General features: G+C 52.1%; 54 protein-coding genes and 1 pseudogene (2 of these 55 cut by a window edge). 26 read left to right on the top strand and 29 right to left on the bottom strand.

From position 1 onward, the window contains the following. A protein-coding gene (gene treY / locus ACQG1K_RS11230) for a malto-oligosyltrehalose synthase (RefSeq protein ID WP_367074521.1) crosses the window boundary here: on the top strand, nucleotides 1-824 show its final stretch. The gene continues 1,645 nt to the left of window position 1, outside the view; 824 of the gene's 2,469 nt are visible here — the last part of the coding sequence; its start codon lies off the left edge, out of view; the stop codon is at nucleotides 822-824. Between the two features lie 15 nt (nucleotides 825-839). Beyond that, complete coding sequence (glgX, locus tag ACQG1K_RS11225) at nucleotides 840-2,915, top strand: glycogen debranching protein GlgX (protein ID WP_022648158.1); 2,076 nt, start codon at nucleotides 840-842, stop codon at nucleotides 2,913-2,915. Here the strand turns inward: glgX and ACQG1K_RS11220 are convergent. Further along, nucleotides 2,912-3,460: a winged helix DNA-binding protein gene (locus ACQG1K_RS11220; protein WP_022648157.1), complete on the bottom strand. Its 549-nt coding sequence runs from the start codon at nucleotides 3,458-3,460 to the stop codon at nucleotides 2,912-2,914. The two genes, glgX and ACQG1K_RS11220, sit on opposite strands and share 4 nt — an antisense overlap. 224 nt (nucleotides 3,461-3,684) lie before the next feature. Between ACQG1K_RS11220 and ACQG1K_RS11215 the strand changes: the two genes are divergently transcribed. The 3 genes and pseudogenes from ACQG1K_RS11215 (at nucleotide 3,685) to ACQG1K_RS11205 (ending at nucleotide 6,385) form a co-directional block, all read left to right on the top strand. Further along, complete coding sequence (locus tag ACQG1K_RS11215; RefSeq protein ID WP_367074524.1) at nucleotides 3,685-4,407, top strand: DUF969 domain-containing protein; 723 nt, start codon at nucleotides 3,685-3,687, stop codon at nucleotides 4,405-4,407. Next, nucleotides 4,404-5,390 (top strand): DUF979 domain-containing protein, encoded by a 987-nt coding sequence (locus tag ACQG1K_RS11210; protein WP_063137760.1) that lies wholly within the window; start codon nucleotides 4,404-4,406, stop codon nucleotides 5,388-5,390. The genes ACQG1K_RS11215 and ACQG1K_RS11210 overlap by 4 nt, the downstream gene beginning before the upstream one ends. 9 nt (nucleotides 5,391-5,399) lie before the next feature. Then, nucleotides 5,400-6,385: pseudogene (locus tag ACQG1K_RS11205) on the top strand (DUF2891 domain-containing protein). A 3-nt stretch (nucleotides 6,386-6,388) separates the two neighbouring features. Here ACQG1K_RS11205 and ACQG1K_RS11200 read toward each other — a convergent pair. Genes ACQG1K_RS11200 through ACQG1K_RS11185 form a run of 4 tightly spaced genes read right to left on the bottom strand, consistent with a single transcriptional unit; the run spans nucleotide 6,389 to nucleotide 11,366 of the window. Next, nucleotides 6,389-7,462, bottom strand: a complete 1,074-nt coding sequence (locus ACQG1K_RS11200; protein ID WP_154051276.1) for a fimbrial protein — start codon at nucleotides 7,460-7,462, stop codon at nucleotides 6,389-6,391. 15 nt (nucleotides 7,463-7,477) lie between these two features. After that, nucleotides 7,478-9,982: a fimbria/pilus outer membrane usher protein gene (locus ACQG1K_RS11195; protein WP_367074526.1), complete on the bottom strand. Its 2,505-nt coding sequence runs from the start codon at nucleotides 9,980-9,982 to the stop codon at nucleotides 7,478-7,480. Between the two features lie 44 nt (nucleotides 9,983-10,026). After that, nucleotides 10,027-10,695, bottom strand: a complete 669-nt coding sequence (locus ACQG1K_RS11190) for a fimbrial biogenesis chaperone (RefSeq protein ID WP_023300135.1) — start codon at nucleotides 10,693-10,695, stop codon at nucleotides 10,027-10,029. Nucleotides 10,696-10,754: 59 nt separating this feature from the next. After that, nucleotides 10,755-11,366 carry a fimbrial protein gene (locus ACQG1K_RS11185; RefSeq protein ID WP_022648150.1) on the bottom strand — a complete coding sequence of 204 codons (612 nt, stop codon included), beginning with the start codon at nucleotides 11,364-11,366 and terminating at the stop codon, nucleotides 10,755-10,757. Nucleotides 11,367-11,733: 367 nt separating this feature from the next. Here ACQG1K_RS11185 and ACQG1K_RS11180 point away from each other — a divergent pair, with 367 nt between their 5' ends. From ACQG1K_RS11180 to ACQG1K_RS11155, 6 genes are all read left to right on the top strand, one after another. Further along, entirely contained in the window at nucleotides 11,734-12,261 is a 528-nt protein-coding gene (locus tag ACQG1K_RS11180; RefSeq protein ID WP_022648149.1) for a fimbrial protein, read from the top strand. Nucleotides 12,262-12,305: 44 nt separating this feature from the next. Beyond that, nucleotides 12,306-12,989: a fimbria/pilus periplasmic chaperone gene (locus ACQG1K_RS11175; RefSeq protein WP_022648148.1), complete on the top strand. Its 684-nt coding sequence runs from the start codon at nucleotides 12,306-12,308 to the stop codon at nucleotides 12,987-12,989. Nucleotides 12,990-13,027: 38 nt separating this feature from the next. Then, nucleotides 13,028-15,610 carry a fimbria/pilus outer membrane usher protein gene (locus ACQG1K_RS11170; RefSeq protein ID WP_367074529.1) on the top strand — a complete coding sequence of 861 codons (2,583 nt, stop codon included), beginning with the start codon at nucleotides 13,028-13,030 and terminating at the stop codon, nucleotides 15,608-15,610. Beyond that, nucleotides 15,610-16,188 carry a fimbrial protein gene (locus ACQG1K_RS11165; RefSeq protein ID WP_251843180.1) on the top strand — a complete coding sequence of 193 codons (579 nt, stop codon included), beginning with the start codon at nucleotides 15,610-15,612 and terminating at the stop codon, nucleotides 16,186-16,188. Before ACQG1K_RS11170 ends, ACQG1K_RS11165 begins: the two co-directional genes overlap by 1 nt. Before the next feature lie 23 nt (nucleotides 16,189-16,211). Next, entirely contained in the window at nucleotides 16,212-17,348 is a 1,137-nt protein-coding gene (locus ACQG1K_RS11160; RefSeq protein WP_023300132.1) for a type 1 fimbrial protein, read from the top strand. Between the two features lie 120 nt (nucleotides 17,349-17,468). Next, on the top strand, nucleotides 17,469-18,026 hold the full coding sequence (locus ACQG1K_RS11155; RefSeq protein WP_023300131.1) for an OmpH family outer membrane protein: 558 nt from the start codon (nucleotides 17,469-17,471) through the stop codon (nucleotides 18,024-18,026). Here ACQG1K_RS11155 and ACQG1K_RS11150 read toward each other — a convergent pair. Next, entirely contained in the window at nucleotides 18,005-19,393 is a 1,389-nt protein-coding gene (locus ACQG1K_RS11150; RefSeq protein ID WP_367074531.1) for an MFS transporter, read from the bottom strand. The two genes, ACQG1K_RS11155 and ACQG1K_RS11150, sit on opposite strands and share 22 nt — an antisense overlap. Nucleotides 19,394-19,522: 129 nt before the next feature. Between ACQG1K_RS11150 and ACQG1K_RS11145 the strand changes: the two genes are divergently transcribed. The 9 genes from ACQG1K_RS11145 to ACQG1K_RS11105 all read left to right on the top strand — a co-directional run bounded on the left by ACQG1K_RS11145 (nucleotide 19,523) and on the right by ACQG1K_RS11105 (nucleotide 28,240). After that, nucleotides 19,523-20,452 carry a LysR family transcriptional regulator gene (locus ACQG1K_RS11145; protein ID WP_426720857.1) on the top strand — a complete coding sequence of 310 codons (930 nt, stop codon included), beginning with the start codon at nucleotides 19,523-19,525 and terminating at the stop codon, nucleotides 20,450-20,452. A gap of 63 nt (nucleotides 20,453-20,515) precedes the next feature. Then, the gene (locus tag ACQG1K_RS11140) at nucleotides 20,516-20,782 is read left to right on the top strand and encodes a DUF1778 domain-containing protein (RefSeq protein ID WP_003857131.1); all 267 of its coding nucleotides are present in this window, start codon (nucleotides 20,516-20,518) and stop codon (nucleotides 20,780-20,782) included. Continuing rightward, a complete protein-coding gene (locus tag ACQG1K_RS11135; protein ID WP_063137753.1) occupies nucleotides 20,770-21,255 on the top strand; it encodes a GNAT family N-acetyltransferase in 486 nt (161 codons plus the stop codon). The genes ACQG1K_RS11140 and ACQG1K_RS11135 overlap by 13 nt, the downstream gene beginning before the upstream one ends. Before the next feature lie 251 nt (nucleotides 21,256-21,506). Further along, nucleotides 21,507-22,853, top strand: a complete 1,347-nt coding sequence (locus ACQG1K_RS11130; protein ID WP_076611902.1) for an ISNCY-like element ISLad2 family transposase — start codon at nucleotides 21,507-21,509, stop codon at nucleotides 22,851-22,853. 58 nt (nucleotides 22,854-22,911) lie between these two features. Then, entirely contained in the window at nucleotides 22,912-23,715 is an 804-nt protein-coding gene (locus tag ACQG1K_RS11125; protein ID WP_000589340.1) for a hypothetical protein, read from the top strand. A gap of 13 nt (nucleotides 23,716-23,728) precedes the next feature. Beyond that, nucleotides 23,729-25,090: an FRG domain-containing protein gene (locus ACQG1K_RS11120; protein ID WP_000482601.1), complete on the top strand. Its 1,362-nt coding sequence runs from the start codon at nucleotides 23,729-23,731 to the stop codon at nucleotides 25,088-25,090. A 152-nt stretch (nucleotides 25,091-25,242) separates the two neighbouring features. Next, nucleotides 25,243-25,683 (top strand): hypothetical protein, encoded by a 441-nt coding sequence (locus tag ACQG1K_RS11115; protein WP_016239970.1) that lies wholly within the window; start codon nucleotides 25,243-25,245, stop codon nucleotides 25,681-25,683. A 17-nt stretch (nucleotides 25,684-25,700) separates the two neighbouring features. Further along, nucleotides 25,701-26,507 (top strand): hypothetical protein, encoded by an 807-nt coding sequence (locus tag ACQG1K_RS11110; protein WP_016239971.1) that lies wholly within the window; start codon nucleotides 25,701-25,703, stop codon nucleotides 26,505-26,507. 353 nt (nucleotides 26,508-26,860) lie between these two features. Then, on the top strand, nucleotides 26,861-28,240 hold the full coding sequence (locus ACQG1K_RS11105) for an ISNCY family transposase (protein ID WP_237764930.1): 1,380 nt from the start codon (nucleotides 26,861-26,863) through the stop codon (nucleotides 28,238-28,240). Nucleotides 28,241-28,470: 230 nt separating this feature from the next. Here the strand turns inward: ACQG1K_RS11105 and ACQG1K_RS11100 are convergent, their stop codons facing one another. Continuing rightward, on the bottom strand, nucleotides 28,471-29,370 hold the full coding sequence (locus ACQG1K_RS11100; protein ID WP_045308121.1) for a LysR family transcriptional regulator: 900 nt from the start codon (nucleotides 29,368-29,370) through the stop codon (nucleotides 28,471-28,473). A gap of 92 nt (nucleotides 29,371-29,462) precedes the next feature. Further along, nucleotides 29,463-30,362, bottom strand: coding sequence for a LysR family transcriptional regulator (locus tag ACQG1K_RS11095; protein WP_367074538.1), 900 nt, complete (start codon nucleotides 30,360-30,362; stop codon nucleotides 29,463-29,465). Between the two features lie 460 nt (nucleotides 30,363-30,822). Between ACQG1K_RS11095 and ACQG1K_RS11090 the strand changes: the two genes are divergently transcribed. Together ACQG1K_RS11090 and ACQG1K_RS11085 are read left to right on the top strand one after the other, a co-directional pair. Further along, complete coding sequence (locus tag ACQG1K_RS11090) at nucleotides 30,823-31,725, top strand: alpha/beta hydrolase (RefSeq protein ID WP_265460963.1); 903 nt, start codon at nucleotides 30,823-30,825, stop codon at nucleotides 31,723-31,725. 95 nt (nucleotides 31,726-31,820) lie between these two features. Beyond that, a complete protein-coding gene (locus ACQG1K_RS11085; RefSeq protein WP_367074540.1) occupies nucleotides 31,821-32,585 on the top strand; it encodes an SDR family NAD(P)-dependent oxidoreductase in 765 nt (254 codons plus the stop codon). A 365-nt stretch (nucleotides 32,586-32,950) separates the two neighbouring features. Here ACQG1K_RS11085 and ACQG1K_RS11080 read toward each other — a convergent pair whose 3' ends face one another. Together ACQG1K_RS11080 and ACQG1K_RS11075 are read right to left on the bottom strand one after the other, a co-directional pair. Beyond that, a complete protein-coding gene (locus tag ACQG1K_RS11080) occupies nucleotides 32,951-34,243 on the bottom strand; it encodes a glycoside hydrolase family 28 protein (RefSeq protein ID WP_032624251.1) in 1,293 nt (430 codons plus the stop codon). 104 nt (nucleotides 34,244-34,347) lie between these two features. After that, nucleotides 34,348-35,106, bottom strand: a complete 759-nt coding sequence (locus tag ACQG1K_RS11075; protein ID WP_367074542.1) for a DeoR/GlpR family DNA-binding transcription regulator — start codon at nucleotides 35,104-35,106, stop codon at nucleotides 34,348-34,350. An 86-nt stretch (nucleotides 35,107-35,192) separates the two neighbouring features. Between ACQG1K_RS11075 and ACQG1K_RS11070 the strand changes: the two genes are divergently transcribed. Together ACQG1K_RS11070 and tam are read left to right on the top strand one after the other, a co-directional pair. Beyond that, on the top strand, nucleotides 35,193-35,777 hold the full coding sequence (locus tag ACQG1K_RS11070; protein WP_367074544.1) for a GDP-mannose pyrophosphatase: 585 nt from the start codon (nucleotides 35,193-35,195) through the stop codon (nucleotides 35,775-35,777). 84 nt (nucleotides 35,778-35,861) lie between these two features. Beyond that, entirely contained in the window at nucleotides 35,862-36,620 is a 759-nt protein-coding gene (tam, locus tag ACQG1K_RS11065) for a trans-aconitate 2-methyltransferase (RefSeq protein WP_032624253.1), read from the top strand. A gap of 6 nt (nucleotides 36,621-36,626) precedes the next feature. Here tam and ACQG1K_RS11060 read toward each other — a convergent pair whose 3' ends face one another. The 9 genes from ACQG1K_RS11060 to ACQG1K_RS11020 form a co-directional block, all read right to left on the bottom strand. After that, nucleotides 36,627-37,817, bottom strand: coding sequence for a cytochrome c biogenesis protein/redoxin (locus ACQG1K_RS11060; protein ID WP_032624254.1), 1,191 nt, complete (start codon nucleotides 37,815-37,817; stop codon nucleotides 36,627-36,629). 135 nt (nucleotides 37,818-37,952) lie between these two features. After that, entirely contained in the window at nucleotides 37,953-39,248 is a 1,296-nt protein-coding gene (locus ACQG1K_RS11055) for an ATP-binding protein (RefSeq protein WP_032624255.1), read from the bottom strand. Continuing rightward, a complete protein-coding gene (locus ACQG1K_RS11050; protein ID WP_367074547.1) occupies nucleotides 39,245-39,985 on the bottom strand; it encodes a response regulator in 741 nt (246 codons plus the stop codon). The genes ACQG1K_RS11055 and ACQG1K_RS11050 overlap by 4 nt, the downstream gene beginning before the upstream one ends. A gap of 44 nt (nucleotides 39,986-40,029) precedes the next feature. After that, complete coding sequence (locus ACQG1K_RS11045; RefSeq protein WP_367074549.1) at nucleotides 40,030-41,025, bottom strand: alpha/beta fold hydrolase; 996 nt, start codon at nucleotides 41,023-41,025, stop codon at nucleotides 40,030-40,032. A gap of 134 nt (nucleotides 41,026-41,159) precedes the next feature. Then, the gene (locus ACQG1K_RS11040; RefSeq protein ID WP_254909581.1) at nucleotides 41,160-41,387 is read right to left on the bottom strand and encodes a GNAT family N-acetyltransferase; all 228 of its coding nucleotides are present in this window, start codon (nucleotides 41,385-41,387) and stop codon (nucleotides 41,160-41,162) included. Nucleotides 41,388-41,398: 11 nt separating this feature from the next. Then, a complete protein-coding gene (locus tag ACQG1K_RS11035) occupies nucleotides 41,399-43,606 on the bottom strand; it encodes a peptidase domain-containing ABC transporter (protein WP_192969964.1) in 2,208 nt (735 codons plus the stop codon). Continuing rightward, complete coding sequence (locus ACQG1K_RS11030) at nucleotides 43,606-44,859, bottom strand: HlyD family secretion protein (RefSeq protein WP_367074551.1); 1,254 nt, start codon at nucleotides 44,857-44,859, stop codon at nucleotides 43,606-43,608. Before ACQG1K_RS11030 ends, ACQG1K_RS11035 begins: the two co-directional genes overlap by 1 nt. A 14-nt stretch (nucleotides 44,860-44,873) precedes the next feature. Further along, nucleotides 44,874-45,518, bottom strand: a complete 645-nt coding sequence (locus ACQG1K_RS11025; RefSeq protein ID WP_367074553.1) for a CPBP family intramembrane glutamic endopeptidase — start codon at nucleotides 45,516-45,518, stop codon at nucleotides 44,874-44,876. A gap of 497 nt (nucleotides 45,519-46,015) precedes the next feature. Continuing rightward, nucleotides 46,016-46,348 (bottom strand): hypothetical protein, encoded by a 333-nt coding sequence (locus ACQG1K_RS11020; RefSeq protein WP_023300105.1) that lies wholly within the window; start codon nucleotides 46,346-46,348, stop codon nucleotides 46,016-46,018. Between the two features lie 444 nt (nucleotides 46,349-46,792). Between ACQG1K_RS11020 and ACQG1K_RS11015 the strand changes: the two genes are divergently transcribed. Then, nucleotides 46,793-47,341, top strand: a complete 549-nt coding sequence (locus tag ACQG1K_RS11015; RefSeq protein WP_023300104.1) for a GNAT family N-acetyltransferase — start codon at nucleotides 46,793-46,795, stop codon at nucleotides 47,339-47,341. On the opposite strand, the gene ACQG1K_RS11010 is transcribed toward ACQG1K_RS11015, so the two are convergent. From ACQG1K_RS11010 to sad, 8 genes are all read right to left on the bottom strand, one after another. Beyond that, entirely contained in the window at nucleotides 47,329-48,243 is a 915-nt protein-coding gene (locus ACQG1K_RS11010) for a bestrophin family protein (protein ID WP_193548048.1), read from the bottom strand. The genes ACQG1K_RS11015 and ACQG1K_RS11010 overlap by 13 nt on opposite strands. Before the next feature lie 202 nt (nucleotides 48,244-48,445). Next, nucleotides 48,446-49,897 carry a tagaturonate reductase gene (locus ACQG1K_RS11005; protein WP_063148883.1) on the bottom strand — a complete coding sequence of 484 codons (1,452 nt, stop codon included), beginning with the start codon at nucleotides 49,895-49,897 and terminating at the stop codon, nucleotides 48,446-48,448. 116 nt (nucleotides 49,898-50,013) lie between these two features. After that, entirely contained in the window at nucleotides 50,014-50,541 is a 528-nt protein-coding gene (locus tag ACQG1K_RS11000; protein ID WP_367074556.1) for a GNAT family N-acetyltransferase, read from the bottom strand. Between the two features lie 82 nt (nucleotides 50,542-50,623). Continuing rightward, nucleotides 50,624-51,589: a sensor domain-containing diguanylate cyclase gene (locus ACQG1K_RS10995; protein ID WP_108367553.1), complete on the bottom strand. Its 966-nt coding sequence runs from the start codon at nucleotides 51,587-51,589 to the stop codon at nucleotides 50,624-50,626. 58 nt (nucleotides 51,590-51,647) lie between these two features. Further along, nucleotides 51,648-52,010 carry a DUF4186 domain-containing protein gene (locus tag ACQG1K_RS10990; protein WP_022648114.1) on the bottom strand — a complete coding sequence of 121 codons (363 nt, stop codon included), beginning with the start codon at nucleotides 52,008-52,010 and terminating at the stop codon, nucleotides 51,648-51,650. After that, entirely contained in the window at nucleotides 52,010-52,936 is a 927-nt protein-coding gene (glsB, locus tag ACQG1K_RS10985; RefSeq protein WP_003857165.1) for a glutaminase B, read from the bottom strand. The genes ACQG1K_RS10990 and glsB overlap by 1 nt, the downstream gene beginning before the upstream one ends. A gap of 62 nt (nucleotides 52,937-52,998) precedes the next feature. Continuing rightward, entirely contained in the window at nucleotides 52,999-54,588 is a 1,590-nt protein-coding gene (locus tag ACQG1K_RS10980) for a methyl-accepting chemotaxis protein (RefSeq protein ID WP_023300101.1), read from the bottom strand. 127 nt (nucleotides 54,589-54,715) lie between these two features. Beyond that, nucleotides 54,716-56,098 carry a succinate-semialdehyde dehydrogenase gene (gene sad / locus ACQG1K_RS10975; RefSeq protein ID WP_367074560.1) on the bottom strand — a complete coding sequence of 461 codons (1,383 nt, stop codon included), beginning with the start codon at nucleotides 56,096-56,098 and terminating at the stop codon, nucleotides 54,716-54,718. A gap of 99 nt (nucleotides 56,099-56,197) precedes the next feature. Here sad and ptrR point away from each other — a divergent pair, with 99 nt between their 5' ends. Next, nucleotides 56,198-57,076: a putrescine utilization regulator PtrR gene (gene ptrR, locus ACQG1K_RS10970; RefSeq protein ID WP_045622741.1), complete on the top strand. Its 879-nt coding sequence runs from the start codon at nucleotides 56,198-56,200 to the stop codon at nucleotides 57,074-57,076. Here ptrR and ACQG1K_RS10965 read toward each other — a convergent pair. Together ACQG1K_RS10965 and ACQG1K_RS10960 are read right to left on the bottom strand one after the other, a co-directional pair. Continuing rightward, entirely contained in the window at nucleotides 57,030-57,512 is a 483-nt protein-coding gene (locus tag ACQG1K_RS10965) for a GNAT family N-acetyltransferase (RefSeq protein WP_032622224.1), read from the bottom strand. The two genes, ptrR and ACQG1K_RS10965, sit on opposite strands and share 47 nt — an antisense overlap. A gap of 62 nt (nucleotides 57,513-57,574) precedes the next feature. Continuing rightward, on the bottom strand, nucleotides 57,575-57,671 hold the final stretch of the coding sequence (locus tag ACQG1K_RS10960) for a PhzF family phenazine biosynthesis protein (RefSeq protein WP_058676651.1). 716 nt of this gene lie beyond the right edge of the window; only the last 97 of its 813 coding nucleotides appear in the window; the start codon falls outside the window, past its right edge; it ends in the stop codon at nucleotides 57,575-57,577.

Below are 57,671 nucleotides of genomic sequence, written 5' to 3'. Positions count from 1 at the left end.
CCGCCGACACCTGGATGATCTTCCAGGCGCTGGCGGGCGTCTGGCCAGCAACCCTGTCGCCTGAGGATCGTGATGGCCTTAAGTCACTGGAAGAGCGTTTCCTCGGCTTTATCGAGAAAGCCCTGCGCGAGGCCAAGCAGCGTACCGACTGGATCGACAGCAACGAAGGTTACGAGAGCGTGGTCCTGGACTACGTGCGCCATCTGCTTTCCCCGGATAACACCCTGTTCCTGCGTGATTTCAGTGCCGCACTCCAGCCGTTTATTCGGGCTGGGTTAATGAACAGCCTGAGCCAGACGGTGATCAAACTGACTGCGCCTGGCGTACCGGACATCTACCAGGGCAGCGAGGGGCTTAACTTCAGCCTCGTCGACCCGGATAACCGCCGCGAACCGGATTTCGCCGCACTGGCGGAAAACCTCAGCGTAGCGGATGGCACCGTTTTTAACGATGCGCAACGCTGGCGAGACGGCAGCGTGAAGCAGTACGTCACCGCCACGCTGTTACGGCTTCGGCCACATTACCCCGCGCTTTTCCGCTACGGCGACTGGCTGCCGCTGAAGGTAACCGGCGAGCGGGAGGAGAATCTGATCGTTTATGCCCGCATTAAAGATGACGAGGCGCTGATCGTCGCCGTGCCGCGCCTGGTGTTTGACGTCACCGATAATGCGATGCTATGGGCCAATACTACCGTGGCCATACCCCAGGCGCTGGCCGGGAAGCACTACCGGGATCTGTTTACCGGTGAGCGTCGCCTTCTGCCAGAGACGCTGGATTTAACGTCTGAAAAGGGATGTTTGTTGGTTCTGCTTACCTGCGAATAATCGAGGAGAACAAAAATGCCAAAGGATACAACGTTTGAAATTCGGGCCGGTCATGGCCAGCAGTTGGGCGCAAATTATGACGGGAAAGGGGTGAACTTCGCCCTGTTTTCCGCCCACGCTGAGCGGGTGGAGTTGTGTCTGTTTGATCCTTCGGGAAAAACAGAAATCGCCCGTCTGGAACTGCCGGAATATACCCATGAGGTCTGGCACGGCTATGTGCCGGACCTGAAACCGGGGGCGCTGTATGGCTACCGCGTTTACGGCCCCTACGATCCGGAGAACGGTCACCGCTTCAACCCCAATAAGCTGCTTATTGACCCCTATGCCCGTGAACTGGTAGGTGAAATTGAGTGGAACGATGCCCACTTCGGCTATGAGCTGGGACACGACGAGCTGGATCTCAGTTTTGACACGCGAGACAGCGCGCCGTTTACGCCCAAATGTAAGGTCATCGACCCCAATGCCGTTGACTGGCAGGACTCACGCCGGCCCGATATCCCGTGGCCGCATACCGTGGTCTATGAAAGCCACGTAAAAGGCTTTACCCAGCTTAACCCGGCTATTCCGCCTGAACTGCGCGGTACGTTTGAGGGGATGGGGCATAAAGCCTCGGTGGAGTACATCAAAAGCCTCGGCATTACCTCGGTCGAGCTGCTACCGGTTCACTGGTTCCCGGACGATCAGCACCTGCTCGATCGCGGCCTGAAAAACTTCTGGGGCTATAACTCGCTCGGTTTCTTTGCGCCAGCGTCCCGCTATTACGGCCCGGCGGGGATCCAGGGTTTCCGCGACATGGTGCGTGCTTATCATGACGCGGGCATCGAGGTGATCCTCGACGTGGTCTATAACCACACGGCGGAGGGCAACGAGCTGGGACCAACCCTGTCGTTTAAGGGGATTGATAACTTCTGCTATTACCGCACCATGCCGGATCAGCACCGGTATTACATCAACGACACCGGCACCGGGAACACCGTTAACACCTCGCACCCGCGCGTGTTGCAGATGGTCATGGACTCCCTGCGTTACTGGGCGGAATCGATGCAGATTGACGGTTTCCGCTTTGACCTCGGAACCATTCTCGGACGCGAGCCGGAGGGATTTGACCCGCGCGGCGGCTTCTTTGATGCCGTGACCCAGGATCCGGTGCTGTCGAAGCTGAAGCTTATCGGTGAACCGTGGGATATCGGCCCAGGGGGATATCAGGTGGGGGGCTTCCCGCCAGGCTGGGGCGAGTGGAACGACAAATACCGCGACACGGTACGTGAATACTGGAAGGGAGATAACGTTTCTAACGATTTTGCCGCCCGTCTGTTAGGCTCCGGTGATTTGTACGATCTGCGCGGACGTCGTCCGTGGGCCAGCGTCAATTTTATCACCGCGCATGACGGCTTTACGCTGAACGACCTGGTATCCTACAACGAGAAGCATAACGCCGATAACGGGGAAGATAATAACGACGGACATAACGATAACCGGTCGTATAACTACGGTGAAGAAGGGCCGACGGAGAACCCCGATATCATCGCCACCCGCGAGCGGCAAAAGCGCAACTTCCTCACCACGCTCTTCTTCTCCCACGGCACGCCGATGCTGCTGGCAGGTGATGAGTTTGGCCGGACGCAAAAGGGCAATAATAACGGCTATTGCCAGGACAGCGAGATCTCCTGGATAAACTGGGAAGGACTCTCTGAAAACGACGAGAAGCTGCGCGACTTTACCCGTCGGTTGATTGCTCTGCGCGCTGAGCAGCCGCTGCTGCGCCGTGAAAACTGGCGCGACGGGCTTGAGATTCGCTGGTTTAACGCCGGTGGCGGACCGCAGCAGTCGGAACAGTGGGACGAGGGTTCCACCCTTGGTCTTGCCATCAGCCGTCCGGATCTTGAGCAGGAAGAGGGCATCTGGCACGACGTGCTGATGCTGTTTAACCCGTTTGAAGGCACGGTGCCATTCCAGATCCCGCAGTTTGGCGAAGGGGGCTGGGTGCTGGAGCTTTCGACGGCGGATGATGCCCCTACAGGGGAAATCATCACGGAATCCGTCGATTATGAACTGGCCGGGCGGAGCATAACGCTTTTCCGCCGTCCTTAAAGCGAGGCCGCCGCGCGTGCGGCGGTATCATACAGGGAGGAGATCGCGCGGAGTAACTGCGCGGTCTCACCAATCGACGCGCCCGGAATGCCGCTTTCCGCATGAATGTTGATCAGGCAGGCTTCCCGTACCTCCCGGTACTTCATGCACAGCGCTTTGCCTTCCTCCGTCGTCGAGAAAAAGAGCTCTTTCCCCGCTTTTTCACTGGTGACGTAACCCGCCTTTACCAGCTTTTTCAGCGCATACGTCACCACGTGGGTATCTTCCACGTTCAGCACAAAGCAGATGTCGGCCAGCTTTTTCTTGCGGTTGCGGTGGTTTACGTGGTGCAGAAGCGAGACGTCGAAAGCGCCCATATCCGGTTCCCCTGCTGCGGTCATGCAGCGTACCATCCATTTGTTAAACGCATTGCTGGTCATGATCAGCGCATATTCCAGCTCTGATAATTCAGCACACCGCTCTGAGACGAGATGGCGGGAGGAGACGATACGCCCGTCCGCAATATCGTCGTGGTTTAACGCTGTTTTCGTTTTCTTTGTCGTCATACCGATCCTTTCTCCAGAATGTAAACCCGTCGATAAAATAAGAACATTTTATTGATAAATTGTTTACATGTTTTTGACGTTCAGATATAGCTTTTTAGTGCAGGTTCTGTGGAGCCTCACGCAACACACAACATCGCGCGCCGTAATGCACCGGCTTCGCTCTGCTGCGAAGTATAAAAAATAGCCGTCGGCGCGCAACGCTCACTTTGGATAGGGTAACGTTTATGGACAGTTCTACACTGTTGCCACTTATCGGGATTCCGGTGGTGGTTATTGGTTTTGCACTGCATTTCAACCCGCTGCTGGTTGTCGTGGTGGCGGGGCTGGCAACGGGCCTGCTGGTTGGCATGGATTTCGGTATGCTGCTGGAAACCTTTGGCGAAAAGTTCGTGAATAGCCGATCGCTCGCCACTTTCATTCTGATCCTGCCGGTGATTGGCCTGCTGGAGTATTACGGGCTGAAAGAGCGCGCCCAGGCCTGGGTCGCGAAGATCGCCAGCGCCACCTCGGCGCGTATCCTGATGCTCTACTTTGTTGCCCGCGAAGGGACGGCTGCGCTGGGCCTGATGTCGCTTGGCGGCCACGCACAAACGGTGCGTCCTCTGCTGGCGCCGATGGCCGAAGGGGCGGCCCTGAATGAATACGGCGAACTGCCGCAGACTATCCGCGACAAAATCAAAGCCCATGCCGCCGCGTGTGACAATATCGCGGTTTTCTTTGGGGAAGATATCTTTATCGCCTTTGGCGCGGTACTGCTGATTGATGCGTTCCTGAAAGAGAACGGGATCGAGGGGATCGAACCGCTGCATATCGGCCTGTGGGCCATTCCGACCGCTATTGCGGCACTGATCATCCATATGACGCGTCTGCTGCGCCTCGACGCCAGCATTCGTCGCGACGTGATGGCCTGGAGAGCAGAGCAGGGTACGCAGGAGATCGCACCATGATGACCCTTATCACCATTAACCGCGTGTACTACCTGATCGGCTTTGTCGTGATGCTGCTGGTTGTGATGACCCTTCGCGATCGCGCTAACCCGAAACGCTATACCACCGCGCTGTTCTGGTTTCTGTTTGGCGGGATCTTCCTGTTTGGCGATCTGATGGTGCAGGAGCTGGGTAAGTCGCTGGCGTATCGCATTATTGGCGGCGCCGTTATCGTGATTGCGCTACTGGCCGGTTTCGGGCTGGTCGGGAAGGGGCATTATAAAATGTCCACCGAGGAGGAGCGGGTTGCCTCATCACACCGGCTGAAAAACTGGCTATTCTTGCCCGCGCTGATGATCCCGGTGGTGACGGTCATCGGGACGCTGTTTCTGAAAGGCGTGTCGATTGGCGGTGTCTATCTGCTCGACCAGAAGCAGCTTACGCTGGCGGCGCTGTGCGTGGCCTGTGTGGCGGCTATCCTCACCGGCTGGTGGCTGACAAAAGGTACGCCGCTGCATGCGGTTCGTCAGTCGCGTCGGCTGGTCGATACCATTGGTTGGGCGGTGATCCTGCCGCAGATGCTCGCGATGCTCGGCGGGGTGTTTGTGGTGGCGAATACCGGCGAATCGGTACAAAAGGTGGTCAGCCTGTTTGTGAACCCGGACAGCCGCTTCATGCTGGTGGTCATTTATTGCGTGGGGATGGCGCTGTTTACCATGATTATGGGCAACGCCTTCGCTGCCTTCCCGGTGTTAAGCGCCGGTATCGCTCTGCCATTCCTGATTAACGTCCATCACGGTAACCCGGCACCATTGCTGGCTATCGGCATGTACGCAGGCTATTGCGGCACGCTGATGACCCCGATGGCCGCCAACTTCAACATCGTGCCCGCCGCGCTGCTGGAGCTAAAAGACAAATATCAGGTTATCAAGATCCAGATCCCGACCGCGTTAACCTTGCTGGTGGTGAACGTGTTCTTAATGTATTTCCTCGTGTTTCGCTAAGGAGCTGCAATGGAATTAACGCAACATCAGGCTGACGCCTTCGCCAGAATGCCGTTGACCTATTTACGTCAGGAATATCCGAACCACATTATGCATCTGCTCAACGATGACGGCGACGTTCTGCCGCCTCGCGAGCTGCACCCGATCTTTTACGGCTGTTTTGACTGGCACTCTGCGGTGCACGGCTACTGGCTGCTGCTGCGCTGCCTGCGTCTCTGGCCCGAACTGCCGTGTCGGGAAGAGATCATCACTCTCTTCGAAGAACACCTGACCGACGAGAAGGTGGCGAAGGAGCTGGCCTATTTTACCGCGCCGTTCCGCGCGTCGTTTGAGCGACCTTATGGCTACGGCTGGCTGCTGGCGCTGGCCCAGGAGCTGAAACAATCGTCACTGCCGCAGGCGGAGCGCTGGTACCAGACGCTGCAACCGTTAACGCGGGATATTCGCCAGCGGCTGGTGGATTACCTCAGCAAGCTTACCTATCCGATCCGCGTCGGGACGCACTACAACACGGCGTTTGCGCTCGCGCTGGGGCTGGATTATGCCCGGGCGGTGAACGATGACACGCTTGAGCGCGCCATCCTGGACGCGGCAACGCGGTTTTACCTCGCGGACACGCATTATCCTGCGCATTATGAGCCGGGTGGCGACGAGTATATCTCCGGAGCGCTGACCGAGGCCCTGCTGATGAGTAAGGTGGTGGAGGATTTCCCGGCCTGGTTCGATGCGTTTCTGCCTGAAGTGGGCGCCATTTCTGCGCTCATGAACCCGGCTGAGGTGAGTGATCGCACCGACCCGAAAATCGCGCATCTGGACGGTCTCAACCTCAGCCGTGCCTGGTGTATGACCGCGCCCTGCCGGAAAATCATCACGCCCGGAAGCCATTACGCGATGCCGTTGCGCGCCATCTCTCGGCAAGCGTGGAGCATGTTGTCGGCAGTCACTACAGCGGCGGGCACTGGCTGGCGAGTTTTGCGCTGCTGGCACTGGAGTAGCGCTTAGTTGTATATCAGACTAAATGTCGCCAGGCTGTCTGCCAGCCCCGCGGTGGCCTGGGTTTCGGTGCGCACATATTGTGCGTCGTAATCCAGGGAAAACGCGGTCTGCCGGGCAGCGTTGGCAAAAGGTTCGACACCGGTGCTGTTGAGAGGAACGGTTGTCCCTCTGGCGGCACCGTAGTTATCGCCGTACAGAATGCGGATCCCCACGCCGGTAGCGGCGCTCTCCTGTTGACTTAGCGCCAGCACATCGTGATTCTGCGCGTCTTTTTCAGTCGGACCAAAGAACCCTATCTTCACCGCTGCCGTTTGGGATGCGTCACAGACCAGAGGGATGATGAAGCGGTGTTTATCCCCATCCATTCCTTTGTTGAGATCGCTTACGCTACTTTGTCCCATATTGACGGTGATGTTGTTATCCGAGATATAACAGCTCGATTTATGCACTTTCAGGTCGGCGGCAGCGACTTCCACCGTCACGCCAGCTTCAGATATCACCGCGCCGTTAGCATCTTCCAGAATCAGCGTTCCTGCGCGAATTTGCCCGCTGTTCGGCTGTTCATAGACAATCTCCTGCGCGGTTTTATAAAACACGACGAAGAACTGGGTCGCCATTTGCGAGGGATCGTTTGTGCTGCAAATCGCAACGTTGTCATCCCCCGAGGCGATGTAATGCACGGGTTCAGCTGCACAGTGCGTGGTTTCGCGAACGCCCACCGCAAACCCGACGCCGGGAATATCTGGCACGTCATAAACGGAGGCCGGGGCGCCCGTACCGTTCGGCGCCACGCCGCTGACGGGCGCTACGGTTAAGGCGTTATTGGCCACAAAGCGCATCGTTACCGGGCCGGTTCCCTCAGGACAGTTATAAAACGAGCGGTTTTCCTGGCCCAGGATAGCGCCTGAAAGCATCGACCCCGGAGGGATCGAGGGGTTATCAGTGATCGAGTAGTTTTGAAAGTTAATGACCGCATCGCCCATGGTCGGCGGGCAGGTCTGAGACGCCCTTGCCGTAGCGTGAATCAGCAAAAAAGCGAGCATCAGGAGATTGATTAAACGGTTGATATTGTTCACAGATATCTCAGTAAGTTATTGGCACTGAAGCTTCAGAAGCGTGACCGGAGTGCGGCCAGCGGTATCCGGAAGGCGTAATGGGGCGCTACAGCGCATATCCTGGCCTTTCTGCCGCCAGCTGGCATGCAAGGTCCCGCGTAGCGGCACGCCGCTGAGATAGACCTGTCCTGCTTCGCCAACGATGCCGACGCTTGATTTCGCAGACGTCCCGTTCGAGACATACGCGCTGGCGCCGAATGGAAGCGGGCGCCCGTGTGCCGTAAGGGTGATGAGCGTTCTGATGCCCACGTGGGTATGGTAATTCGCCAGGACGACCGCGCCGCTGGTCGGCACAATCGTTCTGCTGTTCTGGTCCAGATCGACATTTTCTGCCAGCGTTTCGGTATCCAGCGAAATGGTGTTTTTGTGATACGCCGATAAGGTTGGCATCACGGCATAACCTCGGGAGTCGGTGTGAACATTGGTCGCCCCTTCAACCTGAACGTCCGACGCCTCGTCAGCGCGGATCAGCGCCAGGGTATCCCCAAGGCTTTGGCTCAACGTCACCCCATACTGTGTTGCCACAATGCCGCCTGCCGCGCCGTAGTTCACGCGGTTGCTATAGCGATCGTGGCTGTACCCGAGACTGGCGCTGCCATAACCGCCGTGATAAGCCAGCGCAAGGTTGCTGTTCGCGGTATTGGCCTGGTTGTCGAAGCCCTGCTGGAGGTTATAGTTCAGGCGATCGTGGGCCAGCGCCGTACCATACAGCGAAACCTGCCGGGTAGTATGGCCATCAAGGTTATTGTTGAGGCTGTAGCTGGTTGTTGCGCCGGGTAACCAGCGGCTGAGTGGGACGCTGATGCTAAGGTTTATCGCCCGTTCGTTGTCGCTATCATCAGCGCTTGAGCGGGTGAGATAATACCCAACACTCAACGACACCCCTTTGTAGTTAGCGTAATAGCCAAGATGGACGGTTTGATCGACCGCCGAGGCGTTCCAGTAATCCTGACGGTAAAAGGATGCGCTGATATTGCCCAGCGCACCGAGATCCTGCGTCAAACTGAACTGTGTGCGGTTACGCCGGTTATGCACGTGCTGGTCTGGATCGCTGTCATCATTTGCTTCACTGAAACTGTAAAAGTCATGCGTCGTATAATGGCTGGTCGAAAGGGTGAACGACGTGTTCGTCTCAGCGAGATTTTTTTGGTACTGAGCGCGTATTTGCTGCCCGAGGGCCAGCCTGTCATCACTGAGGTGTGCTTTCGCCGCAACGGTGTCCACACCCAGTGCCCCAAACCTGCCAAAATCTTTACCTAATCCCAGCGCGAGAGCCTGATAGTGGCCGGAAAGCTCCGCTCCGCCGTACAGCGTCAGGCTTGAAGACAATCCGTAAAAGGCGGAGGCCTGAACAAACGGCGGGGTGTCGCCCTCGGCGTCAGGGCTGTTATACCGTCCGGCGCTGGCGCTGAATTTCAGTCGTTTCTCCCGTAGCATGAAGGCCACCGAGGAGTAGGGTTGGGTGAACGTGCGTTCGCTGCCGTCACTTTCATGGACCGTGATCTCAAGATCGCCGCTTTGCGAAGTGGGGAAGAGATCGCTAATGACAAATGCGCCAGGCGCAACATAGGTTTCATAGATGGTGTAACCGTGCTGGCGAACGCTGACGCGGGCATTGCTGTGAGCGACCCCGCGGATCGTGGGCGCGAAACCGCGCTGGCTGTCCGGCAGCATATTCTCATCCGAGGCAAGCTGAAGCCCCGTAAACTGAAAACTCTCAAAAACCTCGCCAGACGTGTAGGCATTCCCTATTGTTAACGCGCTCTTCAGCGGCGTAATGGCCCGCTGGAGGGATGTTCCCTGAGACTGCCAGTGATGGGTATTACCATATTCAAACGTGGCGTAATTGCGTAAACGCCACGCCCCCAGGTTGATACCGGATCGCAGGCTCAGATAGCTGCTGTTGTCATGAATATTGTCGATGTTGGTTGTCGAGCCCGTAAGATTGTAATCGACAAAAGCAGCGGGGATGCCGTCGTCCCACTGTTCGGGAGGAATATAATCGGCACTTTTTTGCAACATGGCTGCCTGCGGAATGCTGAAAACCAGTTGATGATGGGTGAAGTCAAAATGCGTCGACGCATCGGGAATATATTTGCCGATGTCCGTAAATGTCTCCTCGTCATGCATCGCATCGAACGAAGAGAAGGCCGCGATGTTTACCCCAAGTCTCTTGAGGTACGCCAGGTTGAGGACTGGTGAGAGCGTTCCCCCGGTATCGACAAATGCAATTTCGCGCTCATCCCGCTGCGTCTGGTTAACAACAACCGCGACACGATAATGTCCCGGCTGCTGACCGCCTTGTCGGGAAAAATAGCTTAAGTCGCTAGCCTGCTGCTGATCTGCTGTGATCTCCAGCGCCTGAGGATCGAAGTACTCATCGGCCTGTGCCCGGCGCACATGAATGCCAGACGTGACCGCACCCGCAAGCATCGCGAGCGTATAAATGCGGGGTAAATTGCGTGGGACGAGAGAATGCATGTGCGGTCGTTGGCTACATTCGCCAAAGGCGTGTTGTCACAGCGTCAGGATTGCGTGGCGACTCTCGTCAGCCCGCCGTAATCGTTGATCGCCTGCCAGCGAATGGTCCCCGAGCAGGGAATGTGCCATTGACGATCGGAGAAGGGGTCAATCATTCCCGGCATTTCAACGTCGGTGTTCCCAACGCTGACCTTGTAAAACGATACAAACCAGGGCGAGGGGTTGTGTGCGCTAAGCGTATTATTACGACAGGTAAATTTTAATTTTTTGTAGGCAAGTTCGGCATTGCCTTTCAACCCTGCGGGACGGAAAAATAACTTGAATTTTGACTTCACGTTAATCTGCAATTTGTTGCTGTTTGCTTTTTTGCTCGGGGCAATATTTTTGATGTTAAGCCAAAAAACAGATTCCCGGTCAGTGGGTAATGGCGTTCCAAGATAATTGATGCGCAGCGAGTTTTTCTGTTCCGCATCTAAACGAAATAACGTAGGCGTCACGATAAAGGGCGGAGCGGTTTTATTCTTACTGTCAATATTTTCAATCCACGACTGAATAAGATAAGGGGTTTCTTTTTCCATATTGGTAATGGAAAATGCCACTTCTCTTTGCCCCTCAAGGTAAACAACACGCGTACCGCCCATCACAACCCCCGCGTGTGCTGACAGACTCATGCCGAGCGAATAAAAGAACAGGGCCGCGGTGAGTTTCTTCATTTTCAGATCCCCGTAGAGGAAAAAGATAAGCAGAGAAAGCTCTGCTTATCATCAGTCGATCAGTTATAAACCATCAGGAAATTGGCATCTGCGTCGGCTTCTCCGGTGCTGACGACATCGGTGGTGGCATTATAATTGGCGTAGAAATTGAGTGTTTTTGAATCTTCCCCTTCGGCAAGGTCGATACTCTGAGAAATATCACCAATTTTAATCTGCGTGTTACGGTCGCTTTCATAGAGTTTAACGGCAACGCCAGTCGCCGTATTGCCATCGCTGTCCACGGAGGAATTTAAACCCAGCAGGGTATTATCATTCGCATCTTTGTTACCATCAAACAACACGGCAACGGTTTTAACGGAATCCGGGCAACCTTCAACTGAAATCTGGAAAGGCGTGCGCGTGGTCTCTTTTTGGGTGGCAAAGTAGCTTGCAGCCCAGGTGCCTAATTCAACGGTTTGCCCTGCTGAGTCGGTGGTGATATTACAGGATGCATCGGTAATCTTACCGGTAAAATGGACTACGCCGCCCGTGCCCTGAGTCCCCGCATCGTTCTCTGGGTTGGTATTAATATTATTGTCGCTGTCACCAGAAGGAAGGCCCGCCAGCGCACTGCCACTTGCCATCATCAGGCCACAAAGGGTTAATGCGATCATGTTTTTTTTGTTGATCATGCCTATTGTTCTCATTCGCTCAAATATGTCAGTCTGGATATGCTGCTAGCAATACTGCCGGTGGCGTTATTGCTCAGAAAAAACAGCGCGAATGCTAACAAAATGCCAATCCAGGCCATAACAAAAGGTTGTCTAAAATTAAATTACTTTATTTTACGAAACTCCGTAACTTTCTTGTAACCTTACTTCGGGTTTGCTGATGTCGTTTATTGATGTTGCGAATCTAATTCCTGCCTGAGGGTTTATATTTGCCTTGTCACAAACGGTGCATTATTCATTGTGAGCTCAGTGGAGCTACTTTGTTATTGTCTCGTCCTGGCAGGAATAAAAATGAAGATATTTATTATTTCTATTGGGATATCAACGAATGAAACTGACTAAAATTGGTGCGACGCTTATTCTGACTTTCTGTGGCGCGAGCGCGGCGACGGCTTCTAACACTATCACATTTAATGGAACGGTGCTCGATCAGGGTTGTGATATTGCCGTTGATGGCGGCACGGCAAATGCGACCGTTGATCTGGGCTCAACGGCGGCAACCGACCTCGCTACAAAAGGCGACCTTGGCGCGCCAAAACAGTTTGTGTTCGACCTGAATAACTGCCCAACCAGCACGACTGCAAATATTGTCTTCTCAGGCCCTGTTGATGCTGTTGCAGCCGATCCATCCTATTTTGCAAACACTGCTACGCTGGGTGCGGCAACCAACGTGGCCGTTCAGCTCAAGCAGGGCGGCTCAAATGGTACCATCGTCAAAAATAATGCAGATAACGATCCTATTACTTTCACCGATGGCACAGCGAGTCAAACCTATACCGCGCAGATGATTGCCACCGGGCAGGCCGTTGCCGGCGATGTTAACGCTGTTATTACCTATAACGTCCGTTATAACTGATTCCGCAGGAGGGGAAACCCTCCTTTTTAGTTTGTGAGTGCATTATGAAACCCATCGCCGCTGTTATTTTTTGCGTGGCCAGCGCCGCCAGCCTGAACGCGTCCGCCAGTATTGTTACCGGGAGTACGCGGGTTATTTTTGATGGCTCCCGCCAGGCCGCCTCTTTGTCCGTTGAAAACTCTGACAAGGTTACCAACCTGGTACAGTCGTGGATTAGCCCGGCTAAAGGCAGCCCGTTAAAAAAAGAAAATATGATTATTACGCCACCGCTATTCCGTCTGGAAGCCGGGAAAAAAGCGTCAATTCGTATTGTGCGTTCAGGTTTACCTGTTCCGGAAGATCGTGAATCGCTGCTATGGCTGAACGTGAAAGGGATCCCCGCTACCGACGGTAGTGAAGGTAAAAATACGATGCAAATTGCCATCAACTCAAAGATTAAGCTGATCTACCGTCCGGCAGCATTACAGGGGCAGACGCCAGAATCCAGTGCGGAAAAGCTTAAGTGGAACCTGACCGCGAAGGGTTTACAGGTCAATAACCCGACACCTTTTTATATGAACTTCTCACGAATTGAAATTAATCACCAGGCGTTAAGCGGACAGTATTTTGTCGCGCCATTCTCCACGTTGAGTATTTCTGAAGGTGTTATGTCACCTCACGGCAAAGTAACCTGGTCGCTTATTAATGATTATGGCGTGAAAGGCCCGGACAAAGTCACCTCATATTAATCGACACCGTAAGTCTCCCGCACGGATACAGGGTTACAATGGAAAAAGTGAAACAAACCTACGTCCTTTCTTTAGGGCTCGGGCTCAGTGTTGTCTTTAGTTCTTTCAGCGCACGTGCGCAGGAACATTTCAACCCTCATCTTTTGGAAACAGACAGCGCAGAAGTGCCAGCAATGGATCTCAGTCTGTTTGCCAAAGATGAGGTGCCGCCCGGGGACTATAACGTCGACATTTTTATCAACGGCAATCTGGTAGACAGTAAAACCCTCTCTTTTCGACGGTTGAAAAGTGCCCCTACGGCAGACCGCACAGGGGCATGCTTAAACGTCACTCTGCTGAAAGCCTGGAACGTTCGTGTCGATAACTATTTTGGCGAACAGGAAAAAGCCAGCGAATGTGTGGATCTGTATGCCATCCCAGGCGCGGACGAAAAAATCGATCTGGCGCAGCAGCGTTTCGACCTGATCCTGCCGCAGGTTGCTTTATTTAACACCGCAAGGGGTTATGTTTCACCGGAGCGCTGGGATGAAGGGATCACGGCGGGTTTACTTAATTACAGCGTCTCAGGTCAACAGGATCTGCATCAACGCAACGGCACCGACAGCAGTAATCAGTTTCTTAGCCTGCAACCGGGGCTGAACGTAGGCGCCTGGCGCTTTCGCAACTATTCCACCTATACCCATTCCGAATCCGAAAATGACTGGGATTCCGTGTATACCTACGCCTCACGGGATATTAAATCTCTTAAAAGCCAGCTGGTACTGGGACAAGGAACCACGCGCGGCGGCATTTTTGATAGCGTCGGTTTCACCGGGGTGCAGATGTACTCGGATAACGATATGAAGCCGGACAGCATGCAAGGCTTCGCCCCTGTAATACGCGGTATAGCCCGCAGCAATGCCGAAGTGACGGTATACCAGAACGGTCACAGCATTTATAAGGCTACCGTGCCGCCGGGGCCGTTTGAATTCAGCGATATGTATCCGACCGGCAGCTCCGGCGATCTACAGGTGGTGATCAAAGAGTCCGACGGTACGCAAAGTAGCTTTATTGTGCCTTACGCCACGCTGCCGGTATTGCAACGTGAAGGTCAGGTGCAGTATGGCCTGGTGGCGGGCAAAACCCGTCAGGACGGGTCGGGTTCACGTGCAGAGGATTTTAACTTTATTCAGGGATCAGCGGCCTGGGGCGTCGGAAAAGGGATCACGCTTTACGGCGGCTATATTCAGGCGGAAGACAATTATTCCAACCTGATTGCCGGAACTGGTTTTAATATGGGCAGCGCCGGAGCGCTCTCATTTGATATTTCCCAGTCGTGGGCGGATATCCCGCAGCCGGACAACATGCGACAACAGGAACACCATAGCGGCCAGTCGTATCGCGTGCGCTACAGTAAGACGCTTCAGCAGACCAACACCGATATTGCCGTCGCCGGTTATAAATTTTCAACCCGGGGTTATCTTTCGTTTCAGGACTTCCTCAATGACTGGGATCCGGGCAATAGCACTATTGATAATGGCCGGGAGCGAAACCGTTTTGATGTGACAATCTCACAGACGTTGCCTTTCGGCACCCTGTCACTGAGCATGTACGACGCCTCTTACTGGAACAGTGAACATGCGGACTCTATGAACCTGGGCTTCAGCAGCACGCTTGGACCGGTGTCGTACTCGCTGAACTATGCCCACTCTAAAAACGTCAATGGCGGTTACAATAACGATTCCGATAACTACGACGACGATAACGTCTTCTCGCTTAACCTGAGCGTACCGTTCAGCGCCTTCAGCCACAGTGAAGCGGCCCGGTCTGTTTCGGCTAACTATTCGATGAACAGTAGTAAAAACGGCGATACCACGCACAACATCGGAATTTCCGGTACCGCGATGCAGGAAAACCAGCTGAACTGGCAGGTTTCAGAAGGCTATAACGCCGATTCTGAAGCTACTAACGGCAATGTCACTGTGGGTTATCAAAGTACTTATGCCGATATGTCCGCAGGCTATAGCTACGACGATTACAGCCGACGAGTGAATTACAGCCTGCGCGGGGGCATGGTGCTGCATCGCGACGGTATCACCCTGGCGCGTCAGCTGAACGATAGCGTAGCGCTGGTTGAAACACCGGGTGTTTCCGGTATGCCGATCAACGGGCAGACGAACGTTCATACCGATTATTTCGGTAACGCCATTGTGCCGTACGTTCGTCCGTATCACAGCAATTCGATCTCACTCAACACAGTGGATGCCAGCGATACTTCTGCGGCCATTGATAACATCGCCAAAACCGTGGTGCCGACCAAAGGGGCGGTAGTACGCGTGAAGTACAACACCTGGATTGGACAAAAGGCGATGATGACGCTGACCTACAACGGTAAACCGGTGCCGTTTGGCGCAGTAGTAACACAAACCAGCGGCGAGTCGGATGACACGCGCAGCAGTATTGTTGGCGACGGCGGGGAAGTGTATCTCGTCGGGCTCGCCGGGAAAGGGCGGTTAATTGTTAAGTGGGGGGAGACGGCGAACAAGCAGTGCGCCGTTGATTACACACTTGCCGGCGCTAAAACAGAGGCCGATATTTTATTCATCAACGGGGTTTGCCATCCCGTATCGGGAGCAAATTAATGTCACGCTTCATTATTCTCCGTTCCGGCCTTAAATCGCTCATCGGCCCGGGAATGGTATTAATGCTGAACATGTCGCCGGCAATGGCGTACACCGATCGCAATGATATTGAGTTCCATGTCACCGGAAACATTATTGATGGCTCATGTAACGTCACCAAACCGGAGGCAGTCGACCTCGGGAAATATTACTGGAAAGACTTTGCCGTAGCGGGGGGGAACACAGGAAATGTGCCAGTGACCATCGCGTTTGACAGCTGCACCGCAGGGTTAAGCCAGGCAACGGTTACCTTTACAGGCGCACCTTACGCTGAAGATCCGGCTTATGCTTCTGTCATTTACGCCAATCAGGTGGCGGCAGATGCAGGCGGCGCGACCGATGTCGGCCTTCAGTTGTTTATCCGTGACCACGAACATCCCATCAGCGGTGTCGCGCTGGCCAACGGCGTGAGCTACCCGGTTGCGCTCGAAAACCAAACCGGCGCGATGACTTTTACTGCCCGAATGTATACCCCACATGGGACCCCAACACCGGGTGCATTCAGCAGTGCGATTACATTGAATGTTGTTTATAACTGAGCTTAAGTGAGCAGACTAATTTCATGTCAAAATATTTATATTATCTGGTGTTATTGCTGGGGACAGTCCCACTATTAAGTCATGCAGCCTGTAACCGGGATAACGGCGATGATGTTACCGTTACGACGATCCCATTACCCTCGAAACTGTTGGTCAGTGCGAAAAATTATACCTTTGGCGAAGTGTTATACGATTCTGGATATATCAGCGGGACGGATGGGGATGTCACGATTAAAAACTGTAGCAGGGATTATTACGTAGGATTTCATTATAACCCGACTCATTTAGCGTCGGCGTCGCCGGTGGGAGATAATATCTACCCGACCACGATACCGGGTATCGGCATTAAGACCTACACGCTTAACCAGGCCGGTCCGTATGATTATGAACGTGCGGTTGATAACTCATGGCAGTCCGGCGATGGCGAGAGCAGCCATACGCTGGCGGGCTCGGCCTATCGTGTGCAGTTGATTGCGACGGGGGGTACAATCCCGAGCGGTAATCTGGCCCTTGAGAGCGGCAAACTGGCGACGGTGGAGTTTCGTGAAGGGCAAAGCAGTTCGGATAACGGTGATAATGCGTCAGAAGTCTATTTGTCAAATACGCAGATAGAAGTCTATGCGATGGGATGCTCAGCATCCGTTTCTTCCCTGCTGTTTAATATGGGCGATGTGGATACCTCTGCGTTTGATAATCTTAAGATGGTGGAAGGACCCGAACAGGATGTTGGTCTGAGCTGTCAGCCAGGCACCAACGTGACCTTGACCATCAACGGGCCGCTTGCCGAGGGCGACAACGATGATGGTTCAGTGATTGCTTTAGACCAGTCTGAATCGGGTACGACGGCGACCGGTGTGGGGGTCGTGATATCAGCCTATCAACCGGCGCTACGCAGTTTTACCTACTGGGCCATTGGTCAGGAGGTACAAGCTTTTAATTCCAGTCGTGTAAAAGCCGCATCACAAGGCAGTGGGCTGGCTGCCGATGGTACCGCGCTTGCTGATATCGGCTCCGCAACCACCTATAGCGATCCGGCAAATACAGGCGGGGCCGGAGAGTCTGAAACCTTACGTTTTAAAGCGTGGTATTACAAAACCAGTGACGTTGTCACGCCAGGGCAAGCAAATGCCACCGGGACAATCACCCTTAAATATAATTGATACCTTTGATCATGACAGGGGGTAGCGCTGCGGTTTATTTTTGTACACCTCTGCGCTACCGTTATGTGTTTCTGTCGTGTACATTTCCTCTGCGACCCTATTTATTCGGTGGAACTGACAATGATTACTAAACGGTCTGAGCCACGCTTTTCATTCATTCTGTTAATTTTTGTGTGTCTTGTAGGATTATATTCTTTTAACGGTCACCTTAAGCCTCACGCCGGACAAAAAGGGGTTGCATGTATTTCTTACAAGCGGATCCTGCGTGAATCACCGTTACTGGCACAGGAAAAAAAGCAGAACGAAATACTTCTCGCATTAGCTAAAAAATCCGCGCTTGAAGTTGAGAAAAAATATTACGCTCTGCCAGAACCCTTGCGCCGTGAAATGAAAGCGATCGATGATATGAGTAAAAACACGCAACTGCGGGCAGAGCAGGGTCGCCTGCGGCATATAAGCCAGCGAGTCATATCTGATACCGTTGAAAAATACAGAATAGATCATCACTATTCGGTCGTTTTCAATAAAGATAGCGCCTCTACAGTGGATTATGGTCACGACATCAGTAATGAAATCATTAATGAATTACAGCATGTAAAAGTGGTGTACGGGCCGCGCCCTAATTTTGAAGATGCGACCCGGGAGCTTTTGCTCGCTCAACCTGTTTCCGCAGGATGAGTGATTTTACGCAGTCGGCTCGCGCTGACGATGACCGCTACCGCAGAAGCCGCCGCAGCGATCCACAGTGCAGCATGAATTGCTCTCTCATTTGTCGCCAGCAGTACGCCCACAGCGGCGGCCCCCAGACACTGCCCGAACGTGCGCATAATGGATAACACACCGGATGCATAGCTCGCATAGTCACGACTAACGTTTGAGAGCATTTCCCGGTTATTGGGACTCTGAAAGCAGCCAAATCCCATCCCGCAAACCAGGCTTCGCAGGCAGATATCCCACATCGAAGGGCTGGCGGGTAATGTTGCCAGCAGAATCAAACCGACGACAAAAATCATCAGCCCCAGGGTTGAAATCACCGGGGCTGAAATCGTGTCCGCCCACCGGCCTGCATGCGGCGCAATCAGCACGATCCCGAGCGGCCACGGCGTAAATAGCAGGGCAGAAATCACCGGACTGTAGCCGTATTCGCTCTGAAACAGGAAGGGTAGCGCAATAAAGGTGATACCCTGGCTGACAAAAGCAATCATCGACGTTAAGGCCGCGAGGGTAAAACGTTCATTTTTGAATATGGCTGGCGGCAGTAAGGGGTTATCCGTGCGGCGGATCTGCCAGATAAAAGCCATGCCGCTCAGCGCAGCGAGAACCGTCCAGCAAAGACTACCTGTGTGATAAGTAGCATCATGGAGGCTGTTCGCCGCCACGATCGTCGAACCCAACAGCAGCGCCGACAATATGGCGCCCTGGGTGTCAAAGGGCGCTTGCTTTCGAACCGCATCCCGCGGCAGCGCTTTGACCGCCAGCAGCAAGGCGAGGGTGCCGGGAAGAACGTTTATCGCAAAAAGCCATTGCCAGCTCAGGGTGTGAAGGATCGTACCGCCCAATACCGGGCCGATAGCGGAGCTGGAGGCGATGAGCAGGGCGTGCAAACCCAGAATGCGGCCAAGCAATCGTCCGGGAAATACGGACCGCAGTATCGCGGGAGCAATACTCAGCGTCGCTGCGCCGCCGATCCCCTGAAGCACGCGCATACCGATAAGCACTTCGGGCGTTTTCGCCAGCGCGCAACCCAGCGATGTCAGGGTAAAGGTCGTCAGGCCTGCCAGAAATACGGGGCGATAACCCAGGCGGGCCGCAAGCGCCGCGAATATCGCCAGCGTCATTGCAGCCGCCAGCAGATACCCGTTGGCGAACCAGACGGCATAACTGGCTGGCACCTGCATCTCCTGAGCCATGGAGGGCAGGGCAATATTGATCATGGTGCCATCAAACACGCCCATTAACGTGGTGGTCATTATCGCGGTCATCACCCGTGCGCGCGTCGGGCCAGGCAGTCCATCGTCCCCGGGTTGGCTGGAAAAAAGCATCATCTTGTTGTCCTTAGAGAAGAGTGTGTGGATGACAAAACTATAAAGATGGCTTTTGCAGGGCGGAAGGCGCACCATTTACACTTTATCGTTGCATGAAACGCCTTATCTGAATATGCAGGGAGGAAGGAGATGTCCGAACCCGATTTTAATTTGTTGATAGCACTCGACATATTGCTGAGCGAAGCGAGCGTGGCAGGCGCGGCACGTCGTCTGAACCTCAGCACCTCGGCAATGAGCCGGACATTAAGCAGGTTACGCGACGTCACTGGCGACCCGATTCTGGTGCGCGCCGGACGTAACATGGTACTGACCCCGTGGGCCGAAGCGACCCGGGATCATGCCAGGCGTGCAGTGCACGAGGCCAGGGCGGTATTACAGCCCTCAACTGAAACGTTCAGCGCGCGAAGCCTGGCGCGACTTTTTACCATCAGGGCAAACGATGGTTTTGTGGTGGCGTTTGGGCCTGCGCTTATAGCGGCTGTGGCCGACGCCGCGCCGGACGTCTGTATACGCTTTGCGCCTAAGCCGGAAAAAACGTCGCGCTATCTTCGGGAAGGGCTGGTTGATCTGGAGATTGGCGTCCAGAGTAATATGGGGCCTGAAATACGGCTGCAACGACTGTTTGAGGATCGGTTTGTGGGCGTCGTGCGTAAGGGGCATCCGCTGGCTAAGCAGGCAGAAATAGGGGTGAAGGATTATGTCGCCTGGGGCCATGTGGTAGCGTCACCCGAGGGTGCACTGCACGGATCCGTTGACGATGCGCTGGCCGAACTCGGAACAAAACGTAAAATCGCGAGCGTCGTACCGGGATTTCCGACGGCGCTGTCCGTGGCGGTGGCATCGGATCTTATCGCCATGATACCCGCGCTCTATTTACTCAATCAGCAGGTAACGGACCAGGTACACGTTTTCGAGCTGCCGTTCAAAAGCCGTCTAATTACGGTATCACAGATGTGGCACCCAAGAATGGAACGCGATCCCGCGCACCGCTGGCTGAGAGAGCAAATTCTTGCGATATGCAGAGTGAAGAAGTCAGACATGATTAAGGGACCTGTATAGCGATTGCTATACGCGCCGCTTATGCTATGCTTGTAAAGCAATTGCTATACAAGAGGTATACCCATGAAATCAGATGTTCAACTCAATCTTAGAGCCAAAGAATCCCAGCGGGCGCTTATCGATGCCGCCGCAGAGATCCTCCATAAATCACGTACTGACTTCATTCTGGAGATGGCCTGTCAGGCAGCCGAAAATGTGATCCTCGATCGGCGTGTATTCAATTTTAACGATGAACAGTATGCAGAGTTCATTGATATGCTTGATGCCCCGGTCGCCGACGATCCTGCCATAGAAAAACTGCTGGCAAGGAAACCTCAGTGGGACGTGTAACCGCCCCAGAGCCCTTATCCAGCGTCCATCAACTGGCGGAGTTCGTCAGTGGAGAGGCCGTGCTTGACGAATGGTTAAAACAAAGAGGTCTGAAAAACCAGGCGCTTGGCGCAGCCCGAACGTTTGTCGTTTGTAAAACGGGCACAAAGCAGGTCGCGGGATTTTACTCTCTGGCTACCGGCAGCGTTAACCATACGGAAGCGACAGGTAATTTGCGGCGTAACATGCCGGATCCCATTCCCGTGATTATTCTTGCCCGTCTGGCTGTCGATGTCTCAATACGCGGAAATGGGTTGGGAGCCGATTTACTCCAGGATGCGGTTTTACGCTGTTATCGGGTAGCAGAGAATATTGGGGTGCGGGCGATCATGGTTCATGCACTCACTGAGGACGCCAAAGCGTTTTATATCCACCATGGTTTTAAAGCATCGCAGACTCAGGAACGGACACTGTTTCTCAGGCTTCCGCAGTAGCGATAAAGGGAAGGGGTAAACCATAACCTTCATCGTCAGTTTAGGCAACCGACTGATTCATCGGTAAGCTCCTGAAAGAGAGGAACTCATGAACTAAAGAATAAACTCACCGCATTTAACATAATATACATTATGCGCACTACGGTTGTTAGAACCATTTAGTAATGTCACTTTTTATCCAGATAGAAACGTCACCTTAGAGTAAGCTAAACTGAATGCAATTCTAAGGGGCTCAACGCATGTTGGTGACCATGTCAGATAAAGAGATCCACCGCCTACCGGTGATACAGGCAGTTTGTGAAAAGCGTCTACGCCGTCGTGATGCAGCATCACAGCTTGGCATTTCAGAACGTCAGGCGCAACGACTTATCAATCGTTACCGAGTTTCTGGTGCTGAAGGACTTGTCAGCCGCAAACGCGGCCAGCCCAGCAACCGCCGGTTGACCGAATCTCTCAAACTACGAGTACTCACGCTGATACGTGAAAACTACAGTGACTTTGGGCCCACACTGGCCGCAGAAAAACTCAGAGAGCGCCATAATATCCGGCTTTCAATCGAGACCGTCCGCAACTGGATGACGTCTGACGGACTCTGGGTCCCGCATGCTCGCCGTAAGTCACGGGTTTATCAACCCCGACATCGGCGTGATTGTCTGGGTGAACTTATCCAGATCGACGGCTCCCACCATGACTGGTTTGAAGGCCGTGCGCCAAAATGCTGCCTGCTGGTCTTTATCGATGATGCCACCGGGCGTCTGATGCATTTGCGGTTCAGCGAGTCAGAAACAGCCTTTGACTACATGCTGGCAACCCGGGAATACATCGAGCAGCATGGGAAGCCGGTATCGCTGTACAGTGACAAACACGCAATATTTCGCGTCAGTGGTCCGGAGAAACGCAATACCACCGTTACCCAGTTCGGACGTGTGCTTTATGACCTGGCAATCGAGCTTATTTGTGCCAACAGCTCTGAAGCTAAAGGCCGCGTGGAACGTGCGAATCAGACACTTCAGGATCGGCTGATCAAAGAAATGCGTCTGGAAGGTATAACCGGCATTGAGGCCGCAAATGCCTGGCTTGCCACTTTCATCGCTGACTTTAACAGCCGGTTTTCACGACCGGCTAAGTTCCCCAAAGATTTGCATCGTCCGGTGCAGGAAAGCCCCGATGAATTAAGAGACATCTTTGCCTGGCATGATGTTCGTACCGTGTCGAAATCACTGACCTTCCAGTACGATAAGATCCTTTATCTCATGGACACCACAGAAGAAAATAGCCGTCTTGCCGGTGAAAAAATTAAAGTACTGGATTATCCCGATGGCACCCTCGCCTTCCTCTATGGGCACCGGAGCCTTAAGTGCCAGGCATTTGATAAGCTGGCCTGTGTCGACCAGGGGCAGATTGTTGATAACAAACGTCTCGGGACTGTACTCCGACTGGCTCAGGTAAAACAGGATGAGCGGGAAAGCGAAGGCAAACGGGAACGAAGCAAAAAATCGCCCAGCCGTAAGGCTCAGGTGCGCATCCAGGAACAGCTCCGGGCTATCAATCCCGTTCTGGCAGACCCGAGCTTGTTTGTGGCAAGTTCAAAGCGATAGAATCGACCATCAGTGCTGCAAAGTACCGGAACAGTGAGTCCCCAAAAGGATACTTGAGATGATTAAATTCCCGACTACAAAGCGCGTTGATTTGTATAAAACTGCTGTCAGCTCTGAGCAATTACATCTAGATCTGGTTGCGGCTCAGGAGTTCATGTTCGATGCCTGGGAAAATGATGACCTGGAAGTTGTGCTGAAACTCATCAGAAAAGCTATCAAGAAATCCCCGCTCTGTGCTGACGCATACTCATTCTACTGCGAGATATCTCAAGAACCTCCTGAGTCAAAAATCGGGAAGCTGGAGACTGCTTTGTACGCAGCCAGCATTGCACTTGGCGAGGATTTTCAGGAGTTCGCAGGACGTTTCTGGGGATTTGTCGAAACACGTCCATATATGAGAGCAAAAGCAGCTTTGGCTGAGGCCTTATGGGAGTCTGGTAATTTTTATCCGGCTATGGCTCATAGCCGCGAAATGCTGAAGCTCAACCCGAACGATAACCAGGGGATTCGTCATTTATTAGCGAACTATTACCTTGAGCTTGAAATGGTGGATGATCTGGCCTTGCTACTGGACGATTATCCTGGGGATATGCGTTCGTTTTTTCAGTATACACGCGCCCTACTCGCCTACCGACAGTCATCCCCGGATGCCGATGATATCGCTAAAGCTGCGATTGATTCTAATAGACACATCCCCGGCTTGTTATCGAAGTGCAGATTACAGATCAAGTCTAACAGTGGATATATCACGTTAGGTGGAATGGATGAAGCCATTTATTATGTGAATCATAATATAAAGCCTTGGATTCGCACCTCTGGCGCAATTGATTGGATTGTAAATAATTCATTAAGTAAAATATAAGGATTTAGTTTTAATGTTTAATCTAATTATGGGCGGAGAACCTGACTATTTTGAACATTGGCCCATGTATGAACGGGTTAGTGGGAGTTGTGATTTTCCTATATCACGTATGTTAGAAGGCACCTCTGATGACATCCGGTTGAAGTTAACGCCTTTGAATGATAAAGCATTATCTTATATTGAGAAATTACCTACGCTTTTTATGTCAGAACTTTATTCCCGAGACAATGTTGAATACATTACTTTGCGACTTGGTGTAATTTCAAATCTACGAACAGTTAACAAAAATGTTGAGTTTGATTTCAGAATCACTCACTCACAAGATGATGTCGTAGTGATAAACAAAGAGTTATATCAAACAGCTTTAGAATTAGGTGCATATGGGCTGAAACGGACTCACTGGGGAATAAAAGCACGTGATTTAAATCAAACATTAGCACTTCTAAATATAACGACAAGAAGTACACCACTTCCTCCTACTGAAGCACTTCCTGATGAAGTTGATAACTACCCAATAATAGATAATGTTCAAAGTTTCATGGCGCGTGTTTTAGAACAAGATCATGAAGAAGATGCAGAAATATTTTATCGTGGACATTCTGATGTATCTTACGAGTTGGCTCCATCAGTTTTCAGGAAAAACAAAAAAGGTAACTTCAAGCATTTGCACAGTGAATCAAATTTAGTCCGTGAAGCCCTAACAGCAAGGCCAACTGAGTTTGTTGATGATAAAACAATGCTAGACAAGTTAGTAAGGATGCAACACTACGGACTACCAACTCGTTTGTTGGATATAACATCAAATCCACTAATCGCTCTGTATTTCGCTTGTTGCGACATTAGTAATAATGAAAATACAAATGAGGTTGATGGACATGTTATTATTTTCAAAACAAAAAGGGATCGTATAAAATTCTTTGACTCTGATACAGTAAGTTGCATATCAAATATATCAATGCTAAGTCAAACACTGAAAGATCAGCTGGATTGTAAAATGGACAAGGAGGCTTTCAATAAAACTGAAGCTTGTCAAAAACTCATACATTACATTAAAGATGAAAAACCTTATTTTAAAGATGTAATTATACCATCAGATTTGGAAAGGTTAATTTTCGTTAAAGGAAGAAATAATAATGAAAGGATGTCATCACAGTCAGGTGCATTCTTATTATTTGGGAATAATGCTGTTTATCCCGATTTAGTTTCAAACCCTGATGATGCTATGCAAGAGTTTAAAGTAGAAAAAATAGTGATCAGAAACAAAGCTAGAATACTTAAGGAACTCGCAAGGTTAAACATTACAGATGCGACAGTTTATCAAGGCATGGAAAGGACAATGAAACTAATTGCGGCCAAATTTTCCGCAGGAGATTGATCTTCATGTGGTTTTTTGACACACTAGCCTGTCGCTACTGGCATTGGTCCCTTGTATGCTAAGCATATGAACTCTGGTGTGTGTTGGACAGGAGCAATTAACCAGTCGTATAGTAAAATTTGAATGTAAAAATATAAAACAAGGAGTTGAGAATGAACCCCATTACTTTGAGTGAAATGAGTGATGAAGATGAAGAGGTAAAAATCATTTCTTCATATGAACCTCAAGATGATGAGATTGCGATCGTTTTTGATAGTTCAAAAATTACTGGAGGTAATGCACTGGATTTTTTCCAGTTCACCAAGCAATCACATTCTAATGTTAAAGTGTACGGAGATTCTAATGGTGTTTCGTACCTGCAATTAAACAGTATAACGTTAGCGTTAGGCACTTTCTTTGCCACATCAGTAATGATACCTTTTTTAGTAAATCTTGTTTCAAATTATATTCAGAAAAAAATTGATAACTTTGGAACTAGAGATATAGACGTTAAAGTCTCTATAATTAAAAAAAATAAATCAGGAAAACATGTGAAATACACTGTTTCTGGAAAAGTAGACGATGTTTTAAAAGTAATTAACAAAATCAAATAAAAATCTATATAGATATTATGAATATTCACGAAAAGTTAAAGCGTTGGATGTGTATTACTCAAGAAGATAGTGCTATTCTTGATTATCTTAATGCTGAGTTAAAAAAAGCTCAATCCTTGAGCTTGAATAATGAATCAAACAGATTGTTTTTATACAAAACAATTTTACTAGCCCATTTAAAATATATTCAAGTCATTAATTTACTTACAAGAGGTGATTTTTATGAAGCATGGGTAGAACTTGAAAGGATAGAAATAGATTTAATACATATTAAAGAAAATAATGAGTTTCTGCCTGAGGTTAATTTCTATGGTGTTAACTTCTTAGCGAGAATGGTATGTAATTGGCAGGCGTTATTCCCATATAAAATCTTCGGTAGTTCTCGTGAAATAATAAAAGAAGTGAAATGTTCAGTATGTAATACAACCCGTAGTTTTATTAATGATTGTGGTCATGTTAAAAATAAACTTTATAATGGAGTTCTTTGCTTTGATGAAGTGATCGATTTTGAATTAATTACTTATGACATAGTTAGTAATCCCGTTAACAAATGTAGTGTTTTTTTCTCCAATGATGGTGATCATTATAACTATTCAACTTTAATTAGTGTTGTCAAATACATACAATCCCCACATCAAATTTTCAATATTACGACCTGGAGATTTAAGGCGAAAGAACATGATGGAGTATTATCGCCAGAAAATATTTGTCCATGTGGAGATTCTTTAAAAAAATATGCAGATTGTTGTTTGCCACGTAATGGTATTTATAAAAAACATATAGATATTTGGTTTCCCTTCCCGTTGAATGTAGAACCTATTTAGAACCAGATATTCAATAACTAAAGATCCCGTTGACACAGATATTTCCATATTAAGATGTTTTCGTTATATTTTTATTCCAGTCTTTCATATTTAACTTTTGCTTTATTAATTGGTTGAGTGGGATAACGCAGCAGTCACATTAATATGATTACATAGGCTGAAAGTGCCCTTTCTATCTTGCACAAAGAGGTGACATTTTAAACTTGCTTTGACAACGGTTGCAGGGGCTCAATGATAATGTCTATTTGTGGCTCATTTAGGAATGTCCAGGCTATAGTTCTCAGACCTGTATGCCTAGTCAACAACTCACTTTTCCTGATGAGGAGTTTTCTGTGGTTATACATGACTCCGGGATGTTCACCGTGAAAGAAATCAACCGCCTCAAAATCCTTCAGGATGTCATCGACCGCAACCTGCGTCCTGGTCAGGCAGCCGAAATGCTCGGTATCACGCCGCGCCATTGCAGCCGTCTGCTGAAACGTTATCGTCAGTCCGGGCCACTGGGCATGAATAACCAGAGTCGTGGCCGCACCGGAAATCGCCTGCTTCCCGCATCATTGACTGATCAGGCCCTGAATATCATCCGTGAACGCTATGCCGATTTTGGCCCCACACTGGCGCGGGAAAAGCTCGCTGAAAATCACGGTATTGTTCTTGGTAAGGAAACGCTCAGACGGCTTATGATAAAAACCGGGCTCTGGGTTCCCCGCAAGAAACGTGCGCCAAAAATTCAGCAGCCACGCTATCGCCGGGCTTGCTGCGGCGAACTGATCCAGATTGATGGTTGCGACCATCACTGGTTCGAGAACCGTGCGCCTGCCTGTACTGCCCTGGTCTACGTTGATGATGCGACGAGCCGCCTGATGCAACTCCGTTTCGTGAAATCGGAATCGACTTTCACCTATTTTGAAGCCACGCGGGGCTATCTGGAGAAGCATGGCAAACCCCTGGCGCTGTACAGCGATAAAGCCAGCGTCTTCAGAATCAACAATAAAAACGCTACCGGTGGCGATGGTTATACCCAGTTTGGCCGTGCGATGCACGAACTGAACATCCAGACTATCTGCGCCAATACCAGCTCAGCCAAAGGCCGTGTGGAACGGGCCCATCTGACGCTTCAGGATCGCCTGGTAAAGGAGCTCCGGCTCAGGGGCATTTCCTCAGTGGATGCAGCCAATGATTTTGCTGATGAGTTTATGACCGATTACAACCGGCGCTTTGGCAAAGCACCCCGGCATGACTTTGATGTTCACCGGCCACTTGAAACTGATGATGATCTGACCACATTTTTCACATGGCGGGAACCGCGCCGTGTTTCAAAATCCCTGACAGTGCAGTATGACAAAGTGCTCTATCTCATTGCAGACAGTGAGTTAAGCCGGAGGGCTATCGGAAAATATATTGAGGTCTGGCATTACCCGGATGGACATAAAGAACTCCGCCTTAACGGCGCTGTTCTTCCCTACTCCACCTATGATCGACTCCAGGAAATCGACCAGGGCGCTATCGTGGACAACAAACGCCTCGGGCGGACACTTGAATTTATCAAGCTTGTTCAGGATAAACGCGATAATAACCGTTCGCAGGCACTCCCTGCCGGAGATGGCCCCTCGCGGAGACGGAGAAAACCAACGGAGAATAAATCCCAGCGTTCGCTTAACGGTGACGATATGCTTGAAGCATTGAAGATACTGCAATCACGTTCTGAGGAGATTTTTGGGACAAAAAAATGAGCTGAATACTATGGCAGACATCTGCACGGGCCATAGAATGCAGAATAATCCTTCAGCGTGTGCTGTGGCGTCGGGAAAGACTTGATCGGAACTGCCGCACACCTGCACATCCGGCTATCAGGCGTATTTCGGGCATGTGCTCCGGGGACGAAGGCTCTTTGTAACGGCCAGGTGGATAAGCTTGGCCGTTCACTGCTTCCCGGGTCAGGCGATTCTGAGCAGAAATGGAATTATACTGGCGGCTCATACCGCAGCGTTTCAACAATCATGGAGAGCGCAGGCAACATCTGACGTTCCCCCGGATAATAAATATAAAAACCCGGTCGTTCTGCCCACCATTCAGGCAGGATCGGCAGAAGTTTTCCGGAATCCAGCCATGGCTGGCTGAGTATCTCCGGTAAAAAGGCAATTCCGTAACCCGCCAGCGCCGCATCCATTGCAGCATAATATGAATTAAAGACCAGATGGCCCGCAGGCCGGAAAATCTGCCCGGTTTCATTTTCCTTCAGTATCCATGGCGTTGTGCTTCCCCCAGGCGTAAAGCGGGTATTAATACAGGAATACTGAGCCAAATCACCGGGTGAAGGCGGCAGTCCTTTATCCTGAACATAACCAGGAGAGGCAACTGCTGAATAACGTAAATCCGGGCTGATACGCACAGATGCCATATTTTTGCCCAGCGAATCACCGTCCCTGATACCGGCATCAAATCTCTCCGTAATAATATCGGTCAGTGCTGCATCAAGAGAGAGTTCAAGCCTGACGTCCGGATAATGGCGCAGCGTTTCGCTGAGGCGTGGCCATACAAAAGTCTTATAGGCAAAATCTGAGACCGTCATTCTCACCGTGCCCGCAATGGTGCGGCTCAAATCCCTGATGGAGGTCAGCTCACTGGCAATCGTATCCAGCCTGGGCGACACGCGTTCCAGCAACCTTTTACCGGCCTCCGTCGGCGAAACGCTGCGTGTGGTTCTTATCAACAGACGCAGCCCGATCCGCTCTTCCAGATTGCGAATGGTATGGCTTAATGCTGATTGCGAAACGCCAAGCTCAGCGGCCGCTCTGGTAAAACTTCTGTGCCGGGCGATGGTAATAAATGCGATAAGATCCCGGAATATTTCGCCTGACATGGTTCGTCACCTGTTCTCTGGAGAAAATCTGTTTAATAACATGAAGTGGTTATCCACTGCTCTGGTTTTAAGGGCTGACAGTGACGTCCGGTTCAGTCATTCGCATGAAAGCGGAGAGCCTCCACCATCAGGCTCATGGCTCTGGAATGCTGTCGCCGGTTTGGGTAGTAAAGGTGCAGCCCTGGCCAGAGAGGGCACCACTCCTGGAGCACAGAAACCAGTTCTCCGCTGTCAAGCAATGGCTGTACCATATCCAGCGGGAGATAAGCCAGACCGAAACCCCGTCTGACTGCCTCCAGTATGTCGTAAACGTTATTACATATTACCGGCCCGTTGATTTTGACGCTGAACTCACGATTGCCTTCAATAAACTCCCAGTCATACAACCCACCGTATGTGGACATACGTAAACGAACCCCGCTGTGCTGGCTCAGTTCGGTCGGATGTTGCGGGACCGGGTGGCGCGTAAAATACTCTGCTGAACCAACAACCGCATTCTTAACATCTGCACTGATACGAACGGAAATCATATCCTGGGCCAGATCGGCCCCAAACCGGACACCGGCATCATATCCCCGGGCCGCAATATCAACGCTTTCATACTCGCTGATAAGCTCAACGGTAATGTCCGGATACTGTTTCAGAAAAGGGGTTAACCGGGGCCACAGAACCGAGCGTATCACGTAGTCAATGGCGGTAATGCGCAGCGTACCGGTAGGTTTGTCGCGTAAGTCATTGAGCGATTCCAGCTCATTCGTGATCTGCTCAAACTCCGGTACCAGACGATCGACGAGATGCTGACCCGCCATCGTGAGCGCAACACTTCGTGTACTGCGCAGTACAAGACGCACTCCCAGCCGTTCTTCAAGCCCGCGTATGCTTGCGCTGAGAGCAGGTTGTGTGACTCCCAGCTGAGCCGCTGCACGAGTAAAACTGCCCGTCTGGGCAACTGCAATGAGTGCGATTAATTCACTGAACCCTTCTCTTGCCATCTTCCTCTCTCACCGGCTGTGTGTCCCTCCGGACGACGACAGTGTCTCCAGATTATGTGGATAAGATATCACGGTCATTAATGAATTTCATTTATGAATGCAAGAAACGAGGCTGGGTGGTTAACTGAGCCCGTGTCATGTACATTATTAACCACTGGCTACTCTTCAATAAAGTTTTTATCTGTCTGCCACGAGATTATATCACCATTGATATTCTCCGGCTGGCTATGGATGCCTGAAAAAATAAAGTCGAGTGTGTTTGAATATATTCCATGTGGTTCAGGTTGCGTTTTCAATTTATACAGTAGCTACTGTCAATCATCATCAATGAGGTAATGCTATGTCCTTAATTAAGGTGTCTCTTTTGTGTGCTTCACTGCTGGCGGCAGGCTCTGTTATAGCTGCTCAAAAAATTCCTTCAACTGTTGCAGAGGGTGTCAATGTTTTGGGGTCGCAAAAAGTGACATTTAAAAATGGCGACATCATCATGGTGGGCAATTTATATTTCCCGTCTGATTATGACAGCGCCAGAAAATATCCGGCGATTGTAGTCTCTCATCCCTGGGGCGGCGTGAAGGAACAGACGTCCGGGCTTTACGCACAGCAGCTGGCAAAGCGTGGATTTATTACGCTGGCTTACGATGCGTCGCATTATGGAGAAAGCGGTGGGTTGCCGCGTGACCTGGAAAATCCGTCCGATCGCGTACAGGATATCCGCAGCGCCATAGGCTATCTTGCCAGTCTGCCGCAGGTTGATGCCAGCCGCATTGGTACTCTGGGGATCTGTGCCGGTGGAGGCTATACGCTGCACGAAGCGCAGAATGATTTACGCGTCAGGGCTGTTGCCGGTGTCGTCACCTACGACATTGGCGATGCGACCCGCAATGGTATTGAAGGCCTGCCGGTTACGGCAAGCGACAGAACGAAGTTAATGCAAAGCGTGGATGAACAACTGAACAAAGAGGCCAGCGGTGCGCCGGTGCTGGTTCAGCAGTTACTGCCTTCCCGGGATACGTTAAATGCCAGTACGCCTAACTTTGTCCGGGAGGCGACCGATTATTACCTGACACCGAGAGGCGCGCATCCGAATGCCCATAACCGTTATGTCGTCACGAGCCCCGGACTCCATATGGCCTACTATCCACTGGAGCATATGGATTTGATTTCCCCCCGTCCGGTGCTGTTAATTGCCGGAGAAAAAGCTGAAACAAGAAAATTCAGCCAGCAGGCCTATGACAGAGCGAAAGAGCCGAAGGAGCTGGTTATTATTCCTGGTGCTTCACATTTTGATTTATATGACAAGCCACAATTTGTTAACCCTGCCTTAAATAAACTGGCAGAGTTCTTTAGCAAAAACCTTTAATCATAACCTCACGCAGGTATATGTGAACAAGCAGAATAAAGGCCTGAATTAGGCGGATGGTCATTCTGCTGACTTAATATTAAGAGGAAAAAATTATGAATCTTTCACTGAAAAATAAAGTTGCGCTGGTTACCGGTGCCGCATCCGGTATTGGCTTTGCAACTGCACGTGCTTATGCCGAGGCGGGCGCTGCCGTTGTGTTAGCGGATATTAATTCTGAGCTGGTAAATAAAGCCGCAAATGATTTGATTTCCCGTGGTTTTGAAGCTAAATCGTTTACCTGCAATGCGGCAAACCTTGATGAAGTCGAAGCGATGGTTCAGTTCACTGTTTCCACTTACGGCCGTCTGGATATCGCTTTTAATAATGCCGGTGTCCAGAATAAACTTGTTGGAATCGCGGACGCCACCGTGGAGGACTTTGATCGCGTTAATGCCGTGAACCTCCGGGGCGTGTGGGGATGTATGAAGTATGAGCTTCAGCAGATGCGCAAGCAGGAGAGTGGTGTTATCGTTAACTGTTCTTCTATCGGCGGAATTGTGGGCGGCGCAGAACGTGCGAACTACCACGCCGCGAAGCACGGTGTGCTGGGCCTGACCAAGAGTGCAGCACTTGAATATGCCAGCCGGAACATCCGTGTGAATGCAGTTTGCCCGGGTCTTATCTGGACGCCAATGGTCGATGCGATGGTCGCATCGGGTCAGAAGGAAGCCCTGGAAGCCATGGTGAAAGCCGTTCCGTTGCAGCGTCATGGTAATCCGGAAGAAATCGCCGATGCGGTCCTCTGGTTGTCCAGTGATGCGTCGTCCTACGTAACAGGTCAGTCAATTTCGATTGATGGTGGCCTGACCATGCGCTAAGCATGGATGCCCTGATTATTACCCTTTGTTTGTTTTTCCTCATTGAAACACTGCCCTGTTTATCAGGGCTTTTTCAACTTTTCTCATAAAACTGCGTGTGCGGTCATCCTTCCCTTTTAAGCCCTTACCCTTCAAAGGGATTATTGCCGTAACCTTACTACTAAACGCAACAAACCTTCGCTTTCATAACTCTCCTGCATTAATCGGGGCACTAAGCAGACTTTTCAACATATAGACATTTCTAACGAGCCAGTGATTAGACAATTCCAGTGAGCTTTGACATATTGAATACGAGTAAATCCAGCCAGTTCAGACCCATCCTTGTTCTGCTCATTCCGCGCATCATGTACCTCTGTTCTGTGCCATCAACGTTCATAACTGTCGTTACGGTCTTGCGTGATCTCCACGGCAGTCACCTGTACATCCTTAAAGCGCAGCCCATCCACACCAGAAATTTTCCCGAACTCTGACGCGTCAATCAAAATCCCCTCCAGCGTTAACCCAACCACAGGACGCTCCGGATATCCCTCGATGAAAAATGCCCGCGAAAAGCATTTGCTGTCTGATCGACGCGCCGTCATATTTTTAATCGTCAGTCCGCTGACCGCAGTAAGACCGGCTTCGCCCTCAACACCTTCAGCCAGTTTGCGCCAGTGTTCTGGTTTATCAGATAAATTGCTCTGGTCGCCATAGCTATACTGCGGAAACCAGTTCAGCTGGATCAGCACCGGAAAACGCACGTCCGTAAGCCGTAGATTTTGTACGGTGATATCACGGATAAATCCGCCCCGGTTGCGAGCAGATTTAATGCGAAACCCGACGCCCGTTCCGTTAAACGCGTTATCTTCTATCAGGACGCGTTCAATGCCACCTGAAGTTTCACTCCCCAGTGTGATCCCGGATCCCTTATTCAGCGTACATCCTCGAATCACTATATCCCGCGCGGCACGAGCTTTTTGCGCCGCTTCGCGTCCTCGTCCTGATTTGATGCAGATATTGTCGTCATTGCAGGACACAATGCAGCGTTCAATCCGCACCTGTTCGCAGGAGTCGACGTCAATCCCGTCGGTGCTCGGCCCCGCAGAATTGCTGATTTGCACGCCCTCAACCGCGATATGGCGCGAATAACAGAGGTGCATGTTCCAGAATCCGGACTCCCGACTGGTAAAATCACGCAGCAGAATGCTCTGGCTTTCAAAGACCAGAATATTGCGCGGGCGCTGACAGTCATAATCAACAACCCAGCGCAATCCTCTTGCGCTGTAATCGCCGACCATGCCGCTGCGCTCGTCATCGCCCCAGTAGCGTTGCCACCAAATTGCACCCTGCCCGTCTATCGTGCCTGTACCGGTAATGCTGACGTTTTCACAATCGATGATAGTAATAATGCCTGCCGGCCAGCGCATATCAATGCCGGCCACCCGGGTATTTATCAGGGGATAATCAGCCAGATCCTGGCTTCCAACGAGCTGTGCGCCAGCGTCCAGGCGAAGTGAAACACCGCTTTTCAGAAACAACGCTCCGGTCAGAAAACGGCCTTGCGGAATAACGATGACATCGTTCTGTTGAGCACTATTTATGGCCTGCTGAATGGCGGATGTTGCCAGGCGTTGCGCGGTTGGGTCCGCGCCATACGCCAGAATGGAGATCGCTTTCATGGCTTTTCCTTAAACAGATGAAAGCCTTAGTCTAGGAATCCGCGTGATGGATAACCTTTGTCTGTTTGACAGCCACGCAGTCAGGCTGGCAAAAAAGCGGATATTTACTGGCTGGCGATCACCGCAACGCCCTTTTCTTTCATAACGTTGACCCAGCGTTCATCCGTTGTGTTTTCAACTACGAGCGTATTCACCAGCGACAAATCGCCAATCACAAACGCCGAGGCCGTGTTGATCTTTTCCGGTGAGGCCAATACCACCGTTTCCGCCGCTCTGCCGGAAAATGCACGTTTGATGCATGCTTCTTCATAATCTCCGGTGGTCAGCCCGGCCTCAGGATGCACGCCGGTGACACCCATGAAAAACTGATCCGCATGAATATTGTTGATGCCTTCAATAGCGGCCGCGCCGACCGTGACGATGGAGTGTTTATACAAACGACCGCCAATCAGGATCACCTCTATGCACGGATGGTTGACCAGCCCCAATGCAATACCCGGGCTGTGCGTCACCACGGTTACCCGCAAATCTGGCGGCAAGAAGGTAATAAGTTCTGAGGTGGTCGTCCCGCCATCAATGATCACCACCTGCCCCGGTGAAATGAGCTGCGCGCCCCGACGTGCCACGCGTTTTTTTGCATCCATTTTAACGGACTGACGCTCGGCAAAAGGCGCAATCGCTGAAGATGCCGGAAGCGCGCCGCCGTGGACACGCTGCAAACGCCCTTCTGCCGCCAGTTCACGTAGATCCCGGCGGATAGTGTCCTCAGACACCGAGAAAAAGAGGCTGAGCGCAGTTGACTGGACCTGGCCTTCCGCCTCCAGCTTTTCCAGAATCAACTGTTTACGCTGACTTGTGAGCATGAATTATTCCTGATGTTGCACGATAATTATTGTAATTACACGAAAATGCTGTTTATGATGCATACTCTACGAGAGGAGAGCCAAACGTGCAATCAAAACGTGCAGATATACGCATCATCAACAGCGAAACGTTGTCCGACAACTGGTATAACCTGAAAAAATACACTTTTGACCTCCAGCGCAGCGATGGTGACTGGCAGCGGCAAGAGCGTGAAGTGTATGACCGCGGGAATGGCGCGACGATCCTGCTCTATAATCGCGCCAGCAAAACAGTCATTCTTACACGTCAGTTTCGTTTCCCTGTGTTTATCAATGGTCACGAAGAGGATCTCATTGAGGCGGCTGCCGGGTTGCTCGATAACCTTGACCCGGAAAGCCGGATTAAGGCCGAAGCGGAAGAGGAAACCGGGTATAAGGTGACGCGCGTAGAGAAAATTTTTGAGGCCTATATGAGCCCGGGCTCCGTTACCGAAAAACTCTACTTCTATCTGGCGGAATATCACCCGCAGGATCGGACCAGCGCGGGCGGCGGCGTTAAAGCAGAGGGGGAAGATATCGACGTGCTGGAAATGACGCTGGACGACGCGCTTCGTGGCATCGAGAATGGCCAGATCGTCGACGGTAAAACCATCATGCTGCTTTATCACGTGACCCTGAAAGGCATTTTATAATCTCACGTTTATCCGGATACCTGCCCCTGCGCAGGTATTTGCCTGTGCTATTCTTGCTGAACACCTCAACATGGAGATGCGAAAATGGCCGACTGGGATCCTTCTCTGTATCTACAATACAGCGCAGAACGCACACGTCCCGCCGCTGAGTTACTGGCCCGGGTGCCGCTTGCTGACATAACCTCTGGCGTGGATTTGGGCTGCGGGCCAGGCAACAGCACCGCGCTGCTGAAACAACGCTGGCCTTCAGCGCAGATAGCCGGTGTGGATAACTCCCCGGCGATGCTGGAGGAAGCCCGACAGGCCCTGCCAGACTGCCACTTTGTTGAATCGGATATCCGTCACTACAAACCTGACCAGCCTCTCAGCCTGATCTACGCCAACGCTTCCCTGCAATGGATCCCGGACCATTACCACCTTCTGCCGCATCTGGTTTCACTGCTCCAGTTAAACGGCGTGCTGGCGATACAAATGCCTGACAACTGGCTTGAGCCGACGCACGCCCTGATGCGTGAAGTTGCCTGGGAACAGGGCTACCCCGATCGTGGCCGCGAGCAGCTGCCGGGTATTCATGCCTACTATGATATTCTGACGGACGCGGGATGCGACGTGGATATCTGGCGCACCACCTACTTTCATCAGATGAGCTCTCATCAGGCGATTATTGACTGGGTCAGCGCGACGGGGTTACGGCCGTGGCTACAGGATCTCAACGAGAGCGAGCAGCAAAACTTTCTGAAACGCTACCTCGAGCTGCTGGAAGAGCAGTATCCGCTCCAGGAGAACGGGCAGATACTGCTGGCTTTTCCGCGCCTGTTTATGGTTGCTCAGCGGGTTCCGTAAGCCGAATCAGGAACGCGCTTCCTTGAGCAAATGCTGAATTACAGCCTCCTGCTTGTCGTAGTTGCCTTCGCCAAACGAGGTGTAACGCAGTTGCCCTTTCGCATCGAAATAGTAATGTGCTGGCCAGTACTGATTACCGAACGCGCTCCAGATTTTGTAGTTATTATCCGTCACTACGCGGTACGGCAACTGCCATTCGTTGACCGCGTTTTTCACCGATGATAACGGCTTTTCCCAGGGGTATTCAGGGGTGTGGACGCCAATCACCACCAGACCTTGTGACTCATATTTCTTCGCCCAGTCTCGAACATGCGGAAGGGTATGCTGGCAGTTGATACAGTCCCAGGTCCAGAAATCGATAAGCACAACTTTCCCCCGCAAGGCCTTAGACGTGACAGGGTCACCGTTTACCCAGCCCGTACCGCCGCTTAATGTCGGTAGCTGGCTGCTCGGCATTGCGTCAGCGATCGGTCGCAGTTTCACCTGCGTGGAGGTTGGTTGCGCAAGGCTCAAGAGAGCGTTTTCCAGCTGGTCGGTAATACCGCTGGCGCCTTTCAGGACCGACGTCATTCCTGAGGCGTTGAAAGCCACGGCGGCTAACATCATCACCCCTGCGCCCTGACGCAGACGCTCCATCAATGCGGATTTGGCTCTCAGAGGGGTTATCAGCTTACGGCCACCCGTGACAAGCAGCCCCAGCATCAACGCGCACCCACTGCCGTAAGCGGCTAACAGCGCTCCGGTTGCGATGGCCGAGTGGCCAGTAATGTTAATGCCGAAGATCGCCCCGAGAATCGGTCCTGCACAGGGGGACCACAGAAGTCCAACGGCCAGCCCTGCCAGAAAAGCCGAAAACATGCCGTGTCGCTGAACGCTGTGGGTGTTAAGAACGTTCCCCGCGCTGACCGCCGGGCTGGCAATGCGCTGAGCGAACTGCGGGAAGATCAGGGCCAGGGCGGCAATGCTCAGTACCAGCAGCGCAATCCAGCGACCGATAACGGTGGCGTCAGCGATCCAGTCACTGGCAACCGTTACTACCATCGCCACAAACGTGAACATCACTATCATTCCCGCCAGAAGCGCCAGAATGTGTTTGCGCTGCCCCTGAAAGCCGGCGAACAGCAGAGGAATAACGGGAAGCGTGCACGGACTGAGCAGGCTAATCATGCCGCCTAAAAAAGCGATTATCAGAAACATAACGACCTCACGATACAGTTGCTGCGAAGGTGCAGTGAGGTCATTTCACCCTGCGAATGTGTTCAGGCCGTGTGCAAAAAACTGAATTTTGTCTGCCTTCGTATCCGCACGGCGCGCAGATACACAGGCGTACAATTAAACGCGCGGAAGAGTCACGCTTACGGCCAGCCCGCCCTCTGCCCGGTTTGCAAGATGCAATTTCCCGTCAAGCTGGGCGGTGAGCTGCGCGGCAATGGCGAGGCCTAACCCGGTGCCGCCCGTTTCGCGGTTGCGCGACGTTTCAACCCGGTAGAACGGCTGTAACACCGCCCCCAGTTCTGCCTCCGGGATGCCGGGGCCGTTATCCATAATGCGGATCGCTACCTGCCTTTCATCTTCATCAATCTCTATTACCGCGCTATGGCCAAACTTGAGCGCATTATCCAGCAGATTGGTCATTACCCGGCGCAATGCCTGGGGGCGGGTGACGATCGGCAGACGTGTACTGCGTGCATGAAACTGCACGTTTTTACCAATGTCCTGATAATCACTGGCGATGCTGTTAACCCACGCGTTTAGCTCCAGCTTAAGCGTGGTCTCTTTCAGTGATTCTGATGACCGGGCATAGGCAATACCTTCTCGTACCAGGCGCGACATATTATCCAAGTCGCTCAACAACTTATCGTGGAGTTCGGGCTGATCCGCCATTTCGACCCGCAGCTTCATACGCGTGATGGGCGTCTGAAGATCGTGAGAAATGGACGCCAGAATCTGCGCGCGTTCACGCAGATAAGTTTGTATCCGCGACTGCATCTCATTAAAAGCCTGCGCCGCCTGTCGCACCTCAACCGGACCTTTTTCAGTCATAGGAGAATGGGCCGCAGGATCGAGGGAATCAACCGCGCGCGTGAATTGCAGGAAAGGCCGGACAACCTGGCGCACGGCAATCCAGGAGCAGAGCGCGACAAGTAACAACTGAAGAACCAGCACCACGGGTAACCAGCTGGCGACTGGCGGCATGCGCGGGATCAGATCGATAGTGAGCGGTGCGCCGTCGCGGAGCGTCAGATGGGCCTGAATGTGGGAAACAGGCCCCGGCACTGCCGTAAACTGGAGCGGATATTGAACTGAAAGCGTCTCTTTCAGGGTGCGAATCGCATCCCGCGAGCGCTTGTCCGTTGGCGCAGCGCCTGCCTCGCCGGGACCAAGGATATAACGATAATTACCGCGACCGAGCCGTTCCAGCCACTCTGGCCGCTCTTTGGCCGGAAGCCGGTCGAGAATGGCCACGCTGGTCGCCACGTCATTCTCAAGATTGCCCAGCATAACCGTGCGCGCGCTGTGCATTCGCTCAACCATGACCAGCGTCAGGCTGAGCGCGTTAGCCAGCAAGAGTCCAAGCAGCACAATGATCAGCAGCCGGGCCAGTAAGGTGCGGGGCCACAGCGTCATTCATTGGCCTCGATGATGGTCACCGGCATAGTAAAAACGTAGCCTTCGCTGCGAACGGTTTTAATGTAGGCTGGCGAGCGGGCATCTTCATTCAGGCGCTGTCGCACGCGGCTCACCAGGAGATCAATCGAACGCTCAAACAGCTCGGCATCACGTCCCTGCGTCAGGTTCAGCAGTTGATCGCGGGTCAGCACCCGTTGAGGATGATCGAGAAATACACGCAGAAGGCGATATTCCGCCCCGCTGAGCGCCACAACCATCCCCTCGTTATCAATCAGATGACGCGCCACGGTATCCAGCTGCCATTCACCGAACACCACCAGGCGCCCTGCCTCGGTCACCTGAAGATTAGGCGGCATAGTACGAAAACGGCGCAGGATAGTTTTGATACGCGCCAGCAGTTCGCGGGCCACAAACGGTTTTACCACATAATCGTCGGCGCCCATCTCCAGCCCCAGGATCCGGTCCATGTCCTCGTTGCGCGCGGTGAGCATCAGGATCGGCAGATCCTTATGCCTGCTGCTGCGCAGCTGTCGACACACCGTCAGGCCATCATCACCGGGCATCATCACGTCCAGCACCACCAGGTCGATATGCTGTTTGTCGAGCACTACGCGCATCTCTTTCCCGTTCGACGCGCCAGAGGCGTGGTAGCCGGATTTCACGAGGTAATCGACAATCAGTTCACGAATATCCCTGTCGTCATCGACGACAAGGATGTGATCAATATGCTCCACCGCAGGCTCCTGATTAAGAGGTAACGGAGTGAAAATAGCACATATCAGAGCTTATCCGCGTCGACAACTGCTTTAACAAAGTCCTGCGGATCTTCTTGCGGCGGGTTGTGGCCCACCGTTGCGCCGAAAGTACGGTGCTCATATTTTCCGGTAAATTTCCCGGCATAGGCCGCAGGTGCAGGGTGTGGCGCCCCGTTATTACCGCCTTCGATGGTGATGGTCGGCACCGTAATGTTCGGCAGCGTCGCCAGTTTTTGTTCATAGGCGTCATATTTAGGCTCCCCTTTTTCCAGACCCAGACGCCAGCGGTAATTACTGAGCGTGACGGCAACGTGGTCCGGGTTATCGAGGGATTTGGCGCTGGCATTGAAGGTGGCATCGCTGAATTTCCAGTCCGGCGAAGCCTGGGACCAGATCAGCCGGGCAAAATCGTGCGTATTTTTAGCATAGCCTTCCGCCCCGCGCGGCGTGGCGAAATAGAACTGATACCACCACTGAACTTCTGCCTTCGGCGGTAAAGGCTGTTTGCCAATCGCCTGGCTGCTGATCAGGTAGCCACTTACCGAGACCAGCGATTTCACCCGTTCCGGCCAGAGCGCCGCAACGATTTCCGCCGTACGTGCACCCCAGTCATAACCGGCAAACACCGCCTGTTTAATATCCAGGGCGTCCATCAGGTTGACGATGTCTTTCGCCATTGCCGAAGGCTGGCCGTTTCGCGGCGTTTTATCAGAAATAAAGCGCGTGGTGCCGTACCCGCGCAGGGACGGCACAATGACACGATACCCCTTCGCGGCCAGCGCGGGGGCAACTTCCGCGTAGCTGTGAATATCGTACGGCCAGCCATGCAGCAGGATCACTGGTTGCCCGTCTTTCGGCCCGATATCGACATAACCGACGTTCAGATCGCCGGCGTTAATTTGTTTTACCTGGTTAAAAGCCGACGAGTAATCCTTACCCATCGCTTCCGCCTGACAGGACATCACGGTGCCAAGCGAAACGGTCAGGGCGACTGCTGAGTATGCGAGTTTGTTAAACATGATGTTATCTCCGGGTGAGTTCAGTTGACGGAGATATAACACCATGCGTTTGTATAAAGGATGTGTGCGGATGCGGTTTTATTGCATACCTGTGTATGTATCACAGACGCAGATACAGTGTGATACAAACCCGGTTAAGGGGTGATTCGGTACCGGACGTAATCGTCGGCTTCACCATAGTGGTCATACAGCTTACGCGCCGGATTGTGCATGCGGGTTACCCAGTAGAGTTTTGACCACCCTTCCCGCTTACCCTCATCGATCAGGGCGTCGATAAGCGCTTTACCCGCCCCTGCGCCACGTTCGGCAGCGTCAACAAATAGATCTTCCAGATAGGGGTAAGTTTGGATATCGAAAATTATGTACGTTAAGGTTAATTTTTTGCCATCACGTCATTAGTATATTCACAAACAGACTCGCCATTATTGACTGTATGCTGGAGATTCAGCTCCGTTAAGTAGCCGTCTGCCAGATACAAAACCCGGTCTGCAGAGGCTATGGTTTCCGGGCGATGGGCTATCAGCAGAACAGGAAGCCCCAGTTGACGTAAGGTCTGGCTTATCCGGATTTCACTCTCAACATCAAGGTGGCTGGTCGCTTCATCCAGTAACAGGAATCCCGGTTTCTTGTACAACGCCCTTGCCAGCAGAATGCGTTGTTTTTGTCCTCCGGAAAGCCCTCCGCCGGTTTCACCAATCAGCGTCTGATACCCCATCGGCATTGCCATAACATCGCTGTCGATAAGTGCCAGTCTTGCGCACTGGATCATTCGTTCATAATTTCGGTCATCACTGAAAAAAATAATGTTATCTGCTACAGAACCTTTGAAAAGATGGTCATCCTGCAGTACGGTACCGATACGCTGACGAACCTGAAAATAATCCGGATGCGTATGCAATATGCCAAATGCCCTGATCCTGCCCTCATCAGGGATGTGGATCCCAAGGATAAGCTTCACCAGTGTCGTTTTCCCGCATCCGGATTTACCTGTAATGGCAACGACTTCTCCGGGATTGAGTGTCAGCGACACCCCGCCGATTATCGGATTTTCCCCTCCCTTGTGGCTGAAGATGATGTGCTCAAGTACTAGAGGAGCATGAGCATATTCATCCATCTCCCTGCGGGATACAGAAGGAATGTGCGAAGCGTTGTTATGCTCACGAAAAGGCTGTTGCTGAAGGCCTTCTGTCGGGGTCAGTACAATATCAGCCAGTCGTTCGTTGTAAACATCGAGCATACGCCAGGAAAAAAACTTATCAGTCAGGCTACTGATACTGGAAGAAAAACGCGTCTGATAGGATAAATAAGCAACCAGCATGCCGACGGTGAAGGTACCATTCAATACCTCCCCGGCGCCTTTCCACAAAATGATTGCTGATACCACGCTGCCGGTAAGAGTGTGAGCAATGTCATAGCACATCAGCAGACGGCTCTGACGCAACTGCGTATTTCTGCGGGCAACGTTGAGATTCAGCCAGGCGGCCTCACGATGTGCCGTCACACCGTTAATTCTCAGGCTGAGGATCCCGTTGAGTGTTTCAAGAAAATGCCCGGACTCCCTGGCACCTGCATCCCAGGCATCTTCTGCCGACTGTCGAAGGGACGGATACCACAGTGCCCTCAACACACCATAGAAAATGGCTGCAAGTACGGCGATCAATGTCATTTCAGGACTGTACAGCAGCATCATGCAAAGCGCAGTCACCACGAGCAACACATCCAGAATACCTTCCAGCACTTGCGTAGTCAGCGCCTGCTGGATGGTATCTACCGCCTCAAAACGAGCATTAATACTCCCCTTACTGCGTGCATCAAACCAGGCCAGAGGAAGATGGACCAGATGATGGAAAACCCGTGCTGTCCACTGCATGTTAAAATTGACGGACAGTGTAATACTCGCCCACTGGCGGGCCAGTGACAGCAGCATCTGGGTCAGTGACATCAGCAGAAGCGCAATAATAATGACGGTCAACAAACTCTGGTCGGCAGCCACCAGGACTTCATCAATCACCAGCTGGTTGAGAAGCGGGCTTCCCAGTGTCAGGATTTCGAGTGCCACGGCAAAAACGATAATTCGCGACATTGCCGACAACAGACCCGGTGTTTTACCTGTCAGTTGGCGCAGATGGATTTTTTTCCTTTCATCCCGAGCGGTAAAATCACTGGCTGGCATCAGCTCCAGCGCGACGCCGGTGAAATGTTTTCCAGCATCCTGTAGGGAGAGCGTTACTTTTCCCTTTTCCGGATCATGAATAACCAGCCTGCTTCCGCGAACTTTATGTAGCACAACAAAATGATTCATGTTCCAGTGGAGAATACACGGGAGAGAAAGGGATCTTAGGTCCTCAAGCTCCAGCCGAACTGCCCGGCTGGATAATCCGATACCGGCCGCACATTCAGTCAGTCTCTGCAGGGTCATCCCTTGTGAGCTGATACTGAAACGTTCGCGCAGTGTGGGTAAGTCTGTTTGCAGACCATGCCAGCAGGCCATCATGACCAGGCATGCCAGACCACATTCCGCTGACTCTGTCTGTCGGGTGAGAGGAAGCTGTTTTCTCCCGGTCCATTTGAGTGTATCCATCACAGCTTTCCTTTCAGGCTCCAGAGCGGCTCAGTCAGCCACTCCCACAAATTGCGGGTATCCAGGCTGACATCCCCCTCAAGAACCATGCCGGGGCGCAGGGCTTCCTGTTTCCCATAAGCCAGAATAAAAGTATTTTCAGGTTCAACGATGACGCGGTAATGACCTTCATTCTCCTTCCAGGTCACAGGAGATACGGAGAGTAAATCAGAAGATGTCGGCGTTGTATGGCTTATTTCACGGATAGTCCCGTACTGCACACCAAACTTCTGATAGGGGAAGGCAGAGAACCGCAGGGCAACACGCTGCCCCGCCTGAATAAAGCCAGCATTCTGACTGGTAGCATAGAGTTCTATCTGCAAATGGGCATTGTCGGGAATGAGGGTCATGACAGGTTCAGATGCCCTGACAGACTGTCCCTGTCTGACCAGCACGGCAGCAACGGTTCCGGATACCGGTGAAGTCAGCGTGAAATTTTCCTTACCTGCCAGTTCGTCCTGCTGTTGCCTGATAACCTGCAACTGCCTGTCCATTTCAGCCTTCCGGCTTTCACCCTGAACGATGAGATGGTCAAGGTCGTCTTTAGCAGCCTCCATCGCGGTGTGCAGTTGCAGAAGCCCCTGACGCTGATCCTCAACGTTTTGCTGTGACGTTGAAACGTCAATCTGCTTCTGCTGGTATTCGATATCTGATACGTAATGCGTATCAGCAAGTTTCTTATAGCGCTCCATAACAGACACGGCCAGCGCAGCCTGATGCACGGCAACTGACAGACGCTTTTCTGCACTTTTAACCTGAGGTTTCAGGGAAACTATTCGCTGTTGTATGGCATGCTGCTGCTGACTGTTGTCACGCAATTCCAGGGTCTGTTGAGAAGTCAGCATTGTAAACTGAGTTTGTAGGGAAAGTCTTATAGCAGCGAGTGTACCTGCCCCCTGTTCGTTGAAATGTTCACCGCTGATATGATAAAGAGTCTCACCGGCAATAATGTGTTGACCTTCTGAGGCGGTCAATTTGGTTACGTAGCCAGCATATTGAGGAGTGATTTTTACCAGCCCGGATGAGGGCATAACGATTCCGGAAAGGTGAGCCTTACGTGTATAGCTACCATAAAGAATAAAGAGTATCAGGCACAGAAATATGAATAACGTTGTGAGTGCGCTTACTGATAAACCGAATGACGCAGGTAAGACAATCTCACCATAATCAGAATCTGTTTGATGATTTAAAGCCTCTTCCCTGAAGATATTCATATCCCAAATACCCTTCAAAAATTTAACGACAAAACAAAAGCATTCATGCACGAATGAATTATAATAGGATAAAAAAGCCCTCTGCTTCTTATTCTAACTATTAATAGCAATATTGACACCAAAAAAAGAATGGATTGATCTAAAATGTTATAATACTGTCCATGCATTAGACAAAAAGACAATGAAGTCAATATACATGGGATAATATACTTTTTATTAAAAATTGAGTGGGAAACACCGAAGATACAGCCCCTGTATATAATCTCCTCATAATATGGGACTACGAAGGTGGCTATTATAAATGCTATAAAACTAATATGGGAAGGTCCATAATGATATAAATTATCCCTGTAAAGATAAACATTATACTGAACCAGCAAAATGACAAACAACACAACAATAGAAAATTTTATTGAAGTTAAATCTCTACTTGGGCGTAATTTAAAACCATCCAACTTCCTTAAGTAAAAAATATACAAGAAAATTGCAATTGAAAATTCCGCAATAAACAATAAGAAAAATGACACATCGAGAGTAAGATAGCGGAGGGTTATGGATGGCGATAACGTAATTATTATTGAGATAACAGACGCAATAAAAAGAACAATTACGTTTTTCTTACTATAAATGAATGGATAGACATGCCTAAAGATTATCATGTTCAACCTATTATTAATTCATATTTTATATAAGAATCAACAAATATGGCTATGATATCGTAACCATTTTTTGATATCATGCACTTTAACTTCAGTGAACATTTGTAATGATTCCATTCTGCAACACAACAATTTTTATCGGAGTGTACTTTATTTACTTTTAAACCTATTCATCAAGTTTACGCCCCATCGAGTTACTGCTATTAATACAATCAACGCAATAAGAAACCTTGATATAATCCCTGGCCGTGATACTTCGTCAAACTCAAGAACTTCAGCGTATTTCAAAAGGGTAAATGCGATAATGAAAAAAAATAAGTAAATTAGGAAATTTAAAAATTGCTTCTTGCTTAACCCGATACTTGTGATTACATTAACTTTATCAAAAATAATAGTTCATCATGACTACTTCGAATAATCATTAAATATCGAAACACCTAGAATAACATTCAGTTATAATGATCTTTTAAATTATTATCACACACAACTCAAATTACTTACCAACGGCATTGTCCGGGGCCGTTGTAATTATTACTTTTATCTTTACTACCACGATCTGAAAAACTATCTTTTGTGCACTGGCCAGCTATAGCTCCACCAATTACCCCAGCGGTCATACCCACTGGCCCCCCAGGAGAGCCGGCGATTAGACCACCGATGATTCCTGCGCCGCATGAGTCAACGCCCTTGTAAATAGAGCCATTGTTTCCTTTTGAATTACCAGATTTAGAGCTGGTGTTACGACTACCGGCACCTTCATAATTACCGCTTCCATTGCCGCCACTTACTAATGCTATCTCATTAAGGCTTAATGCTCTTATATTCGACATAAATCATCTCCATTTAATTTAGTTTTGCATTTTGTGCTAAAAAAATATCTTACATTACTTAATGTAAAGAAAGTGTATTTATGTAAGCAAATGTAAATACGCTATTGAACTTCGTAAACCGTAGCTCCATTTGGGAGCAGTTCAGCTCCTGCATGGGCAGGCCTATAACACGAAATCGACCTGGAGGTACGGTAATGTTCAGGCATCTTTTCTGACGTCCAGCGCGCAATCACTTCTGCGTCGTAACAGATTTTACAGCCATGGCGCATCGCTTCGTTACGGACGTGCCAGAGTGTTTCGGCTTCTTCGGGCCTGGCTTTTCTTGGCATTACATACTCCTTTATGGATAAATCTGAATAACAAAAGCACGACCAACTGGAATGTGATATTGATGAAATATCAGAACCCAAACAAATGATAACGCTCAAATATGGAGATCACCGGATGACGATACCCACGCTTACGACAGAACGCTTATTACTTAAACCCCTTGTTGCCGCCGATGCCGTCCAGATCCAGCAACGCTATCCGCGCTGGGAAATTGTCCGCTATATGGTGGCTTCAGTCCCCTGGCCCTACCCGGAAAACGGTGCAGAAAATTATGTCAACAACGTTGCACTGCCCGACATGGCCAAAGGGATTGCGTGGTTCTGGACGATTCGCCGTCGCGAAGCGCCTGACGAACTGATGGGGTTGATTTGCCTGTATGACGTGGAGGACAACAACAGGGGGTTCTGGCTCGCGCCGGAATTTCAGGGCCAGGGATATATGCGTGAGGCGAGTATCGCGGCAACGGATTACTGGTTCAATACGCTTAACAAAGCGGTGTTACGCGCGCCGAAAGCGGCGGCCAACAGCCGCTCCCGACGTATTTCAGACAGCAGCGGCATGCGACTCATCAGGACAGAGAAGAAAGCCTATGTCAGCGGCCTGCTGGATTCGGAGCTGTGGGAAATCACCCGCGACGAGTGGAATGCCCGTCAGGTCAGCTGATAATGCTTATCCGGCATTAGCCTTTCAGGGATGTTCTCTTCATCGTTCATCTGCAACAGATCGCGCTCCATCATGTTGCAGATGGCGTCCAGCGGCAGATCGTTATCTTCCGTCCCAAACGGATCTTCCAGCTCTTCCGCCAGCGTATCAAGCGAGATAAAAGTGTAGGAAATCAGCGCAGAAACAAAGGGCGTCATGTAATGCAGATCAACAACCAGCGCAAACGGCAGCATGATGCAGAACAAATACACCGTTCGGTGCAGGATCAGCGTATAGGCAAACGGGACTGGCGTATTGGCGATACGCTCACAGCCTGCCAGCACGATGGACATATCGTTCAGGCGGTTGTTGAGGCTGTGAAACAGGATGTCTGAAAGGTGCCCGCTGCGCCGCCGTACGGCCAGCCACTCCCCCATGATCAGCAGGATACGGTTCGCCGGCGAGTTGGCATCCATCACTTTGCTTAAATCGTCTGGAGCCAGATAGCGGGACAGCTGATCGGCATTGGTTTCTCTGCGCAGTGTCATACGCAGACAGTTAGCAAACGCGATTTGCAGGCGGACAAACTCTCCAAGATGTTTATCATCCGGCAAGGTGTTTTTTACCTCGCGAAACAGCGAGCGCGCCGCTATCATCAACTGCCCCCAAAGCAGACGCGCCTCAACGTAGCGCGAATAACAGGCGTTATTGCGAAATCCCAGGAAGATGGCGATAGCCACGCCCAGAATGCTGAACGGCGCGACGGTAAAGCGGATACCCAGCGAGGTGTACCACGGCAGCATGACAATCACGGCGATTGAAAGCAGGAAGTTAAGCAGCAGTCGGGTATAAATTTTGGGAAGTACCGAACCATGCCAGACAAAAATCAGTTGCAGCCAGTGCTGTTGAGGACGAACAATCATAATCAGCTTCAGAAAAGTAAAGAGCGCGGCTATTAAACGTGATCCTCATCACGGTTGCAAGCATGTTAATAGTTCATTGCATTTTCTGACCTATTAAGCCCTGACCGCACGGTGCTGCATGTGCTTTTTAAAAAAAAAGACGTATAGTATGTTGTAACTAATACTGGTCTGTAAAAAACCCGGCAAACGCCGGGCATTATGATTAGCAGAGCGGTTTCACCGCCTCGCGCATGCCTTTGCTTAAAATTGCATCCAGATCCTGCGCAACCTGGTCTACCAGTCCGTTCACCAGAGTGAGATCCTGTTCCCAGTGCTCGCTCACGCTTAACACCGACGATACCAGTTCACGGGTAGTGACTTGTTTGTCGTGATGTTGCGTCCACAGCTGCTGGTAACGTTCAAGCCAGTGCGCATCGTCCTGCACCGGATAGCGCTCACCGTTGCGCTCGGCACGGTAAAATGCAATCAGCGCCGCCAGGGCAAACGTCAGACGTGCTGGCAGTTCACCGGTCGCCTTCTGCCCTGCCAGCAGTTGTGGCAGAATGCGGGTGCGGTACTTGGTCATCCCGTTCAGTGCAATCGACAGCAGCTGATGCTTAATATACGGATTACGAAAACGCCCCGTTACGGCACTGGCGAAGGAGTGCAGCTCATCGCGCGGCAGATCCAGGACCGGAATAATCTCTTCATAAATAGCCTTCTCTACGAACGCGCAAATCTCCCCGTCGTTCATGGCTTCCCCTACCGTATCCAGCCCGGCCTGAAAAGCGACCGGAACCAGCGCCGTGTGCGCGCCGTTGAGGATCGCCACCTTACGCTCTTTATAAGGCTTGATATCGTCAACAATCAGGACGTTGAGCGGGTATTTATCCAGGCGCAATTCAGCTGAAAGTGATTTTGGCCCCTGAATAACAAACAGGTAGAAATGTTCTGCCGTGTCGAGGAAGCTGTCGTGATAGCCCAGCCCGGCTTCCAGCTCTGCCACCTCATCACGCGGAAAGCCGGTAACAATGCGGTCAACCAGCGTCGAGCAGAAGGTGTTAGCGTTATTCAGCCACGCAATGAATGCCGCTGGCAGCGCCCACTCCTGTGCATAACGCAGCACCAGTTCACGCAGGGCATCGCCGTTATAGTCGATAAGCTCACAAGGAATGATGATCCAGCCTTTATCCGCAGCCCCGTTAAAGTGGGTAAAGCGTTCGAACAGCAGACGCGTCAGTTTGGCCGGATAGCTGACAGCTGGCGCATCGTCAAACTTATCGCCCGCGTGATAGCCGATCCCCGCCTCCGTGGTATTGGAGAAGACAAACCGCATCTCCGGGTTATGGGCGAGTTTCAGGAATTCATCGTACTGGCTATAGACGCTGATTTCACGATTCACGGAACGAATAAGACGCGCATCGCTTACCGCTTCCCCCTCCTCATTCAGACCACGAATAATCGTGGTATACAGACCATCCTGGGTGCTCAGCGACGGCGGAAAATCACTCTGGATCGGCCGTACAATCACCACACCTGCATTGAGATCGGTATGCTCGTTTAAGAGGTCGATTTGCCAGTCAACGAACGCGCGGAGGAAGTTACCTTCGCCAAACTGGATGATACGTTCAGGGTAGCGCGCACCGGGGAAATCACGACGGTTGAGTGTGTTCACAATGGAGGTCCTTTATGATTAGTCATACAGCCTGATAAGATTGGTGTGATAACTTATCAAAACTTCAGGACCAGAACCCCTGTCTGGATCAACTCAGGACGCGATGGTGAAAAATATCAAATAAATTTATAGAACACCGAGGTCGCCGTCATGTCCCCGTTCGGCATCAGGGCGTAGCCTGGGATCTCCCCCGCCTTTTGCCAGCCCGCTCTCTGATAAAACGTCTCCGCGCCGCTGCCGGTCGAGGTATCAAGCACCAGCACCGTAAGCGCTTTTTCACGCGCAACCGCCTCCAGGGCTTCCATCAGCGCCATTGCCGCACCTTTACGGCGCGCCTTCTCATGTACCAGAAGTTTCGCGACATCTGCGCGGTGCGGCTGGTTTTCCGGCTGGTCGGTGATCAGCTGGACCGTGCCAACCAGCCCCTGCTCCGCGTCAAAACAGCCCAGGACGGTACGCTCGTCGCGCCCGACGCTGTCTGCGACGCCGAGCCAGAAGGTTTGGGCTTTCTCGGGAGAAAAAGGCAGCATAAAGCTGACGGAGGCGCCGCCGTTTACACAGTTGACGAGGATATCGCTCAGGGCATCAATGTGGGTGAGGATGTCCTGTCGGGAGAGAGGTTTAATCAGCATGGGAGAGTTCATTGCGCGTCCTTAGGTTGAATCTCTCCACTTTGCTATTAACATTTTTGTTACGCAATAAGCGATGACATAGGATTTCGTTATGTCATTTTTCGCCGTGATGTTGCCGCTTCATGGCGTACATTTGCGCATCCGCGTGTTTTAACCATGCCTGCATATCGTTGCGGTGATGATCGAACTCGCTCAGCCCCCAGGAGAACTGTAACGACCAGGAATGCAGCTGACGCGCGTTATACTTCTCCGTTTGTTCGACAAGATACTGCATGGCGATCCAGGCGCCAGGCTCATCGGTATCCGCAAACAGCACCGCGAACTCATCTCCCCCGAAACGTACCAGCATATCGGCCTCGCGGAATGAGGAGCGCATCAGGGCGGCCATCGCTTTCAGGGCTTTGTCGCCCTCCTGATGCCCGAAGCGATCGTTAATGGTTTTGAAATGGTCCAGATCCAGCCAGCCAAGCGTTAACGGTTCTGCCCTACGCTGCGAAACCGACAGTGCAAACTGGGCAAACTGGTTAAACCCGCGTCGGTTAAACAGGCCCGTGAGTTCATCGGTCGTGGCGGCGCTAACGGCTGCAAATTCATCTTCTGCCAGCGCGCTGAGATCGGCCAGTACGGCGGAATCCGCCGCGGTAAACTCACGCGGTGCGTAATCAATGAGACACAACGATCCTACGCACGCCCCGTCACGTAAACGCAGCGGGAAACCGGCATAAAAGCGTACGCCCGGATCTCCCGCCACCTGCGGATTATCCGCAAAGCGTTCGTCCAGCAGCGTGTCAGCCACCACCAGCGGCGCGTCACCCAGGATCGTATGACCACAAAACGAGAGATCGCGAGGCTGGCTGGCGAGTGCCCGCCCGTCGGCAGATTTCACGATCGCAGCGTGGTCATCCACCAGCGTAATCATCGCCAGCGGCACCCTGAAAAAGCGTGTTGCCAGCCGCGTGAGACGATCAAACGCGGGATAATTGTCGATCTCAAGCAGACCGGACTCGCGCAGCGCATTCATGCGCTCCGTTTCATTCACGGGAATTAGAGGTGCTTTCATGACGTCTCCTGACGCTGAGCATTAGTAAAAGCGTAGCTTAAACAGAGACATTGTCAGTTCAGGAGGCACGATTTACCTCAATGACCAGCCAATGATGGATCACGTTGACGATATACTGTTGCTGCTGCGCACTCAGCGGCACGCCCTGCGGGATAGCATGCCACTTAGCCAGACAACCCCGGCAGCAGGTTGCCGTGGCATGCTGGGCGATAAAAACCGGATGGCCGCGCATCGGCGTCTGCTTACCGTCATTCACCGGGTGTGCAGGCGCCAGCCGCGCGGCGACAAAATCAGCGGCATGCTTATCGATAGTGTCAGCGCCCTTATCCCAGCAGTATTGCCGCTCTTTCATCCCTAAATGAAATCGTGAACGAAACGTGGAGCGAGCCAGGCGCGTGAACAGAGGATCTAACGTGGACATCAGTATACGGACCGTCCAAGGCGTTTGGTCAGCTGTTCCAGCGCCGCGACGCCCGCCAGTGAGTTGCCGGTCTCGTCCAGTTCCGGGCTCCAGACGGCAATCGCCATCTCGTGCGGAACAATGGCCACAACGCCGCCGCCAACGCCGGATTTAGCCGGCAGCCCCACGCGCCAGGCAAACTCCCCGGCGTTTTGATACATTCCGCTGGTTGCCATTAAGGCGTTGATCTGCCGGGCCTGCATCGGGGAGACAACGTCCTCGCCCAGATGCGGGGCATGGCCCTGATGCGCCAGAAACAGAAAAGTCTGCGCCAGTTCAACGCAGTTCATCTTCAGCGCGCAGTAATGAAAATAGTTTTGCAGAACCGTGGCGACATCATTATGAAAGTTGCCGAAGGACTTCATCAGCCAGGCGATGGCGGCGTTACGTGCAGAGTGTTCAAACTCAGAGCGCGCTACCACCGGATCGTAGGCGATGTCCTGCACGCCGGAAAGCTGCCGCACAATCTGGAGCATACGCTGGCGCGGCGCGCTCAGACGGCTTTGCAGCATATCGCACACCACCAGCGCCCCGGCGTTGATAAACGGGTTACGCGGCTTACCCTGTTCGATTTCAAGCTGGAGAAGGGAGTTGAAGGGCTGACCGGAGGGATCTTTGCCCACCCGCTGCCAGATCTCCTGCTCGTCATACTGGCGCATGGCGGCAACGAGGCTAAGCACTTTTGAGATCGACTGAATTGAAAAGCGCTCCAGTGCATCTCCCGCCTGAAAACGCTGCCCGTCGACAGTACAAATGGCGATGCCGAGCTTATTACCGCTGATCGAGGCCAGCGCGGGAATGTAATCGGCAACCTTACCCTGCCCCAGTAACGGACGAACCTGCGCCAGAATCTCGTCCAGCATCTCATTATGGATGACCGCAGCCACACTTTGCTCCTTGCCCTCAGGCTAAAACGGGCTGCGAGTATAACAGAGGCTTATACGTCACGTCAGGCAGGGAGACGAAAACGCGAGACGGCCTGCAACAAAAGATCTGACTCCCGATGCAGGCGCTCAGAGGCATTCGACGCTTCGCTAACCAGCACATCTGTCTGACGCGATACCTGATTCAGCGCCTGAAGTTGGCGCGTCATCTGATGAATGCTTTCCCCCTGATTTAGAGTGGCCAGCGAAATATCATTCAGCAGGCTACTTAGATTCGCCACCAGCCCGGTGACCTGCTGGAGATTTTCTTCCAGACGGTTTACCACCTGAGAACCTTCTTCAATGCCCTGTAGCGAGTGGTTAATTAGCGACTGGATGGTTTGCGTAGAGTGACTGCTTTTTCTGGCCAGCAGCCCCACTTCACGGGCGACCACCGCGAACCCGCGCCCCTGTTCTCCCGCATGGGCGGCTTCAATGGCAGCGTTGAGGGCCAGAATATTGGTCTGAAACGCCACGCTGTCGATCATGGCGACGATCCCACGCATCTCTGAGGATCGGTCGACGATCGTCTGCATCGAGCCATTCACCGCTGTCATCATTTGCTCCCCGCCGACGGCAGCCTGTCGGGCTTCATCCGCGCGCGAGCGGGCGAGTTTTGCATAACCCGTGTTCCCCTCAACGTGGGTTTCGAGATCGGCGATATGCGCGGTCACCTCCTCCAGCTCTTTGGCCTGTCGTGTGGACTGCTGATAAAGCTTCTGGTTCCCCTGCGCAAGTGACCCGATATTTTCGACCATAGAGGTAGTGGCCTCGCTGACCTGAGTCACCAGTTGCTGGAGCCCGCGCTGCATGGCGGTAATACTGCCGCTGAGCTGGCTGATTTCACGGTTAAAACGCACAACGTCAGGGGGTATTCCCGACAAATCCCCTGCCGCAAGCTGGTTAATATGGACAATCAGACGGCGTAGCGGGGATATCACCCATTTCGCCATTGCAAACCAGACGGCAATGGCAATAGCCAGCAGCACCAGCGGCGCAAACAGGAACAGCCGTTGCAGGCCTGAGAGTTGTTCCATGAGCGACTGACGCCCCTGTATCGCCTGCTTCTCACTCCGTTGCTGATAACGTGCAAAGTTGTCATTAAAATCGGTCTGAAACGCCTGGGCGGGTACGGCGAAAAAGAGGTCGATGCTGTTGGTTTTCACCAGCCCTTCCGCCTGCTCGCTAATGGCACCGAAGAACAGCTGATAGCTATTAACAAGCCCCTCGTCCTGCGGAGGATTAAGCGCGAGCCAGGCTTGCCATGCCTGCTGAGACGCCGCCAGGGATTTTTGCGCCTCGTCCATCAGGCTATGCCAGCTCCCTTCCGAACCGGTCTCTTTATCCTGCATAAAGTACACCCCGGAGCGGTTGAGCAGATCGCTCGCCGCAAGCAGCGAAATACGCGCCTGATCCAGTCTGCTCTGTTGCTGCCAGGCCAGCTGATTGCGCTGTTCGTTACGCTGGGCTTGATTCAGGGAAGCGGTAAGCAGGAAGGAGGATGAAAGTTGCAGGGCGGAGAAAAGGCCGATAATACAAAAGATGCCGGTCAGCAGGCCAAACTGACGAGGAAAAAAGCGCTGCGCAAGACGACGAAAAATTTGCGTTAGGTTCATAATTTTCTTCTGTAACAATACGTTAGACGCGAGCGAGTCTACGAAACGAAAATGACAGAACCATTGCAAAATAATGACAGGAAACGTGAATTGCCGGGTAGCGGCCTTGCCCTACCCGGCATCAACATTACACGCGATCCTTCCAGACCGTCTGAACGTTACAGAACTCATGCAGACCGAAATGTGAAAGCTCTCGCCCGAAGCCGCTCTTCTTCACTCCGCCAAACGCAACGCGCGCATCGCTTGCGCTGTAGCCATTGATAAAGACTCCGCCGCACTCCAGCTCGCGAGAGAAGGTTTCAGCAAGCGCATCGTTCGCGGTAAAGACCGTCGCTGATAAGCCAAAGTCGCTGTCGTTAGCCAGCTGCAACGCGTGCGACGCATCATTGGCGACGGTAATCGCAGCCACCGGGCCAAACAGCTCCTGACGGAAGGCCGTCATCTGTGGGGTGACGTCGCCGAGTACGGTTGGCGCATAATAGTTACCGGTCCCGGCAAGCTTCTCGCCGCCGAGCAGCAGGGTCGCCCCTTCCGCCAGCGTAGCCTGTACCTGCTGTTGCAGTTCATCGCGAAGATCAAATCGCGCCATCGGGCCAATATAGTTATCTTCCTCATCCGGTGCGCCCATTTTCAGCGCCTTGACCGCGTCAACAAAGCGTTGGGTAAAGGTGTCTGCCACGCCAGCTTCCACAATAAAGCGTTTCGCCGCCGCGCAAACTTGTCCGGTATTCTGATAACGTCCGGCCACGGCCGCGTTGACAGCCAGATCCAGATCGGCATCATTCAGAACGATAAACGGATCGGAGCCGCCCAGCTCCAGCACGCATTTCTTCAGCGCCGCGCCCGCCTGCGCGCCAATTGCCGCACCAGCCCTAACGCTGCCGGTTACGGTCACCGCCGCGATACGCCGATCGTTAATCGCCTGGCTGACGCCGTCATTTGTCGCGTTCACCCAGCCAAAGATCCCCTCCGGGAAACCGGCATCCGCGAACACCTTCCCGATCAGCTCCGCCGAGCCGAGCACATTTGGCGCATGTTTAAGCAGATAGCTGTTCCCTGCCAGCAGGATCGGCACCGCACCGCGCAGCACCTGCCAGAGCGGGAAGTTCCACGGCATCACCGCCAGAATAGGCCCCAGCGGACGGTACTCAATCACCGCATTGTCGACCTGGGTAGATTCCGGGCGCAGCATTGCCGGGCCGTATTCAGCGTACCAGTCGCAAAGGCTGGCGGACTTAGCCACCTCCGCACGCGCCTGCACAATGGGCTTGCCCATCTCCCGGGAGATAGTCTGCGCCATCTCTTCCGCACGGCTACGCAGCGCCGCACCCAGATCGCGAAGTTTTTGCGCCCGGTGCGCCACGCTTTCGCGTCGCCACTGACGAAAACCGGTATCCGCCTGCGCAATGGCACGCTCAACGTCACCGGACGTTGCCCACGGGTAAGCAGCCAGCGTTTCGCCGGTAGCCGGGTTGACAGAGTAGGCATGGGTAGCAGATGAATACGTCATGAAGTTCTCCATGTAATAACAGTTGATTGATTGTGGCCCACTCTGCTATTTCTTAAAAATGAATAATACTCACCACCTTGTTCACGAATCGAGAATGGTATGGACTTAACACAGCTTGAGATGTTTAACGCCGTCGCACTGACCGGCAGCATTACCCAGGCGGCGCAGAAGGTACACCGGGTGCCGTCAAACCTCACCACCCGCATCCGACAGCTTGAAGCGGATCTCGGCGTGGAGCTGTTTATTCGCGAGAATCAGCGCCTGCGGCTTTCCCCCGCCGGGCACAATTTTTTGCGCTACAGCAAACAGATCCTGGCGCTGGTCGACGAAGCGCGAATGGTCGTCGCCGGGGATGAACCGCAGGGATTATTCTCGCTCGGCGCGCTGGAAAGTACCGCCGCCGTACGCATTCCGGAAAGTCTGGCGCGGTTTAATCAGCGCTATCCGCGCATTCAGTTTGCGTTATCCACCGGGCCTTCCGGTACGATGATTGACGGCGTGCTTGAGGGGACGCTCAGCGCCGCCTTTGTCGACGGGCCGCTCTCACACCCCGAACTGGAAGGAATGCCGGTTTACCGGGAAGAGATGATGCTGGTCACCCCTGCGGGCCATGCGGAAGTGTCGAAAGCCACGCAGGTGAGCGGTAGCGACGTGTATGCCTTTCGCGCCAACTGTTCCTACCGGCGTCATCTGGAGAGCTGGTTTCATGCTGACCGCGTAACGCCGGGAAGGATCCACGAGATGGAGTCCTACCACGGGATGCTCGCCTGCGTGATTGCCGGGGCAGGCATTGCGCTGATGCCCCGCTCCATGCTGGAGAGTATGCCGGGGCATCATCAGGTGGCGGCGTGGCCGCTGGCGGAAAACTGGCGCTGGCTCACCACCTGGCTGGTGTGGCGACGCGGGGCGATGACCCGCCAGCTTGAGGCGTTTATAGGGCTGCTAAACGAACGTCAGCCACCAGTGTCTTCTCCATAAACAGGCTCAGCGGATCCTCGTTGTAGGGGGCAAACGCGGGGCGCCGTTCGTATCCACACTGTTGATACAGACGAATGGCGGCGTGTTGTTTGATCCCCGTCTCCAGCCGGACGGTGTGGCAGCAGCGGCTGAGGGCTTCATCTTCCAGCGCCGCCAGTAATTTATCACCCAGCCGTTGCCCGCGATGGGTTGGATCAATATAGACCCGTTTCATTTCCCCGGTCCCGTCCCCGTTCAAAACAACAGCGCCACACCCGACGGCGTTAAGCTGAGTGTCACGAATAATCATCAGGATCAGCGAGTCGTCCGGCAGTTCGGTTAAATCCAGCAGATGATTACTTTCCGCGGGATAGAGAACGCTTTGATAACGGTCCAGCGCCGTAATCAGGGCGAGAATATCTGGATGATGGGCGGATTCAGCGGTAATAGAATACATGGCAGGCTCCTTGTCGTTTTCGTTCAACATACCGCCCGCCCTGTATACCGGCGTCATAGTTTTTAATGATGACCGTAATCCTGGAGACGAAGGAAAATTTTCCCCTTCATATACAGCGTGGCCTGCCCGCCAATAAGCACACGGTCGCCTTTCAGCTCG

The sequence above is a fragment of the Enterobacter cloacae complex sp. 402C9 genome, assembly GCF_050030745.1.
Taxonomy (GTDB): Bacteria; Pseudomonadota; Gammaproteobacteria; order Enterobacterales; family Enterobacteriaceae; genus Enterobacter; species Enterobacter intestinihominis.
The sequence above is the reverse complement of the archived record's forward strand: the minus strand, read 5'-3'. Positions and strand labels throughout refer to the sequence as shown.

Bases quoted from the DNA above. Each gene is read 5' to 3' on its own strand.
- glgX (WP_022648158.1), top strand. From the start codon at position 840: ATGCCAAAGGATACAACGTTTGAAATTCGGGCCGGTCATGGCCAGCAG.
- ACQG1K_RS11220 (WP_022648157.1), bottom strand. From the start codon at position 3,460: ATGACGACAAAGAAAACGAAAACAGCGTTAAACCACGACGATATTGCG.
- ACQG1K_RS11215 (WP_367074524.1), top strand. From the start codon at position 3,685: ATGGACAGTTCTACACTGTTGCCACTTATCGGGATTCCGGTGGTGGTT.
- ACQG1K_RS11210 (WP_063137760.1), top strand. From the start codon at position 4,404: ATGATGACCCTTATCACCATTAACCGCGTGTACTACCTGATCGGCTTT.
- ACQG1K_RS11195 (WP_367074526.1), bottom strand. From the start codon at position 9,982: ATGCATTCTCTCGTCCCACGCAATTTACCCCGCATTTATACGCTCGCG.
- ACQG1K_RS11190 (WP_023300135.1), bottom strand. From the start codon at position 10,695: ATGAAGAAACTCACCGCGGCCCTGTTCTTTTATTCGCTCGGCATGAGT.
- ACQG1K_RS11185 (WP_022648150.1), bottom strand. From the start codon at position 11,366: ATGATCAACAAAAAAAACATGATCGCATTAACCCTTTGTGGCCTGATG.
- ACQG1K_RS11180 (WP_022648149.1), top strand. From the start codon at position 11,734: ATGAAACTGACTAAAATTGGTGCGACGCTTATTCTGACTTTCTGTGGC.
- ACQG1K_RS11175 (WP_022648148.1), top strand. From the start codon at position 12,306: ATGAAACCCATCGCCGCTGTTATTTTTTGCGTGGCCAGCGCCGCCAGC.
- ACQG1K_RS11170 (WP_367074529.1), top strand. From the start codon at position 13,028: ATGGAAAAAGTGAAACAAACCTACGTCCTTTCTTTAGGGCTCGGGCTC.
- ACQG1K_RS11165 (WP_251843180.1), top strand. From the start codon at position 15,610: ATGTCACGCTTCATTATTCTCCGTTCCGGCCTTAAATCGCTCATCGGC.
- ACQG1K_RS11160 (WP_023300132.1), top strand. From the start codon at position 16,212: ATGTCAAAATATTTATATTATCTGGTGTTATTGCTGGGGACAGTCCCA.
- ACQG1K_RS11155 (WP_023300131.1), top strand. From the start codon at position 17,469: ATGATTACTAAACGGTCTGAGCCACGCTTTTCATTCATTCTGTTAATT.
- ACQG1K_RS11150 (WP_367074531.1), bottom strand. From the start codon at position 19,393: ATGATGCTTTTTTCCAGCCAACCCGGGGACGATGGACTGCCTGGCCCG.
- ACQG1K_RS11145 (WP_426720857.1), top strand. From the start codon at position 19,523: ATGTCCGAACCCGATTTTAATTTGTTGATAGCACTCGACATATTGCTG.
- ACQG1K_RS11140 (WP_003857131.1), top strand. From the start codon at position 20,516: ATGAAATCAGATGTTCAACTCAATCTTAGAGCCAAAGAATCCCAGCGG.
- ACQG1K_RS11130 (WP_076611902.1), top strand. From the start codon at position 21,507: ATGTCAGATAAAGAGATCCACCGCCTACCGGTGATACAGGCAGTTTGT.
- ACQG1K_RS11125 (WP_000589340.1), top strand. From the start codon at position 22,912: ATGATTAAATTCCCGACTACAAAGCGCGTTGATTTGTATAAAACTGCT.
- ACQG1K_RS11120 (WP_000482601.1), top strand. From the start codon at position 23,729: ATGTTTAATCTAATTATGGGCGGAGAACCTGACTATTTTGAACATTGG.
- ACQG1K_RS11115 (WP_016239970.1), top strand. From the start codon at position 25,243: ATGAACCCCATTACTTTGAGTGAAATGAGTGATGAAGATGAAGAGGTA.
- ACQG1K_RS11110 (WP_016239971.1), top strand. From the start codon at position 25,701: ATGAATATTCACGAAAAGTTAAAGCGTTGGATGTGTATTACTCAAGAA.
- ACQG1K_RS11105 (WP_237764930.1), top strand. From the start codon at position 26,861: ATGTTCACCGTGAAAGAAATCAACCGCCTCAAAATCCTTCAGGATGTC.
- ACQG1K_RS11100 (WP_045308121.1), bottom strand. From the start codon at position 29,370: ATGTCAGGCGAAATATTCCGGGATCTTATCGCATTTATTACCATCGCC.
- ACQG1K_RS11095 (WP_367074538.1), bottom strand. From the start codon at position 30,362: ATGGCAAGAGAAGGGTTCAGTGAATTAATCGCACTCATTGCAGTTGCC.
- ACQG1K_RS11085 (WP_367074540.1), top strand. From the start codon at position 31,821: ATGAATCTTTCACTGAAAAATAAAGTTGCGCTGGTTACCGGTGCCGCA.
- ACQG1K_RS11080 (WP_032624251.1), bottom strand. From the start codon at position 34,243: ATGAAAGCGATCTCCATTCTGGCGTATGGCGCGGACCCAACCGCGCAA.
- ACQG1K_RS11075 (WP_367074542.1), bottom strand. From the start codon at position 35,106: ATGCTCACAAGTCAGCGTAAACAGTTGATTCTGGAAAAGCTGGAGGCG.
- tam (WP_032624253.1), top strand. From the start codon at position 35,862: ATGGCCGACTGGGATCCTTCTCTGTATCTACAATACAGCGCAGAACGC.
- ACQG1K_RS11060 (WP_032624254.1), bottom strand. From the start codon at position 37,817: ATGTTTCTGATAATCGCTTTTTTAGGCGGCATGATTAGCCTGCTCAGT.
- ACQG1K_RS11055 (WP_032624255.1), bottom strand. From the start codon at position 39,248: ATGACGCTGTGGCCCCGCACCTTACTGGCCCGGCTGCTGATCATTGTG.
- ACQG1K_RS11045 (WP_367074549.1), bottom strand. From the start codon at position 41,025: ATGTTTAACAAACTCGCATACTCAGCAGTCGCCCTGACCGTTTCGCTT.
- ACQG1K_RS11035 (WP_192969964.1), bottom strand. From the start codon at position 43,606: ATGGATACACTCAAATGGACCGGGAGAAAACAGCTTCCTCTCACCCGA.
- ACQG1K_RS11030 (WP_367074551.1), bottom strand. From the start codon at position 44,859: ATGAATATCTTCAGGGAAGAGGCTTTAAATCATCAAACAGATTCTGAT.
- ACQG1K_RS11025 (WP_367074553.1), bottom strand. From the start codon at position 45,518: ATGATAATCTTTAGGCATGTCTATCCATTCATTTATAGTAAGAAAAAC.
- ACQG1K_RS11020 (WP_023300105.1), bottom strand. From the start codon at position 46,348: ATGTCGAATATAAGAGCATTAAGCCTTAATGAGATAGCATTAGTAAGT.
- ACQG1K_RS11015 (WP_023300104.1), top strand. From the start codon at position 46,793: ATGACGATACCCACGCTTACGACAGAACGCTTATTACTTAAACCCCTT.
- ACQG1K_RS11010 (WP_193548048.1), bottom strand. From the start codon at position 48,243: ATGATTGTTCGTCCTCAACAGCACTGGCTGCAACTGATTTTTGTCTGG.
- ACQG1K_RS11000 (WP_367074556.1), bottom strand. From the start codon at position 50,541: ATGAACTCTCCCATGCTGATTAAACCTCTCTCCCGACAGGACATCCTC.
- ACQG1K_RS10995 (WP_108367553.1), bottom strand. From the start codon at position 51,589: ATGAAAGCACCTCTAATTCCCGTGAATGAAACGGAGCGCATGAATGCG.
- ACQG1K_RS10990 (WP_022648114.1), bottom strand. From the start codon at position 52,010: ATGTCCACGTTAGATCCTCTGTTCACGCGCCTGGCTCGCTCCACGTTT.
- ACQG1K_RS10980 (WP_023300101.1), bottom strand. From the start codon at position 54,588: ATGAACCTAACGCAAATTTTTCGTCGTCTTGCGCAGCGCTTTTTTCCT.
- sad (WP_367074560.1), bottom strand. From the start codon at position 56,098: ATGACGTATTCATCTGCTACCCATGCCTACTCTGTCAACCCGGCTACC.
- ptrR (WP_045622741.1), top strand. From the start codon at position 56,198: ATGGACTTAACACAGCTTGAGATGTTTAACGCCGTCGCACTGACCGGC.
- ACQG1K_RS10965 (WP_032622224.1), bottom strand. From the start codon at position 57,512: ATGTATTCTATTACCGCTGAATCCGCCCATCATCCAGATATTCTCGCC.